The 53,622-nt window shown below is 65.0% G+C and carries 48 protein-coding genes; 18 read left to right on the top strand and 30 right to left on the bottom strand.

All coding sequences use genetic code 11. The annotated features are described in order from the left end of the window. Positions 1-216: 216 nt before the first annotated feature. The 3 genes from RDU24_RS10820 to RDU24_RS10810 form a co-directional block, all read right to left on the bottom strand. On the bottom strand, positions 217-1,953 hold the full coding sequence (locus tag RDU24_RS10820; protein ID WP_308735770.1) for a YcaO-like family protein: 1,737 nt from the start codon (positions 1,951-1,953) through the stop codon (positions 217-219). An 82-nt stretch (positions 1,954-2,035) separates the two neighbouring features. Next, positions 2,036-3,031: a Tim44 domain-containing protein gene (locus RDU24_RS10815; protein ID WP_308735769.1), complete on the bottom strand. Its 996-nt coding sequence runs from the start codon at positions 3,029-3,031 to the stop codon at positions 2,036-2,038. Between the two features lie 8 nt (positions 3,032-3,039). Continuing rightward, positions 3,040-3,441 carry a response regulator gene (locus RDU24_RS10810; protein ID WP_308735768.1) on the bottom strand — a complete coding sequence of 134 codons (402 nt, stop codon included), beginning with the start codon at positions 3,439-3,441 and terminating at the stop codon, positions 3,040-3,042. Positions 3,442-3,612: 171 nt separating this feature from the next. Between RDU24_RS10810 and RDU24_RS10805 the strand changes: the two genes are divergently transcribed. From RDU24_RS10805 to RDU24_RS16015, 5 genes are all read left to right on the top strand, one after another. Next, positions 3,613-3,924: an SHOCT domain-containing protein gene (locus RDU24_RS10805; RefSeq protein ID WP_308735767.1), complete on the top strand. Its 312-nt coding sequence runs from the start codon at positions 3,613-3,615 to the stop codon at positions 3,922-3,924. Further along, complete coding sequence (locus RDU24_RS10800; RefSeq protein WP_308735766.1) at positions 3,921-4,706, top strand: HD domain-containing protein; 786 nt, start codon at positions 3,921-3,923, stop codon at positions 4,704-4,706. Before RDU24_RS10805 ends, RDU24_RS10800 begins: the two co-directional genes overlap by 4 nt. Before the next feature lie 45 nt (positions 4,707-4,751). Beyond that, positions 4,752-5,681, top strand: a complete 930-nt coding sequence (locus RDU24_RS10795) for an NAD(P)/FAD-dependent oxidoreductase (protein ID WP_308735765.1) — start codon at positions 4,752-4,754, stop codon at positions 5,679-5,681. A 32-nt stretch (positions 5,682-5,713) separates the two neighbouring features. After that, a complete protein-coding gene (locus RDU24_RS10790; RefSeq protein WP_308735764.1) occupies positions 5,714-6,226 on the top strand; it encodes a GNAT family N-acetyltransferase in 513 nt (170 codons plus the stop codon). A 273-nt stretch (positions 6,227-6,499) separates the two neighbouring features. Continuing rightward, complete coding sequence (locus RDU24_RS16015; protein WP_374989765.1) at positions 6,500-6,826, top strand: two-CW domain-containing protein; 327 nt, start codon at positions 6,500-6,502, stop codon at positions 6,824-6,826. Between the two features lie 131 nt (positions 6,827-6,957). Here RDU24_RS16015 and RDU24_RS10785 read toward each other — a convergent pair whose 3' ends face one another. From RDU24_RS10785 to RDU24_RS10730, 12 genes are all read right to left on the bottom strand, one after another. Next, entirely contained in the window at positions 6,958-8,382 is a 1,425-nt protein-coding gene (locus RDU24_RS10785; protein WP_308735763.1) for a Ni/Fe hydrogenase subunit alpha, read from the bottom strand. Between the two features lie 50 nt (positions 8,383-8,432). Further along, positions 8,433-9,173, bottom strand: a complete 741-nt coding sequence (locus tag RDU24_RS10780; protein ID WP_308735762.1) for a hypothetical protein — start codon at positions 9,171-9,173, stop codon at positions 8,433-8,435. Between the two features lie 24 nt (positions 9,174-9,197). After that, positions 9,198-10,031 carry an FAD/NAD(P)-binding protein gene (locus RDU24_RS10775; protein ID WP_308735761.1) on the bottom strand — a complete coding sequence of 278 codons (834 nt, stop codon included), beginning with the start codon at positions 10,029-10,031 and terminating at the stop codon, positions 9,198-9,200. Continuing rightward, complete coding sequence (locus tag RDU24_RS10770) at positions 10,021-11,067, bottom strand: 4Fe-4S dicluster domain-containing protein (RefSeq protein ID WP_308735760.1); 1,047 nt, start codon at positions 11,065-11,067, stop codon at positions 10,021-10,023. The genes RDU24_RS10775 and RDU24_RS10770 overlap by 11 nt, the downstream gene beginning before the upstream one ends. A 163-nt stretch (positions 11,068-11,230) precedes the next feature. Next, entirely contained in the window at positions 11,231-12,616 is a 1,386-nt protein-coding gene (gene argH, locus RDU24_RS10765; RefSeq protein ID WP_308735759.1) for an argininosuccinate lyase, read from the bottom strand. Positions 12,617-12,639: 23 nt separating this feature from the next. Further along, complete coding sequence (locus tag RDU24_RS10760) at positions 12,640-13,836, bottom strand: argininosuccinate synthase (protein WP_308735758.1); 1,197 nt, start codon at positions 13,834-13,836, stop codon at positions 12,640-12,642. A gap of 28 nt (positions 13,837-13,864) precedes the next feature. After that, on the bottom strand, positions 13,865-14,770 hold the full coding sequence (gene argF / locus RDU24_RS10755) for an ornithine carbamoyltransferase (protein WP_308735757.1): 906 nt from the start codon (positions 14,768-14,770) through the stop codon (positions 13,865-13,867). 107 nt (positions 14,771-14,877) lie between these two features. Then, complete coding sequence (gene ybeY, locus RDU24_RS10750; RefSeq protein ID WP_308735756.1) at positions 14,878-15,312, bottom strand: rRNA maturation RNase YbeY; 435 nt, start codon at positions 15,310-15,312, stop codon at positions 14,878-14,880. After that, complete coding sequence (locus RDU24_RS10745) at positions 15,309-16,340, bottom strand: PhoH family protein (RefSeq protein WP_308735755.1); 1,032 nt, start codon at positions 16,338-16,340, stop codon at positions 15,309-15,311. Before RDU24_RS10745 ends, ybeY begins: the two co-directional genes overlap by 4 nt. A gap of 93 nt (positions 16,341-16,433) precedes the next feature. Beyond that, positions 16,434-17,534 carry an SO_0444 family Cu/Zn efflux transporter gene (locus RDU24_RS10740; protein ID WP_308735754.1) on the bottom strand — a complete coding sequence of 367 codons (1,101 nt, stop codon included), beginning with the start codon at positions 17,532-17,534 and terminating at the stop codon, positions 16,434-16,436. Between the two features lie 68 nt (positions 17,535-17,602). After that, the gene (locus RDU24_RS10735) at positions 17,603-17,968 is read right to left on the bottom strand and encodes an ArsR/SmtB family transcription factor (protein WP_308735753.1); all 366 of its coding nucleotides are present in this window, start codon (positions 17,966-17,968) and stop codon (positions 17,603-17,605) included. A gap of 80 nt (positions 17,969-18,048) precedes the next feature. Next, positions 18,049-19,131 (bottom strand): hypothetical protein, encoded by a 1,083-nt coding sequence (locus RDU24_RS10730; RefSeq protein ID WP_308735752.1) that lies wholly within the window; start codon positions 19,129-19,131, stop codon positions 18,049-18,051. Between the two features lie 181 nt (positions 19,132-19,312). On the opposite strand from RDU24_RS10730, the gene RDU24_RS10725 reads away from it, so the two are divergent. Further along, positions 19,313-20,533, top strand: a complete 1,221-nt coding sequence (locus RDU24_RS10725) for a diguanylate cyclase (protein WP_308735751.1) — start codon at positions 19,313-19,315, stop codon at positions 20,531-20,533. A 145-nt stretch (positions 20,534-20,678) separates the two neighbouring features. Here RDU24_RS10725 and RDU24_RS10720 read toward each other — a convergent pair whose 3' ends face one another. The 4 genes from RDU24_RS10720 to RDU24_RS10705 form a co-directional block, all read right to left on the bottom strand. Next, entirely contained in the window at positions 20,679-22,364 is a 1,686-nt protein-coding gene (locus RDU24_RS10720; RefSeq protein WP_308735750.1) for a glycosyltransferase family 2 protein, read from the bottom strand. A 31-nt stretch (positions 22,365-22,395) separates the two neighbouring features. Then, on the bottom strand, positions 22,396-23,151 hold the full coding sequence (locus tag RDU24_RS10715) for an MBL fold metallo-hydrolase (RefSeq protein WP_308735749.1): 756 nt from the start codon (positions 23,149-23,151) through the stop codon (positions 22,396-22,398). A gap of 201 nt (positions 23,152-23,352) precedes the next feature. Beyond that, positions 23,353-25,032 (bottom strand): energy-dependent translational throttle protein EttA, encoded by a 1,680-nt coding sequence (ettA, locus tag RDU24_RS10710; protein ID WP_308735748.1) that lies wholly within the window; start codon positions 25,030-25,032, stop codon positions 23,353-23,355. 73 nt (positions 25,033-25,105) lie between these two features. Next, positions 25,106-26,626, bottom strand: coding sequence for a 30S ribosomal protein S1 (locus RDU24_RS10705; RefSeq protein ID WP_308735747.1), 1,521 nt, complete (start codon positions 26,624-26,626; stop codon positions 25,106-25,108). A gap of 190 nt (positions 26,627-26,816) precedes the next feature. On the opposite strand from RDU24_RS10705, the gene RDU24_RS10700 reads away from it, so the two are divergent. The 5 genes from RDU24_RS10700 to RDU24_RS10680 all read left to right on the top strand — a co-directional run bounded on the left by RDU24_RS10700 (position 26,817) and on the right by RDU24_RS10680 (position 34,223). Continuing rightward, a complete protein-coding gene (locus RDU24_RS10700; protein WP_308735746.1) occupies positions 26,817-27,188 on the top strand; it encodes a hypothetical protein in 372 nt (123 codons plus the stop codon). A 68-nt stretch (positions 27,189-27,256) separates the two neighbouring features. Beyond that, positions 27,257-27,823: a hypothetical protein gene (locus RDU24_RS10695; protein WP_308735745.1), complete on the top strand. Its 567-nt coding sequence runs from the start codon at positions 27,257-27,259 to the stop codon at positions 27,821-27,823. A gap of 172 nt (positions 27,824-27,995) precedes the next feature. Beyond that, positions 27,996-29,414, top strand: a complete 1,419-nt coding sequence (locus RDU24_RS10690; protein ID WP_308735744.1) for a biotin carboxylase N-terminal domain-containing protein — start codon at positions 27,996-27,998, stop codon at positions 29,412-29,414. 19 nt (positions 29,415-29,433) lie between these two features. After that, positions 29,434-31,677 carry an acetyl-CoA carboxylase carboxyl transferase subunit alpha/beta gene (locus RDU24_RS10685; protein ID WP_308735743.1) on the top strand — a complete coding sequence of 748 codons (2,244 nt, stop codon included), beginning with the start codon at positions 29,434-29,436 and terminating at the stop codon, positions 31,675-31,677. Between the two features lie 197 nt (positions 31,678-31,874). Beyond that, positions 31,875-34,223: a GGDEF domain-containing protein gene (locus RDU24_RS10680; RefSeq protein WP_308735742.1), complete on the top strand. Its 2,349-nt coding sequence runs from the start codon at positions 31,875-31,877 to the stop codon at positions 34,221-34,223. 57 nt (positions 34,224-34,280) lie between these two features. Here the strand turns inward: RDU24_RS10680 and RDU24_RS10675 are convergent, their stop codons facing one another. From RDU24_RS10675 to RDU24_RS10640, 8 genes are all read right to left on the bottom strand, one after another. After that, positions 34,281-35,144, bottom strand: a complete 864-nt coding sequence (locus RDU24_RS10675; RefSeq protein WP_308735741.1) for a 2-oxoacid:ferredoxin oxidoreductase subunit beta — start codon at positions 35,142-35,144, stop codon at positions 34,281-34,283. Positions 35,145-35,161: 17 nt separating this feature from the next. Continuing rightward, positions 35,162-36,868, bottom strand: a complete 1,707-nt coding sequence (locus RDU24_RS10670; protein WP_308735740.1) for a 2-oxoacid:acceptor oxidoreductase subunit alpha — start codon at positions 36,866-36,868, stop codon at positions 35,162-35,164. Positions 36,869-36,957: 89 nt separating this feature from the next. Further along, entirely contained in the window at positions 36,958-37,464 is a 507-nt protein-coding gene (locus RDU24_RS10665) for a ferritin (protein WP_308735739.1), read from the bottom strand. Positions 37,465-37,551: 87 nt separating this feature from the next. Next, the gene (recD2, locus tag RDU24_RS10660) at positions 37,552-39,738 is read right to left on the bottom strand and encodes an SF1B family DNA helicase RecD2 (protein WP_308735738.1); all 2,187 of its coding nucleotides are present in this window, start codon (positions 39,736-39,738) and stop codon (positions 37,552-37,554) included. Between the two features lie 57 nt (positions 39,739-39,795). Beyond that, positions 39,796-40,422, bottom strand: a complete 627-nt coding sequence (gene recR, locus RDU24_RS10655; protein WP_308735737.1) for a recombination mediator RecR — start codon at positions 40,420-40,422, stop codon at positions 39,796-39,798. 2 nt (positions 40,423-40,424) lie between these two features. Continuing rightward, a complete protein-coding gene (locus tag RDU24_RS10650) occupies positions 40,425-40,736 on the bottom strand; it encodes a YbaB/EbfC family nucleoid-associated protein (protein WP_308735736.1) in 312 nt (103 codons plus the stop codon). Between the two features lie 64 nt (positions 40,737-40,800). Further along, positions 40,801-42,669: a DNA polymerase III subunit gamma/tau gene (dnaX, locus tag RDU24_RS10645; protein WP_308735735.1), complete on the bottom strand. Its 1,869-nt coding sequence runs from the start codon at positions 42,667-42,669 to the stop codon at positions 40,801-40,803. 78 nt (positions 42,670-42,747) lie between these two features. Continuing rightward, on the bottom strand, positions 42,748-43,671 hold the full coding sequence (locus tag RDU24_RS10640) for a branched-chain amino acid transaminase (RefSeq protein ID WP_308735734.1): 924 nt from the start codon (positions 43,669-43,671) through the stop codon (positions 42,748-42,750). A gap of 187 nt (positions 43,672-43,858) precedes the next feature. Here RDU24_RS10640 and RDU24_RS10635 point away from each other — a divergent pair, with 187 nt between their 5' ends. Beyond that, positions 43,859-44,494: a hydrolase gene (locus RDU24_RS10635; RefSeq protein WP_308735733.1), complete on the top strand. Its 636-nt coding sequence runs from the start codon at positions 43,859-43,861 to the stop codon at positions 44,492-44,494. Here the strand turns inward: RDU24_RS10635 and RDU24_RS10630 are convergent. Beyond that, positions 44,474-45,403 (bottom strand): LysR family transcriptional regulator, encoded by a 930-nt coding sequence (locus RDU24_RS10630; protein ID WP_308735732.1) that lies wholly within the window; start codon positions 45,401-45,403, stop codon positions 44,474-44,476. The two genes, RDU24_RS10635 and RDU24_RS10630, sit on opposite strands and share 21 nt — an antisense overlap. A 262-nt stretch (positions 45,404-45,665) precedes the next feature. Here RDU24_RS10630 and RDU24_RS10625 point away from each other — a divergent pair, with 262 nt between their 5' ends. Continuing rightward, positions 45,666-46,460: a sulfite exporter TauE/SafE family protein gene (locus tag RDU24_RS10625; RefSeq protein WP_308735731.1), complete on the top strand. Its 795-nt coding sequence runs from the start codon at positions 45,666-45,668 to the stop codon at positions 46,458-46,460. Positions 46,461-46,494: 34 nt separating this feature from the next. On the opposite strand, the gene RDU24_RS10620 is transcribed toward RDU24_RS10625, so the two are convergent. Both RDU24_RS10620 and RDU24_RS10615 read right to left on the bottom strand, forming a co-directional pair. Further along, positions 46,495-47,724, bottom strand: coding sequence for an adenylate/guanylate cyclase domain-containing protein (locus RDU24_RS10620; protein WP_308735730.1), 1,230 nt, complete (start codon positions 47,722-47,724; stop codon positions 46,495-46,497). A 24-nt stretch (positions 47,725-47,748) separates the two neighbouring features. Further along, positions 47,749-48,213, bottom strand: a complete 465-nt coding sequence (locus tag RDU24_RS10615; protein ID WP_308735729.1) for a nucleoside deaminase — start codon at positions 48,211-48,213, stop codon at positions 47,749-47,751. 192 nt (positions 48,214-48,405) lie between these two features. Here RDU24_RS10615 and RDU24_RS10610 point away from each other — a divergent pair, with 192 nt between their 5' ends. From RDU24_RS10610 to RDU24_RS10590, 5 genes are all read left to right on the top strand, one after another. Next, positions 48,406-49,578: an aminotransferase class I/II-fold pyridoxal phosphate-dependent enzyme gene (locus RDU24_RS10610; RefSeq protein WP_308735728.1), complete on the top strand. Its 1,173-nt coding sequence runs from the start codon at positions 48,406-48,408 to the stop codon at positions 49,576-49,578. A gap of 9 nt (positions 49,579-49,587) precedes the next feature. Beyond that, entirely contained in the window at positions 49,588-50,886 is a 1,299-nt protein-coding gene (locus RDU24_RS10605) for a homoserine dehydrogenase (protein WP_308735727.1), read from the top strand. A 19-nt stretch (positions 50,887-50,905) separates the two neighbouring features. Beyond that, positions 50,906-52,123: a cofactor-independent phosphoglycerate mutase gene (locus tag RDU24_RS10600; RefSeq protein WP_308735726.1), complete on the top strand. Its 1,218-nt coding sequence runs from the start codon at positions 50,906-50,908 to the stop codon at positions 52,121-52,123. Positions 52,124-52,125: 2 nt separating this feature from the next. After that, a complete protein-coding gene (locus RDU24_RS10595) occupies positions 52,126-52,566 on the top strand; it encodes an acyl-CoA thioesterase (protein ID WP_308735725.1) in 441 nt (146 codons plus the stop codon). An 85-nt stretch (positions 52,567-52,651) separates the two neighbouring features. After that, on the top strand, positions 52,652-53,452 hold the full coding sequence (locus tag RDU24_RS10590; RefSeq protein WP_308735724.1) for an amidohydrolase family protein: 801 nt from the start codon (positions 52,652-52,654) through the stop codon (positions 53,450-53,452). Positions 53,453-53,622: the final 170 nt, after the last annotated feature.

Below are 53,622 nucleotides of genomic sequence, written 5' to 3'. Positions count from 1 at the left end.
GGAAACCGTCCTCGTCCACCTCAAACTTGTTGCTCTTGTACTCAACAATAGCCATTCTTCGTCCTCCTCATAGGATCTCAGGGAAGTCGCCAAAGCCGATAAATTCCTTTGGAACCGCGCATGGACCAAGTCCACACTTGCGTGCAAACCGAACTAATGGATTTCTCAGCCGTGGTCAATACGGTCTGGGAGTATATCCTCCAAACTGGTGGAAATTTATTCCCGCTTGCCCCGGAGAAGTTCCTCCAGGTGCTTGCGCGCGTAGTCCAGGCCGGGATCCAGGCGCAGCGCCGCCTCCAGGCATTCCAGAGCCTCCTGCCGCTGCCCGAGGAACTTGTGGCACAGGCCAAGATTGGCCAGATCGGGTGCCGACCCGGAATCAAGCGCCAACACGGCGTGGAAATCATCCTTCGCCAGTTCGTATGAACCGGCCTTGAACCTGGCCACGCCGCGCAGGTTGAAGTACTCCTTCACATCCGGGTCCAGCAAAATGGCCCTGTCGAGATGCGGAACGCAGTCCTCCCAGCGGCTGTCCTGGGAGAGCGCATAGGCCTGGTAGAAGGCGCACAGGGCGCGTTCGTCCGAACCAGGCTGCAGGGGCTCGGCCAGGGCAAAGCGCTCGGCGGCCAGGTCGAGGTCGCCCTTGCGCAGCGCCAGCAGGGCCTGAAAGAACGGCAGGTAGTAGGCAGTGGGAGCAACCTCCGCCAGCACGGCAAGCCCTGCCTCGGCTTCCGGCACCTCGGCCTCCTCCGCCAGCTTGCGGCCCACAAACAGGCCCAGGCTGCGGTTCACGGTACGCTCGCGGAAGTCGAAGCCCGGCACGAGGTTGTAGTTGGCGGGCACCTGGATGTCGGCGCGTGTGGTGTCCACGGAGTACAGGCTGTAGCCTTTGGCGCCCAGTCCATCGGCCAGGCGGGCGAGCTCCACGCGGATATTGTTGTCCTCGACGTCGGGCAGGCTGTCCAGCTCGACCACAGGTCCGGCCAGGAGCCACTCGAACTGCCCGGGGTCCGTGAACTTGCGCAGGCCAGACGCCTCGTACACGCGCCCGGTCTCAAAGTCGCCCGCAAGCTGCGCGATCTCGGTGACGGCGCGCACTGCGGCCTTTACCGGCGAGGCAGCTGTTCCGGCAGTGTAGACGATCTCGCTCAAGCCCGGAAAGGTCCGGGGGTCAAAGGCCAACGCGCCGACGGTCGGCACGGGCATGCCGAGGGAGAAGTCCTTCAGCACAAGCATGATGCCATTCTTGCGGAAAGCCTCGCACAGCTCGCGCAGCACCGGGTCGGCCAGGTTGTCCTGGCTGATGGTGGGCAGAGTCGGATCGCTGCGGTCGATGACGGCGCAGACATGGCGCTCCACCAGCTCGCAGGCGCCCTGCAGCACGGACTCCTCGCTGGTGTTGCCCGCGGAGGAGCCGTTGAACTCGTTCAGCGTCTTGAACCAGTCGAGCGGCAACACGCAGGTTTTCCCCGTGGCCACGTTCAGCGCCGGGCAGAAACGCCAACGCACTAGGTCCATGACGCGTCTTGCGCCTTCTGGCGAGAGTTCGTCGCCAACGGAGGAGCAAATCTCGCGGATGTCCATGAGCTGGTCGCCGAAACGCTGCACAGCCTCGGACCAGGTGCAGCGCACGAAGTTCGACTCGTCAGCCCAGAAGCTGAAGTAGCTGAAGCGCTCCACCAGCTCCATAAGGGCCGAGGCTTCGGCCTGGGCGGGACTGGCGCCCTTGCCCATCTGCTTGCGCGTGGGCATCACGGCACGCGCCTCCGGCCCGCAGATACTCAAGAACACCGGGATGCCGAGGCGTCCGGTGTCCACGCGGTCGGTTTTTTCCAGCACGCCGGGACATTTTTGCTCGAGCACGGCCTTGACCTTGGCGACGGTTTCAGCGGGTGGAGAGGCCTTGTCCTGGTCCATGGTGTAGACCTTGAAGCAATCCTTGAGGGCAAACATCCTGATCTCCTTGCGCAAGAAAGCCCGGAGTGTGGCTCCAGGCTTGGGTGGTAGTGTTCGGGAAGCTATGGCGGGGCGCCGTCTAGGCCTCAAGTTGCTGGATGCCTTCCAGCCGCCAGTTGGCGTTCAGGTCGCCCGTTGGCCTGGAGAAGTGCCAGACCTCGCGAATCTGCCGGGGCTTGTCTTCGCTGGCGTCCTCGCGCAGGAGAACGTCGAAGTAGACGGAAACCACGGTGTCAGTCGCTTCCTCCTTGAATTCGAGGAGGCGGGCGTTGATGAGCAACAGTTCGGTCTTGGACGGCTTGGGGTCGAGCGCGGCCTGGCGCTTGATCTCCTCAAGCACTTCCTGGGTGGTGAACAGCGCGATGTCGTCGAGGTCGCGACGATCCCAGGAATGCTGCAGGCGGGCGTAGACGGTCTTGGCCCCTTCCAGGAACTCCGGCACGATGAAGCCGACCGGGACAGTGGGGCCCGCGACTGTCTCTGCCGCGGGTTCCGGCGTCGCCGTTGCCGCGCCGAAGCCGCCCGTGCCGCCAGCCTCAGGCTTGGAGCGCAGGGCGTCCCAGTTCTGGGCGGCCCTTGCGCGTGCATCCTCCGACGTATCTGGCGAGGAGGACGGCGGTGCCTGCCAACCGCCCTGGGCGGGGGCGTCTCCGGACGTCTGGCCACGGCGGCGCAACAGCTTCACGGCGAAATAGATGATCACACCGATGAGGAGGATGTCCAGGAAGCCCATGCCCCCGCCAAAGCCTCCCATGCCGCGGCCAAAGAGCATGGAGCCGATGAGCCCGCCGGCCATGAGCCCGCCAAGGCCCCATCCCATGCGCGAGAACATGCTCGGCTGCGGTGCGCCGAGGGGACCTGGCGCAGCAGGTGCGGGCTGTTTCGCCTGCGTGGGAGCTGCGCTCGGGGTCTGGGTCGGCGCATATGTGGGTGCCACAGGCTTGCTGTAGCTGCGCGAATAGGTGGAACGGCTGCCGAAGGAACGGTTGCCGCCGAGGCGCGCCGCCTCTGCCAGACTCAGGCAGAGCAATACTGCGAGGGCTGCCAGCCCGAACAAGACAGGGAATCTTCTCACGGTTATCCTCATGTTGAGTTGCTGATGCCCAGGTTGCGGAGGGTCTCGAAAAACGGCTCCGGCAAAATGGGTTTGGTGACGTAGGCGGTGGCGCCATGCTTGTACGCGCCCATGACCGAACGCACATCGCCAAGGGCCGTGGTCATGACGACCTTCGCTTCGTGATCGTTCTGCACGCCGGCCTGGAGTTCGAGAGCGCGAATCTGTTGCAGGGCCTCCTGGCCATTCATCTGTGGCATCATGATATCGAGGCACACCACCTGAAAGGGGCGGCCCTCCTCAAGGGCTGCCGCAAACGCGGATACAGCCTCTTCGCCGTCGTAAACGACATGGCAATCGCCAAAGCGAGCCATGAGTCCTTCCATATATTGCGCGCTAGCCACATCATCTTCGGCTATGAGTATGCGCATGGCGACCTCCGTTCTTCATACGTGATGATAGCTGATCTTTTCGCAGGAGACAATGGCGGGAACAGAAGGTCCAGCTTGCGTCTTGCCAGAGAGCCCGATGCGACGTATCTCTCCCAGGCGAGACGCGCAGGCAGCAGGCTTGCCGCAATGATCAACCGGAGGTTCCCAAGCATGTCTTTCCTGAACATCAGCACCCAGGCCGCCCTGCCCTCCAAGTGGGACGGCTGGCCGTTCAACTCCGGCTATGGCGGAGATTGGCAGACCACCCTCGCAACCTACGCCTTTTCAGCCCTCATCCTGGGCGCCATTTGCGTGTTCCTGCGACTGCTGTTCGGCCCCAAGGGCATATGGCGCGACAAGGAGCTTGAGCGCGAGGCCGAGGAGGCCAAGCGCAAGGAGCTCTCGCAACTGGAAGCGAGCCTTCGTTCCGGCAGGATCACGCAGATTGAATACAAAAGGCAGAAAAGGATCATCGAACAATGAGCGAGGCCCATGTCGAGCTTGTTGCCAAGCGCTTCCAAGCCTTCGCCGAGCCATTCCTGGCCGAGCCCGGCGACAACTTCGCCTACCGCCTCAAGGTTGAGCATACCATCCGTGTAAGCGCCATCGCCACCGACATCGCCGATCACTCACGCGTGTCAGAACGCGTGCGCTTCGCCGCGCGCCTCGCCGCCCTTCTCCACGATGTCGGGCGCTTTCCGCAGTACAAGCGATACCGCACCTTCCGAGACGCGGAGTCGGCCAACCACGCTGCGCTGAGCGTCCGCCACACCCTGCGCGGGGACATGCTGGCAGACGTGCCGGAGGACATCCGCCGCCTGACGCTCGGCGCAGTCATCCTGCACAACGTGCGCGCCCTGCCCTTGACCCTGCCGCCTGAAACCCTGGCGGTTGCGCGCCTGGTGCGCGACAGCGACAAGCTGGACATCTTTCGCGTCATGATCGCGCACTTCTCCCAGGAGACGCCTCAACACCCGGAGGTGGCGCTCCACGTGAAGCCCCACCCCACGGCCTACTCCCAGGCCGTTCTGGACGGCCTGTTGCGCGGCGAAACAGGAGACTACCGCCACATCGTCTGGGTCAACGACTTCAAGCTCATGGTCGCGGGCTGGATATACGACCTGAACTACCGCCATTCCCTCAAGCTGCTGCGCGAACGGGGCTACCTGGACACCATCTTCGATTCCCTGCCGGCCGAGCCGAAGCTCCTCGCCCTGCGCAGCCAGATCATGGGGCACCTTGCCCAAAGGCTCGCCGGAGATTAGGCTAACGCCAAAGCCCACCCCTTTCGCTGCAACCAAGGAGCTGCCATGACCCAGCACAGCATGTATGATGTCGTCATCCTCGGCTGCGGCCCCGCGGGCATCCAGGCCGCCATCCACGCCTCACGCAAGAAGGCCGGGGTGCTCCTGCTGGGGCGCATGAACAAAAGCAACCTGTTCTGGGCGCATGTGGAAAACTTCCTCGGAATGTTCAAAACAAGCGGCGAGGACATGCTCAAGACCGGGCTGGCCCAGGCCGAAAGCTTCGGCGCCGAGTTGATGGAAGAAGACGCGCTCAGCATCTCCCATGAAAAGCGCTGCTTCGAGATCGAGACTGAAAGCGGCCGGAAACTATGCGCCCGCTCGCTCATCCTCGCCACAGGCACCACCCGCAACAAGCTCGGCGTGCCAGGCGAAAAGGAACTGCTCGGTCGCGGCGTGTCGTATTGCGTGGATTGCGACGGCGGGTTCTTCCGGGGCGAAGTCGTTGCCGTGGTGGGAGGCCAGAGCGCTGCAGTAAGCGGCGCCCTGACCCTGTTGCATCTGGCCGAGAGCGTACACCTCATATGCGAAAGCCTTGATGTCTCGCCCGTCCTGCAGGACAAGCTGCGCGAGAGCGGAGTCAGCCTGCATGAAGGCGTCACGGTGAAGGCCATCACCGGCGACAGCAAGGTGGAAGGCCTGACGCTGTCCGACGGAACATCGCTTCCCGTGGCGGGCGTGTTCATCGAACAAGGGGCCAAGGGCGTGCTGGAACTTGCCTCGACCCTGGGGCTGACCCTCGACGAAAGCATGAAGTACATACAGACCGACAAGGCCCAGGCCACCAGCGTTCCCGGCGTATTCGCAGCGGGCGACATCTGCGGCCCGCCCCTGCAGATGGCCAAGGCCGTGGGCGAGGGCTGCGTGGCCGGAACCATGGCCGCCACCTATGCCAAGAACCTGAAACTGGCCCAGGAAGGCGGCGCAGAAGAGTAGCGCGCACACCTCCGCACCCACCAGGCGCACACATGATCATCCGTCCGGAAACACCTGCAGACCACACGGTCATCCGCAAGATCAACATTGCTGCGTTTGCCACGCATCCTTTCAGCAGGCAGACCGAGCACCTCAATGTCGATGCCCTGCGCGAAGACGGCGCCCTGACACTTTCCCTGGTTGCCGAGGAACCTTCGGCCACGGGATCACGTGTGGCCGGCCACATCGCCTTTTCCGAGGCTCACGTGGAGGGCCGCGACCTGGGCTGGTTCCTGCTTGGACCTGTGGCCGTTTGGCCCGACCTTCAGCGCAAAGGCGTCGGCTCGAAACTTGTGCTGGAGGGATTGGCTGAACTGCGTCGGCGCAACGCCTCTGGCTGCGTGCTTGTGGGCGATCCGGCCTACTACGCACGCTTCGGCTTCCGGCAGGCCACGACCCTAATCTACCCAGGGGTACCGCCCCAATATCTGTTGATCCTGTCGCTTTTCGGCAGCGAGCCCAGCGGGATGCTTTCGCACCATCCAGCCTTCGACATCGAGCCGTAGACCCGCAGAGGCCCAAAACCGGTGGCCTACTGCGGACATGCTCCTTCCTCGGATTGATGTTGTTCACCGAGATCAAACACAGGAATTCTTCTCTACGCGCAAAAGGTCATCCGAGAACGACCCACACGACAACCTCTGATCTCTTTGAATCGTCAAGCCCCCCATCCCTACACTTCCGCCAGTTGCATACAGCAACCGGATTGGAATTGTTACAGGATGACAATCAGACGTCAACGTGATACATAGACATATAGCGCTCTTGCGATAATCATTATGATCATGAGGCATACAATGAGCAAGATGAATTGCTGGGAATTCAAGCATTGCAAACGCATCGCAGCGGACGCGCACGCACAGGAGGATGGGATATGCCCAGCCACTACCGCAAAGCCTGTCGATGGGCTGAACGACGGCAAATGTGGCGGGAGATGCTGCTGGGCCATTGCAGGTACGTTTTGCGGAAATATAGTACAGGGAACATTCGCCATGAAGCAGAGAAACTGCTTGAAATGCGGATTTTTCAAAAACGTTATCCGCGAGCAGGGCGTGAGCTACACAAACACCAAGCAGATTCTCGAAATCCTGAAAACGTCGCGATAACAAGCGAACTGAGGATTAAAGGGAAGTGGCCTTTGCCACCAAACCGCGAAAGGGCTGCCTCAGGTTACTCCTGAAACAGCCCTTTCGAGGTCAATTGAGGTCAATGGGGTGGCGCCCCTGTTCTCTGTTTCCTATTTGTAATTGAAGCGCACCATGCTTCGTTTCTCTTCATTCAGGCCGCGCGCGTCGATGAAGTGCGTGGAGCAGCTGATGCAGGGGTCGTAGGCGCGCACGAGCATGGACAGCCGGAGCTCCATCTCCTTCTCCGAGAGGCCGGAGATGAGCGGCACCAGGGCGTCCATGTCCTTCTGGATGTTGGCGTGGTTCTGGTTCGTGGGGATGACGCAGTCGGCCTGGAAAATGCGGCCGTGCTCGTCATACTCGTAGGCATGGAACAGGATGCCGCGGGGCACCTCGACGGCTCCAACGCCGCGTCCCGGGGCGATGCTGGCCTTGGCCGGGGCCTCGTCGCGGATGCCGCGCTTGAGCAGGTCGTCCACCAGCATGAGGGACTCTTCCACAGTATGCACGCACTCCACCAACTGGGCGACGGTGATCAGGTAGGGGTTGGTGCAGCCCTTCTTGAGGCCGAGCTTCTTGGCAGCGGCGGCGGCCTTGGGCATGAGGTGCTCGGCGTTCAGGTTGAAGCGCGCGAGCGCCCCCACCATGTAGGACTCGTCGAGGTTCTTGGTCCACTTGGCCGTTGACGTGGGGATCAGATACTCACGCGTGGTGTTGCGATACTGGCGCACAGGCCTGCGCTCATCCTTGCTGGAGCCGATCTCGCCCCAGTACATGGCGTATTCCGAGGGCGACACCAGCCCGACATACTCGGTCTGGCGCTCGAACTTGGGAAACTTGTCGATGATGCTGGCGAAGAAGTCCACGGCGAAGTCGAGGTTCGGCATGGCCTCATGGAGCATGGTGCGCAGGTCTTTCAGCTGCTCGGTGGACGGGAACATGGTGAACCCGCCGGGCGTCATGCGCTGGGGGTGGGTCGTGCGCCCGCAGATGAGGCGGCTGAACTCGTTGGACACGCGCCGGGCCGCGATGAACTTGAGCACCGCGTCCTTGTGGGTGGCGGCCAGGGGCAGGATGGAGTCCACGCCCATCAGGTCGGGCAACACCAGGTAGGCGATGTGCAGCAGGTGGCTCTGCAGATTCTCGGCGTGCAGTGCCAGCCGACGCAGGATGTGCGTCTGCTCGCTGACGTTGATGTTCAGCGCGTCCTCGGTAGCCTGGAGGCTGGACAGCTGGTGGCCGATGGCGCAGATGCCGCAAATGCGCGAGACGATGTGGTGCACGTCCTTGTAGTCGCGACCGATGAGCATGGCCTCGAAGAAGCGCGGCGCCTCGGGCACCTCCCAGCGGCAGGTGGACACGCGGCCGTCGGCCTCGACATCGACAACTATGTTGCCGTGGCCCTCCACACGGGTCAGGTAGTGCACGTGGACCTTCTTGGGTCCGCTGACCTTGTCCGGCACGGAAACGGGCGTTGCGGGCGAGGCCTTGGCCTTTTTCGGGGCGGTTTTCTTGGCGGGTGCGGTCTTGGCCATGATCATATCCTCTCGGCGGCCCGTGAATGGGCCGGTCGGCTACTTTCTCGCTACAGGGCGGCCCCGGTGTCTCCCAGGAAGAAGCGCAGCAGGTCCTGAGTGGCCTTGCGGTCGCTTCCCGCGCGGTCCATCACGATGCGCGCGGCGTCGAGGTTCGCGCCGGGCACCAGGCCCCGGCAACCCCAGCAGTGCGCGCCCTCGCACACGCAGGCGGCCTTGCAGCCCGCGCGCGTGATGATGCCCAGGCACATCTTGCCCATCTCGTACCGGCAGACGTTGCCCGCCTGCTTGCACTCCACGCAGACCGGGAAGTCCGGAATCCAGGGCGCGCGGCCTTGGAGAAGCTCCTTGGTGATGCGCGCGAACTCGGTGGGGTCGATGGGGCAGCCCGGAACCTCGGCGTCCACATGAACGACGCTTTTCAGCGGGCGGGCGGCGTAGGTGGAGTACCAGCGAGCCTGTCCACCGTAAACTTCTTCGCGGTAGACGTTCTCGGCCATGAAGTTCTTGAGACAGTTGATGCCGCCGATGGCCGCGCAGGCGCCAAGGGCCACAAGGACCTTGGCATTCTTGCGGATTTCCTTCAGGCGGATCTCGTCCTCTGGCCGGGTGATGGAGCCTTCGACAAAGGCCACGTCGTAGTCGTCGGAATGCCCGGTGGCGACCTCGCGGAAGCTCACGACCTCGACGTGCCCAAGGATGTCGAGCAGGCGCTCCTCAAGGTTGGCGATCTGGAGCTGGTCGCCTTCGCAGCCAGCGAAGTCGAAGAAGGCGATTTTCGGTTTGGCCATGATGTCCCCTCCCCGCCAGGGCGCCTAGATGGCTTCCTGGTAGGCTTCGATGTCCGTGTAGCAGAACACGGGGCCGTCGATGCAGGTGTTCAGCTCGTTGATCTGGCAATGCCCGCACTTGCCCAGGCCGCACTTCATCTTGCGTTCCAGCGAGACGAAAATCTGCTCCGAGGCGATGCCCTTCTTGCGGCATTCGGCGATGACGAAGCGGTACATGATCGGGGGGCCGACCATGGCCACGTATGTGTTGCCGGGATCAAGGTCGATTTTTGGCAGGAGCGTGGTGATGACGCCGACGTTGCCCTTCCAGGTGCTGTCGGGCATGTCCACGGTCTCCATGACCTCGACCTCGCCACTTTTCGCCAGGTCGGCGATCTCGTCCACGAAGATGCGCTCCTTGGGGTCGCGGGTGCCGACCATGAGCACGATGCGGCCAAACTCGTCGCGGTGGCGCAGCTGGTAGAACAGAAGCGAGCGCAGCGGGATGTAGCCCAGGCCGCCGGCCACGATGAGCACGTCCTTGCCGACGAACTTCATGACCGGGAACGACGAGCCGTAAGGCCCGCGGATGCCGACCTTTGCGCCGGGCTCAAGGGCGTGCATGGCGCCGGTGACGGCCCCGATGCGCCGAACCGCGATCTCAAAGGTGATGTTGGTGCGCCGGGGCGGCGAGCTGATGGAGAACGGCGCCTCGCCGATGCCGTAGATGGAGAGGTTCACGAACTGGCCGGGCTTGTGGGCCAGCGGCTTGCCGTTGTCCTGCTCGAAGGTGAAGCGCGTGACGAAGTCCGACAGCGGGGTCTTCTCCACCAGCGTGACCGGACGCGGCACGTACGGCGAGAAGAGTTTAGTACTCATGGGCGGTCTCCTCCCACAATTCGTTGAACACCTTGAGCGGGTTGGCGATGCCGGCCGTGCAGGCGCGCACGCAGCGCCCGCAGCCGACGCAGCCAAGCTCGCCGATCTTGTCGTAGATGTATTTGCCCTTGCGGAAGTACCGGTGGCGGTAGCGGTCCTGGGCCTTGGGACGGAAGTTGTGGTTGCCCGCCACCTTGGCAAAGCTTTCAAGCATGCAGCCGTCCCATTCGCGGTAGCGCGTGCCCGTCTCCAGCTTGTCGTCTGACTCCTCGCGGATGTCGAAGCAGTAGCAGGTGGGGCAGACGGTGTTGCAGGAGCCGCAGGCCAGGCACATCTGCGAGTAGCGGCGCCACAGGGGCGAATCCCAGCACTTGGCGAGCAGGCGCGGGGTCTCTTCCCAGTTGTAGCGCAGGGCGTTCTTGCGGGCCTTGGTGAGGATGCGCGCCTTGGCGCGGCGAGCCCCCTCCTTGTCGCCCGCAGTGGAGGGCAAAAGAGCACCGCCCATCGCCAGCAATTCCTCGCCCTTGGCCGAGCCGATCTCCACCGTGAACGAGGCCGGGCCGACCTTGGTCCAGTAGAGGTCGAAGCCGTGGGCCACGCTGGACGCGCCCACGCTGGCCCAGAAGCCCGAGGGCGAAACGGTCAGCGGCTCGAAGGCCATGACCACGGTGGCCTCGCGGCGGCGAATATAGTTCTGGTCCGGGCTGCCGCCCTCCATGAGCTGATCCAGCTGATTGAGCGCCTTCACGTCATAGGGGTGCACGCCGAAGAGGATCTGCTTCGGCGCCCCGAAGACGGGCTTGGCCTCATAGGTGCGGCGATCGTAGGTGATGAGGGCCTCATGCGGCGGCATGACGAAGCGCTTGGGCGAGTTGTAGGCAACATCGTAGTCCCAGGCTATCTCCAGGTCCTTTCTCCAGGGCACAAGGTCGTAAAACCCCTCGCGCAGCCGGGCCGGGACGTGGAGGGCATACTGCTTGCTCCATTTCTCGAACAGCCCTGGCAGCTGTTCCTTGTAGACGGTGTACGTCGTCATGATTCCCCTCCGGGATCGGATGCGGTGACTCTGCTCCTTTGGAGGCTATGAACAATATCCCAAGGAAGTGCAACCCATGTTCAAAAATGCACATGGATTTCTTGGATAAAAAAGGGCGCCCCGTACGGAGCGCACCATATCTGCCCGTCATGCCGAACAATCTTCAGCGGATTCCCGCAAGCCAGGCCCGCAACGCCAGAATCTGGCCCGAAACGGACTCCGGCCCTGTGCCGCCAGCAAGGTTCCTGCGGCTCACCGCCGCCTCGTATCGCAGCACGTCGAACACGTCCTGCTCCACCAGCGGCGAGAACGAGCGCAGTTCCTCCAGGCTCAAGTCCTCCAGGCACACGCCCTTCTTCTCAGCCAGGGCCACGGCAGCGCCGGTGGCGTGGTGCGCCTCGCGAAACGGCAGCCCCTTGGCCGCCAGATAGTCGGCCAGTTCCGTGGCGTTGAGATAGCCCTTGGTGAGCGCCCGGCGCATGGCCTCCGGCACGAACTCCAGCACCGCCAGCATGTCGGCCATGATGGACACCGAGGCGTAAACGGTGCGGTCGGCGTCGAAAAACGGCTCCTTGTCTTCCTGCATGTCGCGGTTGTAGGTCAGCGGCAGGCCCTTCATGAGGGTCAGAAGCGAGGTCAGCGCGCCGTACACCCGGCCCGTCTTGCCGCGCATGAGCTCGCAGACGTCCGGGTTCTTCTTCTGCGGCATGATGGAGGAGCCCGTGGAATAGGCATCCGGCAGGCGCACGTAGCCGAAGTTCGGGTTGGACCAGATGATCAGTTCCTCGCACAGTCGGCTTAAGTGCATCATGATGACGCTGCCGCAGAACAGCGCCTCAAGCGCAAAATCACGGTCGCTGACGGCGTCCATGCTGTTGGCGAAGGTGCTCAGGAAGCCGACTTCCTCCGCCACCTGGGCGGGTTGGATGGGGTGCGTGGTGCCGGCAAGCGCCGCGGCGCCCAGCGGCGAAACGCGCACGCGCTTGAGGCAGTCATGCAGGCGCTCGAAGTCGCGCCGAAACATCTGGGCGTAGGCCAGCAGGTGGTGGGCCAGGCTCACGGGCTGGGCGGGCTGCAAATGCGTGCAGCCGGGCAGCAGCGTTTGCGCATGCTCCTCGGCCCGGGCGCACAGAACATCCACCAGGCGCCCCAGTTCAACAGACCAACCGCCCAGGCGCGCGTCCACGTGCAGGCGGAAGTCCAGGCAGACCTGGTCGTTGCGGCTGCGCGCCGTATGGAGCTTGCCGCCCACAGGCCCGACGATCTCCGTCAGCCTGCGCTCGATGTTCATGTGCACGTCTTCCAGCTCACGCTTCCAGACGAACGATCCGGCCTCGATCTCCGAGAGCACCTGGTCCAGCCCGGCGCACAGCGTCACGGCTTCCTCGGCCGAAATGATGCCGACCTTGCCGAGCATGGTGGCGTGGGCCTTGGAGCCCAGGATGTCCTCGCGGTACAGCGCCCGGTCAAAACTCTCGGACTGCGTGTACTGCTCCACCGAGGCCGCGGCGGCCTCGGCGAAACGTCCGCCCCACATCTTCTTGGTCATGTGTAACTCCCCTGCTGCCGGTCCTACTTCCCTGCCATGCGGCCCTTGAGCCTGAGGCCCACGAGCTTGATGAACCCGGCGGCGTCGGCCTGGTTGTAGACTTCGTCCTCCTCAAAGGTGGCAAGGTCCATGCGGTACATGGAGAACGGCGACTTGCGGCCCACGGGGATGGCGTTGCCCTTGTAGAGCTTCACGCGCACGGTGCCGGTGACCTTCTCCTGGGTCTTGTCGACCAGGGTCTGCAGGGCCTCGCGCTCCGGGGCGAACCAGTAGCCGTAGTAGACCATCTCGGCGTAGCGCGGGATGAGCGAGTCGCGCAGGTGCATGACCTCGCGGTCCAGGCACAGGCCCTCCAGGTCGCGCTTGGCGATGTGCAGCACGGTGCCGCCCGGGGTCTCGTAGACTCCGCGCGACTTCATGCCCACAAAACGATTCTCCACCATATCGACGCGACCAATGCCGTGGCGTCCGGCGATCTCGTTCAAGGTCAGCACCATCTGGGCGGGGCTGAGGGGCTTGCCGTTCAGGGCCACGGCGTTGCCGGCCTCGAAGTCCAGCGTGATCTCCTCGGCCTTGTCCGGCGCCTGCTCCACAGGGGTGCAGTAGCGGTGGCAGCCGGGATCCGGCTCGTTCCAGGGATCCTCAAGCTCGCCGCCCTCGAAGGACACGTGCAGCAGGTTGGCGTCCTGGCTCCAGGGGTTCTTCTTGGTGACGGGCACGGGGATTCCGTGCTTCTCGGCGTAGGCGATGAGGTCCGTACGGGACTTCATGTCCCAGTCGCGCCAGGGCGCGATGGTCTTCAGGCGCGGGTTGAGGGCCATTGTGGTGAGCTCGAAGCGCACCTGGTCGTTGCCCTTGCCGGTGGCGCCGTGGGCCACGGCCTGGGCGCCCTCGGCCTCGGCGATCTCGCACATGCGCTTGGCGATGAGCGGGCGGGCGATGGAGGTGCCGAGCAGGTAGCGGCCTTCGTACAGGGCGGCCGCGCGCAGCATGGGGTAAACAAAGTCGCGGGCATACTCCTCGCGAATGTCCTCGACGTAGGCCTTGGTGGCGCCGGTGGCCAGCGCCTTGGCCTCCACGCCGTCGAGTTCCTCGCCCTGGCCCAGGTCGGCGGTGAAGGTGACGACCTCGCAGTCGTAGGTGTTCTTGATCCACTTGAGGATGATGGAGGTGTCCAGGCCGCCGGAATAGGCCAGGACGACTTTCTTGATGGAACTCATGCGTTCTGCTCCGTTTACGAAAATGGTGTTAGAGGGCCTCGAAGACCCATTCGAGGATGGCCTTCTGCATGTGCAGCCGGTTCTCGGCCTCGTCAAAAATCATGTCGGCGTTGGCCTCGAAGACTTCGTCCGTGATCTCCTCGCCCCGGTGGGCGGGCAGGCAGTGCATGACCTTGCAGCCGGGCTTGGCCAGCTTCAAGAGCGCGTCGTTCAGCTGGTAGCCCTCGAAGGCCGCCTCGCGCCGCAGCTGCTCCGCCTCCTGGCCCATGGAGGCCCAGACGTCGGTGTTCAGGTAGTCGGCGTCCTTGGCGGCCAGCTCCGGGTCCTCGGTGAGCACGATGCGCGCGCCCTGTTCCCTGGCCTTGGCCAGGATGGCGAGGTCCGGGGTGTAGCCGGACGGACAGGCCAGGGTCAGCTCGAAATGGAAGCGGGCCGCAGCCTCAATCCACGAGTGGGCCATGTTGTTTCCGTCGCCGATCCAGCCCACCTTGAGGGAGCACAGGTCCGGGGTGCGCTCGAACATGGTCAGCACGTCGCTCATGACCTGGCAGGGATGATGCTCGTCAGTGAGGGCGTTGACCACGGGGATGCTGCCCCACTGCACCAGGGTGTCGAGCTTCTCCTGACCGAAGGTGCGCACCACCAGGGCGTCGGCGTAGCGCGAGAGCACGCGGGCGGTGTCCTTCAAGGGCTCGTTGCGGCCCAGCTGTGACTCGTGCGGGGTCAGGAACACGGTGCTGCCGCCCAGGTGGCGCACGGCGACCTCAAAGGACACGCGGGTGCGCGTGGAGGCCTTCTCGAAGATCAGGATGACTGTCTTGCCGTCGAGGAGCCTGGTGCGGACGTCGCCGTCCTTCAGGGCCTTGGCCCGTTCCAGCACCTTGAATATGTCGGACTGGGGAATGTCCAGGATGTTCAGAAAATGTCTGGCCATGGCTGTTCTCCTCGCAAAATCCAATCTCGCGTTGGTGAAAACGTGTATTTTGCCCAACCGGGCCGGGATTGTAAAGAGGCCGTCGCTCAGGCTGCAAATCGCCGCGCTCAGGCCATTTGCGGGCACACGGACTGTACCGCAAGCTCCGTCAGCGCTTCCATTTCCGGGCCGTGATCGTGCCCGCAGAGGTGCAGCAGGCCGTGGCCGAGCAGCCGGGCCAGGTGCTCGCGCGGATCCTGGCCGTACAGGTACGTCTCCCGCGACAGGGTATCAACAGACAGGAACAGCGCGCCCAGGGACTCGGGCCGCTTCGGGTCGGCCTCGGGAAAGCTCAGGATGTTGGTCGGCCCCTGGCAGCCCAGGAACTCGGCGTTGAGCACGGAGATGCCGGGGTCGTCCAGCAGGGTCAGGGAAACGTGGGCTCCGGCAAGGCCCAGCGCTTCGAGCATCGACTCCAGAAAGCCGACAAGCTCGCGCCGCGCGAGGGGAAAGCGCGGGTCAAGCGCGCTTGCGCCGGTGCGGATTCCCAGGCTGACGCTCACGCCTTGGCCTTGCCGCGCACCTGGTCGGCCCGGCTCTTGTCGTGGCGGCCCTTATCATGGCGGCCCTTATCATGGCGGTCGTAGGCCTGGACGATGCGGCCCACCAGCGGATGGCGGATGACGTCCTCCTCGTGGAACTCCACGAAGCCGATGCCCTTGACCCCGGCCAGGATGCCGCGGGCCTCCACCAGGCCGGAGCGCGTCTGGGTCGGCAGGTCGATCTGGGTCACGTCGCCCGTGACAACGCAGCGCGAGCCGAAGCCAAGGCGCGTCAGAAACATCTTCATCTGCTCGGGCGTGGTGTTCTGGGCCTCGTCAAGGATGACGAAGGCGTCGTTCAGCGTGCGGCCGCGCATGAAGGCCAGCGGCGCGACCTCAATGACGCCGGTGGCGAGCATGTCCTGCACACGGGCGAAGTCGAGCATGTCGTGCAGGGCGTCGTAGAGCGGGCGCAGGTATGGATTGACCTTCTCGGCCAGGTCGCCGGGCAGGAATCCCAGCTTCTCGCCCGCCTCCACGGCGGGCCGCGCCAGCACGATGCGCTTGACTTCGCGCTTCATGAGCGCGCTGACGGCCAGCGCCACGGCCAGATAGGTCTTGCCCGTGCCGGCGGGGCCAACGGCGAAGACCAGGTCGTTCTCGCGGATGGCCTGAAGGTAGTTGCGCTGGCTGATGGTCTTGGGGGCGATGGTCTTGCGCGGAGAGGCCACGTACACCGTGTCCTGGAAGATGCGCCGGATGTCCGCGCCGGGCTCGCGCAGCAGGATGCGCCAGGCGCAATCCACGTCCTGCGGATGAACCTGCTTGCCCTCCTGCAACAGGCCGTAGAGCTGCGTCAGCACCGAGGCGGCAAGGTCGACGGCCTCGGGCGCACCGGCGAGCATGGCGACGGAACCGCGCGTGTCGATGCAGGCGCCGGTCTTCTCGGCCAGCAGGGCCAGATTGCTGCCCTGCGGCCCAAAGAGCTTGTTGGCCAGCTCGGGGTCCTTGAACTCCAGCCTGCGGCCCGGTGCGACCTTTTCTGCCATGTTGTTGCGCGTCCTCCTGCGGAATGTGCGTCAGAGACTGCGCTACCGCAATCCGACCCCCGCCGCAAGCGGACACGCGGCCATGCCGCGCGATCAGCGCTGGGCGGTTTCGCACTCCAGCGCGGCGTGCTCGTGCCTGGCCTGCAGAAGGGCGCGGGCGATGAGCCCAAGCAACAGCAGCGCCGAAGCGAGCTCGACCCAGGACGGCAAGGCTTCGGAGGTAGTCCCGAGGACGGCGTGGATGTCGAAGCCTAGGGCAACGTAGAGGCGATTGGTCAGGTACCCGAAAAACAGCGCGCACAAGGCGATGGACGCGACGTAGACGCCGGTGAGGGCCTTGCCGAAGGTCCGGGCCATGACAGTCACTGTGGTGGCGTTGGTGGCAGGGCCGGTGAGCAGGAACACCAGCGCCGCGCCCGGCGACAGCCCCTTGAGCAGCAGCGAGGCCGCGATGGGCGTGGAGCTGGACGCGCACACGTACATGGGCACGCCGATGACGAGCATGACCAGCATGGAGCTGAACTCCCCGCCCGGCAGTTCCGTGAACAACGTGGGCGGCGCAAAGGCCGAGATTGCCCCGGCGGCCAGCACGCCGATGATGACCCACAGGCCCACGTCGGCGAGCATCTCTCCGAAGGCGTGCCCCAGGCCTTCGCGCAGGCGTATGGACAAGGGAGCCGTCCGGGCCCCGATCAAGCCGGACTGGCTCTGCGTCGAACACCCACCGCCGCAGCACCCCGATGCGCAGGGCACAGGGGACGCTTTGACAGCCGGAACATAACGCTCCGGCAAAAGGTTCGTTAATATTCCGGCGACAACGGCCGTCAGCACGGCGGACAAGGGCCGCAACGCCGTCATGAGCGGATCGATGAGGGCGTAGGTCACGGCCAGTGAGTCCACACCCGTCTCCGGGGTGGCTATCATGAACGCCGTTGTGGCCCCGGCCCCGGCCCCTTGGCGGCGCAAGCCCATGGCTGCGGGCAGCACCCCGCAGGAGCACAGGGGCAAGGGGGCTCCAAGCAGCGCGCCCTTGAGAACCGACAGGAAGCCCCTGCCACCGAAGTGACGCGCGAGCAGATCTGCCGGCACAAGCGCCTTCAGCATGCCGGCGATAAAAAAGCCGAAGATCAGAAACGGCGCTGCCTGCCGGAACACGTGCCAGCTTTCGGCCAGAAACGAAACGAAGTAATCCATGATGCTGCCTGCATTATTGCGCAAACGTGTGCGCACTTGTTCATTCGTTACAACAAAAAAAATGTCGCCTATCGTTCCTGAACATGCTCAAGGCCCTGGGCGAAAAGCTGTCGCACATGCTCGTCGTCGAGGGTGTAGTAGACATTCTTGCCCTCCTTGCGGGCCTTGACCAGCTTGGCCGTGCGCAGCAGCCTCAACTGATGCGACACCGCCGAGGAGGTCGTGCCCAGTACCGCGGAGATGTCACATACGCACAACTCGCCCAGACTCAGGGCGTGCAGTATGCGCACCCTGGTGCGGTCTCCCAGCAGGCCGAAAATCTCTGCCAGGCCTTCCGCCGCTTCGTCCGTAAGCATACCCGCCCGCACCTGGTCCACGCGGTCCAGGTGCAGGCAGGGTGCTTCGCAGGCGTCAAGGCTTGTGTCTTTACTCATATGAATAGTTGCTCACTTGTTTGCAAGGTATGCCCCCTGCCCCGCCTTGTCAAGCCTCGCCCTCCGGCATTCCGTTGCCGCTACTGATTCTCCGTGGCCTTCGTCAGCAGCGTCACGTTGCTCTTGGTGAAGAAGCCGTCAAAGCCCTCGTAGCGCTTGATGTACTCGTTGACCATGAGGGTATTGGGCAGCGGACGGCTGAAGGTCTGGCGAAGACCCTCTTCCGGCGATCCGACCAGTTCCACCAGGAACTCCATGCCCGCCGCCTTGAGCCCGGCGAAGGTGTCCTGAATGTGCTCCGTGCGGTAGGCCATGTGGTGAATGCGCCGCCCGTAGTTCTCGATGAACTTCTCGGTGGGGCCGATCTGCCAGTCCGCGGCATCGCCCAGGCCGGAGGTGATGACCATGGCGTAGACCTCGCCCGGCAGGCGCGCCACGTTGGTGATTGAGTTCAGGTTGTCCACGTACACGGACATGGAATATTCGTAGTTGGTGAGCTCCAGGAACTCCACGATGGCCTTGTCGCGCTCGCGCGCGCGCACGCGGACGGAAGCGTGGTCAAAGACGCCGATGTTGCGCAGGTGGGCCATGTCCGGCTTGGGCAGGCACCAGTCGGCCTCGCGGAAGAACTCGCCCCGGTACTGGCGGCCGCCTTTCAGCCATTGCACGAAACCGTACGACAGCGCGCTGTGCGGCGAGGGCTCGGTCTGGATGAACAGGCTGGCCTCGGAGCGCAACACGTCCGGCGTCATGAAGCGCACACCTCGAGCTTTCTGGATGCGCACGAAGCGTTCCAGGTCGTGGCACAGAAACACCATGGTCTCGACCCTGGTGTGTGGCAAATGCGCGGACTTGGGGCCCTTGGGCTCGTCGTCGAAGGGGCTGTGGCCGGAATTCCGGGCGGTCAACAGGAAATCGGCGGAGCCAGGCAATTGCAGCACGCAGGCCTGACCCTGCGGGCTGTCCAGGGCCGTTCCGAAGATATAGCCTGAGTTGCCCAGAAACTCCGCGGCCGCGTCTTTCAGGCGATCCGGCTCCACATTGAAGATCACGGTCTCAAGCCCACCCACCAAACCCTCCAGGCCCAGGGACTTGCGCTGCCGCATCGTCTGCTCCACGCTGGCCCGGAGCACGCTGTCGTCATTTCGAAAACCGGATGTCATGGCATTCCTCTCGGATCATCGGGTGATTTCACGTCAATTCTTCTGTGCATCCGGCAAGGCGATCAGTCAAGCGCACAAATTTCTTGCATTACCGTTGACACGCGCATCTTCAATAGATATATTTTAGCATCAAATAGAATCCGTCGATATTAATCGAACAAATACAGTAGGTTATATTTTCATGGCCAGTACGCGCGAGCTGCTTAAGGATTCTTCCGGGCGTTTGAATGAACTTCTCAAGCGCGCCAGGAACAATTGCACCCTGAGCCGACAGCTGTGGGAAAGTCTTGCGCGGGATGCTGGCGACGAAATCTACACCGAAGCCCTGTACCGCTTGACCCGCCTGGAGCTCTCTCCCGGTGAAGCCAAGGACACCATGCTGGATGTGCTCGACCACCAGGAAGGCCTGTGCCAAGCCCTGGGCCGCAACATCAGCCTGGTCACCGCCATGTGCGACTACTTCATGCAGGTGAACCCCATGCTGAGCGATCCCATCCTGGTGGAGGTGAACCTCCTTCGCCAGCGGGAGGAAAGCGCCTACAAGGACGAACTGACCGGGCTCTCCAACCGTCGCGCCTTCAACCAGGAAGTTCCGAAGGAGATGGAACGCTTTCGCCGCTTCGGCCAACCGTTCACCCTGCTCATGCTCGACCTTGACCACTTCAAGGACTTCAACGACACCTATGGCCACTCCGCCGGAGACCAGGCCCTGCGCGACATCGCCCATGAACTCGGCGACACCGCTCGCCTGCTCGACACCATTGTGCGCTACGGCGGCGAGGAATTCGCGCTCATCCTGCCGCAGACCACACGTGAGGAGGCTGTTGGCGTTGCCGAACGCATCCGCCAGGCGATGGAGCACCACGCCATCGTCTTCGCCGGGCAGGAACTGCCCCCAATAACCGTGAGCATCGGGCTTGCCTGCTTCCCCACCGATGCCCTGGACATGGCCTCCCTGGTTCAGCGGGCCGATCAGGCCCTCTACCAGGCCAAGGTCAAGCGCAACAGCGTCCGACCCTTCAGCGACCACCAGCGCAGCCAGACCCGCTACACCCTGTCCGACCCGCTGCCGTTGCGCCTGCGCGACGCCAAGAGCCAAATCCAGGCCATGGCCCGCGACATCAGCTTCGGCGGCCTGCTCTGCATTGCCGACAGGCCAGTGCCTCGGGCCACGAACATCGAGCTGATGCTCACGGACAACGTCCTTGGCATCCGGCTTCCGGTCAACGCGCAGGTGAGCCGCGTCAGCAGCACCGGCGACGGCAACTACCAGATGGGGCTCTCGTTCCAGCTCTCATCCATTGAAAACCAGAAGACCCTCATGGCCCTCATCGAAGGCCGCACCCAGCCTGTCGGCTACTGTTTCCGCGCCGAACATGCCGCCTCCCGCGCCGATTCCTAGCCCCCACCTTGCGCACCACACGCCAGGCGGCGGCGGAAACGTCCCGCACGCCGGCATGCCGCTCGCCTTTCAGCTGCGATGCTCTTCCAGATTGATTCATGGCGCTCCGCTGCCGAGGGCCGGGAGCGTCCAGGAGAGGCGCAGGTCAGTTTCCGTTCAAGGTATCCTGAAGCTCGCCGAGGCGGCGCTCCATGTCCCGCTCAAGCAATGCCTCGCCTTCCTCGCACAGGCGCGCGAGTTCGGACGCGGGGTGCTTTGTCAGAAGCTTGTGCGTGTTGGCCGTGGCATTGCCAAGCTCCGCCGGGCTGCGCTCGGCCACTTGGCCGCTGCTGCGCTTGTGCCCGATGACCAGATGCCCCTGGTACACGGCATGCCCACCGCCCAGAAAGACGCGCAGGTCACGCTCAAGATCGTCGTATTGCGATGGCGAGAAGCGGATGTCGAAACCGCCGGTGCGGTCGATGTCAGCCGTGCGCAGCAGGTGGCAACAGCCGGTGACGCTGACGCAGGGCCGCAGGTAGGCGAACTGGCCCAGGTCCGGCTGGCCCTGGTGCAACGTGGGCAGGGACATGGGCTGTCCGCCGTCGCTGTCCGCCCTGGCGGCCTGGGGCGTGTAGTCCACGCTCTGGACGACAAGCGCGTTGGCCTCGTCCACCACCCGGCACCCCCAGACGGAGGCCTCGGGAAAGCGCTCGGCCGCGGCTCCCAGCCGCCCCAGCCAGTCGGCGGGCAAAGTGACGTCGTCGTCGAGGAAGACCAGATACTCCCGGTTGCGCACGTCGGGCATGGACAGCAGCCAGTTGCGCGCCGCCGGTGCGCCAACGTTCACAGGCAGGCGCACAACGCTCAGCCCCTCGCCAAGCCGCCCCTTCCAGGCTTCAAGGACCTGGGGAGTGGCGTCGGCGCTGCCATTGTCCAACACCCATAGATGCGCGCCCTGCCCTGCGCCGAAAACATCCGAGGCCGCCAGCGAGGCCAGGGTCTCGTCCAGCTCTTTGGCCTTGTTCCAGGTGTACAGCAGCACGCCGACACTGCCGCGAACGACCGCGCGCGCCGTTGCCGCGCCGCTGACCAGATCGGACAGGCGCAAGAGCTGGCTGGTGCGCCAGGGGGCCTTCGCCACAGATGCGGCCAGCAGTTCTACAGCCTCGGACTCCCGGCCCAGACGCAGCAGGCACTCGGCACGCAGGCCGGGGCAGCCGTCCGGAAAGAACGCGCCAAGGCCGTAGAGCATCGCCAGCGCGTCTCCGGCCTCGCCACGGGCCAGCAGAGCCTGAGCCGTGGCTTGCAGCCGCAACGGTGTCAGCGTCCTGGGCCAGGCCTCTGGCCGCAGAAGCGCATCCGCCAGGTCCCAGTCGGCGCGCGGCCACGCAAAAGACCAGGCCTCGGCCTTCCAGTACAGGTTCTTGGGCTCGGCTTTCAGGCGGGCCAGCAGCATGCTCCGGCGCTCCACCACCCCCTGGGCGTCCCCCGGCAAGGTCCACCAGGGATCGGAGGCTCCGGGCGGCCGCCAGAAGTTGGACACGGCCTTGAGCGTATCGACGACGTTCTCCGGCAGGCTGGGGCAGCCCGTCCAAAGCTGGCCGGAGTTCAGCCTCGCGAGGTCGCCATCCAGGGGGTTGGCGGCCCAGGCAGAGGCAAGCAAATCCTGGATGAGCCGCCCCAGGAGGGCGCGGGCGGAGGGATCGGCAGGCGCGACGAGCGGCAGAAGCTGCGCCGACAGACCCACAAGGTGGTCGCGGCCAACGGAGCCGCGAGCCAAGGCCCGCCGGGCCATGGGTGGCAGCGCGCTCCAGACGCCAAGGGTGTTCAAGGCTGTGGGATCCGTCATCAACGCTCCGATGTTTTCACGCTGCCTGGGGCTACTTCATGGGCCGAATGCGCGTCTCCACGCCGGGCAGGGCTTTCAGCAGGGCCGCGAGCTTGTCCATGTCCGTGTCACCCGTGTGGTAGGGATACAGAATCTTGGGCTGGATCATCCTGGCCGCGTCGACGAGCATGAAGGGCGTCATTGTGTAGGGCAGGTTCACGGGCAGGAAGGCCACATCAACGCCCTTGAGGGCCGCCATCTCCGGGACGACCTCTGTGTCGCCCGCAACGTAGACGCGTGTTTTCCCGAAGTGCAACACGTAGCCGTTGCCCTGCCCTTTGGGGTGAAACGGGTTGCCGGGCGAACGCATGTGTTCGATGTTGTAGGCCGGCACGGCGTCCACAAGAATGCCCGCAAGCTCCTTGGTGTCGCCGTTCTTGAGCACCACCGCGTCGGCCAGCGTGGCAGAGGCCTTGTTGGACGAGCCGATGATCGTGCCGGGCTTGCTCACGGCCTTGATGGCGGCGGCGTCCAGATGGTCTCGGTGCTCGTGGGTCACGAGGATGAGGTCGGCCTTGGGCAAGGCCGAGTACTCTCCCTGGCTGGTCCAGGGGTCTACGTGGACCACCTTGCCGTCCCACTGGAACATGAGGGTGCCGTGGCCCAGAAACGTGATGACGAGGTCGCCTTTGTCGGTGGGCAGGGCATCCGCCTGCTTGGCGGGAGAGCTGCCGGATTGGGCCAGGCCCGCGACGGGCAGGCAAAGCGCAAACAACAGGATGCCGACAAGAATGGATGGTTTGAGCATGCTCCCCCCCCTGGCAGGACTTGTGATCCCGCGACGTTGATGAAACAGCAGGCGCCGTCAAGCAACCACACAAATGCACTAAAATTTCAGTTTGGGAAAGCTACCCCACTCTCGCCTTGTGCTCAAGAACAAAGGCCCACCCTGTGAACCAGGATGGGCCTCTCGTTGTGCGAATGGGCGGCGGTCGCCGCCGGTGCGCGCCTAGCGGGTCAGGTGGCGGTACTTGATGCGGTGCGGCTGGTCGGCGGCGGTGCCCAGGCGGGCCTTGCGGTCGGCCTCGTACTCGCTCCAGTTGCCGTCGAACAGGGTTACCTGGGAGTCGCCCTCAAAGGCCAGGATGTGCGTGGCGATGCGGTCCAGGAACCAGCGGTCGTGGCTGATGACCAGCACGCAGCCCGCGAAGTTCACCAGGGCGTCTTCAAGCGCGCGCATGGTGTTCACGTCTAGGTCGTTGGTGGGTTCGTCAAGCAGCAGCACGTTGGCGCCTTCCTTGAGCATGGCCGCCAGGTGCACGCGGTTGCGCTCGCCGCCGGAGAGCACGCCGACCTTCTTCTGCTGGTCGCTGCCGGTGATGTTGAACTTGCCGATGTAGCCGCGCGCGTGGACCTCGCGGTTGCCCAGCTTGATCATGTCGTTGCCGCCGGAGATGACGTCGAACACGGTCTTGTCCGGGTCGAGCGAGCGGTCCTGGTCCACATAGGCCAGCTTCACGGTCTCGCCGATCTTCAGCGTGCCCGCGTCGGGTTTCTCCTTGCCGGTAATCATGCGGAAGAGCGTGGTCTTGCCCGCGCCGTTGGGGCCGATGATCCCGACGATGGCGCCCGGGGGCAGGATGAAGTTGATGCCGTCCACGAGCATGTTGTCGCCGAAGGCCTTCTTGAGCCCCTGCGCCTCGATGACCACGTTGCCCAGGCGCGGGCCAGCGGGCACGAAGATCTCAAGCTCCGGGGCCAGCTTCTCGTTCTCCTGCGAAAGCAGGTTCTCGTACGCGCTGATGCGGGCCTTGCCCTTGGCGTGGCGGCCGCGCGGGCTCATGCGGATCCACTCCAGCTCGCGGGCCAGGGTCTTCTGGCGTTCGGTCTCGGACTTTTCCTCGTTGGCCAGGCGGTTCTGCTTCTGCTCAAGCCAGGAGGAGTAGTTGCCCTGCCAGGGAATGCCCCGGCCGCGGTCCAGTTCCAGAATCCAACCGGCAACGTTATCCAGGAAGTAGCGGTCGTGGGTCACGGCGATGACGGTGCCCGCGTACTGCTGCAGGTGGTGCTCCAGCCAGGCCACGGACTCCGCGTCCAGGTGGTTGGTGGGCTCGTCCAGCAGCAGGATGTCCGGTTTCTGCAGCAGCAGGCGGCACAGGGCCACGCGGCGCTTCTCACCACCGGAGATGACGCTCACAGGGGTGTCTCCCGGGGGGCAGCGCAGCGCGTCCATGGCCATCTCCAGGCGGCTGTCGAGGTCCCAGGCGTCCAGTGCGTCGAGCTTTTCCTGCACGGCGGCCTGGCGGTCGATGAGCTTCTGCATTGCGTCGTCGTCCATGGGCTCGGCGAACTTCTCGTTGATGCGCTCGAACTCGGCCAGCAGGTCCACGGTCTCCTGGGCGGCCTCGGCCACTATTTCGCGGCAGGTCTTGGTCTCGTCGAGCTTTGGCTCCTGCTCCAAAAAGCCGATGGTGTAACCGGGCGACAGGGCGATCTTGCCCTGAAAGTCCGTGTCCACCCCGGCCAGGATCTTCAGGAGCGAACTCTTGCCGGACCCGTTCAGGCCCAGCACGCCGATCTTGGCGCCGTAGAAGTAGGAGAGCGAGATGTCTTTCAGCACCTGGCGCTTGTCATAGTACTTGCTCACGCTCATCATGGAATAGATGATCTTGTTGGTCGGCTCAGCCATGGAAAACCTCTCAAATGAGTCGGGGCGGAATGGCCGCCCCGTTTCGTTTCAGACTTGAATCGTTGAAGCTTTTTTACTTCTTGCCCTTCATGGCCTGGGCCAGCATGTCGCCCAGGCTGCCCATGCCCCCGCCCCCGAAAGAGGAGGCGGACTTGTCCTCGCCCTTGGCGGCCTTGGCGGGCTTGGCGTAGGCCTTCCAGTCGCTGTTCTCGCGACCGCCGCCGCCTTCCTGGCCAGCGTTCTCGCGAACCTCAAGGGGAGACAGGGCGATGCGGCGTTCGCCAGCGCGCAAGTCCTCGACCACCAGGGTCACGGAGTCGCCCTTCTTGAGGGCGTCGAACTGCTTGGGGTCGACGGCCACGGCCATGCGCGACTTGGGCAGCAGCGCGGTGATGCCGGGTTCCAGCGTCACGAAGATGCCGAAGGTCTCGCGCTTTTCCACCGTGCCGGTGACCTGGGTGCCGGGCGCGTACTTGGCGGCGGCCTCCAGCCAGGGGTCGCCCTCGGCGTCCTTCATGGACAGGGAGATGCGGCGCTTGGAGGGGTCGATCTCCTTCAGGACCACGGAGACCTCGTCGCCCACCTGGACCATCTCGCTCGGCTTGTTGACGCGCTTGGTGTAGCTCATCTCGCTCACGTGGATGAGGCCGTCGACGCCGGGCAGAATCTCCACAAAAGCGCCGAAGTCGGCCAGGCGCACCACCTTTCCGGTGAGCTTCTCGCCTTCCTTGAGCTTGTCCTGCACGCCTTCCCAGGGGTCGCTCATGGTCTGCTTGCGCGACAGGGAGATCTTCAGCTGGCCGGGCTTCTTGCCGGGCTCCACGCCAAGAACCTTGACGCGGATCTTGTCGCCCATGCTCACGGCCTCGTCCGGCTTGGCGATGCGGGCGAAGCCGAGCTCGCTCACGTGGACCATGCCTTCCAGGCCCGGGGCGATCTCGACGAAGGCGCCGAAATCGGCCAGGCGCACGACGGTGCCGTCGATCTCCTCGCCGGGCTTCATGGCGGCCAGGAATTCCTCGGTGGCGGCCTGGCGCTCGCGCTCGATGAGCACGCGGCGGGACACCACGATGTTGCGGCCGCGCTCCTCAAGCTTGGTGATGAGGAAGGGGAAGGTCTTGCCGACGTACTCCTCGGGGTTCTCCACGTAGCGCGCGTCGATCTGGCTCACGGGGCAGAAGGCCCGGCGGTTCATGATCTCCACCGAGAAGCCGCCCTTGCAGGTCTCCTTCACGCGTCCGTCAACGGGCAGGTCGGCATCCTTGGCGTTCTGGAGCATCTCCAGGCCGCCGGCTCCGGCAAGCGCGCGGGAAAGCACGATCTCGCTGCGGGTCTTGGAGACCACGTACAGGTCGACACTCTCGCCTTCCTTGAAGGGGAAGTTGCCCTCGGCATCAAGGAGTTCCTTCTTCTCGGCCACACCGTCGATCTTGGTGCCGGTGTCGAAGTACACGCTGTCCGCGCCGATGCTGATGATGCGGGCGGAAATCTTATCTCCAAGGTTCAAGGGCTCGCCCTGTCCGGCGTAGCTGGCCTCGAAAAGTTCCGCGAAGCTCTGCTCCTGATCCCCGTTGGTCTGCGCCTGGTCGGTCATCTGATGCTCCTGTGCGATTGAACGCAAATATATTGGCGGTACGCATCCGCCTGGGGCGTGTATTATCGAAGGAACGACGCTTGTCAAACACAGCGTGCACATATTTTCGTGCCACCCTAAAGTTTCTTAATGATATGCCGATAAGAAACGAAGAAGGCATAATCCAATCTTCAGGCAAGGAGGTACGAAAATGGCCATCGATCCCGTCGGCGGATTTTCCGCCTTTGACCAGAGCCAGTACTCCGGGGCCGACTCATACTCGCTCGAACAGGCCGCGCAGGCGAAGCAAAACATCGCCACCGCGCCCATGGACACGCAGACCTTCGGGGCCGCCGTGGTGACCAAAACCCTGGACTACATGAACGGCCAAGGCTCCTCATCCATCGACAACGCGCCCATGGACAAGCAGACCTTCGGAGCCGCCGTGGTCTCCAAGACGCTGGACTACATGAATTCGGGCCAGGGCCACGACAACGGCATGGCCCAGAGCTACGACTTCCAGAAATCCGTCCTTGGCGGCCATGCGGACGCCATCGGGGCACTGGCAAACGTCAAGGTTTGAGCTCCCTGGCAGCAAAGGGAGTGCGCCCCTTCGCCCCCCAAGTGAACGGCTTACGGAGGAGATGACGCATGTCACTTAACATCAGTCACAACATGATGCCGATGAACGCCTCGCGGGATCTGAACACCGCGTTCACCCCCCCGAGCCTGCCAGCCAAGACCACGTCAGGCGATCAAACGTCCACCAACACCGATCCTGGCTTGCAGCAAATGGCACGAGACGAGATCAAGCTGCCTGACAATGCAAGCCCACAGGCGGCAGCGGAGACTCAGAAAGCGGGGACGATTTTCGGCGCGCAAGACGCCCCCCCCACCACAGCCGAAATCATGGCGGCGCCCAGGGCGCTGGAGCAGATGACCGGCTCGCTGGTGAACGTCTCCGACATGAACATCGGGAACCTTATCGGTGGGAATCAGCCCGGCCGTGCGACCATCAACACAGAGGCGATCAACTCCAACTTCAATGCGATGATGAACAGCGCTCAGCAGGGAAACGCCGCAGGCAATCAAGCTTTCACGACTGTCTCCAGCCAAGGCGCGACTTCATCCGCCATTACCGTTGAGGACATTCAGAGGGCTCTCGGCGCGGCCCAGAACCCGACGGGGATGCCCACCCTGCTCAAGGTCAACGGCTAGCCCTCACCTCTCATATCCGCAAGCCCCCGCATGCCGCCTGGCGTCCGGGGGCTTGTTTCTTTTACCGCCCCGCCCTACGTATCGAACCGCCCTGGTCCGACTTGCCTAATCATCCAAGAACGGCTAAAGGCGCAATGCAACTTCCGCCACCTAAGCGAGGACATGAAAGCACGTGACCAGGGACAAGCATAAGGTACTCATTGCCAACCGGGGCGAAATCGCCGTCCGCATCATGCTGGCCTGCGTCGATCTCGGCGTCGGCTTTGTCTGCGTCTACACCAAGGAAGACGCCGAATCCGGCCACGTCTCCCTGGCGCGCAGCCTGGGCGGAGACGAGGCGCTGGTGCGCATCCACAACTATCTCGACGCCGGAGACATCCTCTCCGCGGCGGACGCGACCGGAGCCACGGCCATCCACCCCGGCTACGGCTTCTTCTCCGAGAACTACCGCTTCGCCCGCCGCGTGGTGGAGCGCTCCCGGCCCATGATCTTCATCGGCCCCTCCTGGCGCGTCATCCGCGACCTGGGCGACAAGATCAACACCAAGCGCCTGGCCAGAAGCCTCGGCGTGCCCACGGTTCCCGGCTCCGACCGCGCCATCTACGACGAGATGGAGGCCGAGACCATCGCCCAGCAGCTCTTCAACTTCCAGGAGAAGCAGGGCGTCTCGCGGCCCATGGTCCTGGTCAAGGCCTCGGCAGGCGGCGGCGGCATGGGCATCGACGAAGTGCACAGCATGAACCGCTTCCGCCAGACCTACCGGCGCATCCGCAACTACTCCCAGCGCCAGTTCAACGACCCCGGCGTGCTCATCGAGCAGCGCATCTTCAACTACAACCACCTGGAAGTGCAGATCGTCTCCGCACGCGGCGGGCTCGATCCCATCCACTTCGGCACGCGCAACTGCTCGGTGCAGAGCCCGGGCAGGCAGAAGCGCATCGAGACCGCCCCCGGCTTCTGCCCCGAGTGCTTTTCCTACAACTTCGACGCCCGCAAGGTCATGGACGACATCGTTCGCCACTCCCTGTCCATCGCCCGGGAGATCAACTACGACAACGTGGGCACCTGGGAATGGATCGTGACGCCCAAGGGCGAGCCCTTCCTCATGGAAGTCAACACGCGCATCCAGGTGGAGAACGGCGTTTCCGCCGCCATTTCGCGCATCAAGGGCCAGGGAGAGGTCAACCTCATCCGCGAGCAGATCCGCCTCGGCCTTGGCGAGGAACAGGGCTACACCCAGGCCGACGTGACTTTCGAGGGCGTGGGCATCGAGTACCGCATCATCGCCGAGGACACGTTCAACCGCTTCGCCCCCTGGACCGGCCGCATCGAAACAATATCCTGGCCGGACGAGCCCTGGCTCAAGATGCACACCCACGTGCCGCAGGACCGCCCCTACCAGATCCCCACGGAATATGACCCCAACCTGGCCCTGGCCATCATCTGGGGCAAGGACCTCGAGGAAGCCAAGGCCCGCGGCCTGGCGTTCCTTGATTCCTTCAAGCTTGCCGGGGCCGACGCCCAGGGCACGGAGCTCAAGAGCAACATCGCCTTCCTGCGCGAGAAAACCAAGGACCTGCTGGAGTTCTAACTCCGGAGACGCCACATCCATGGATATCGAAAAAAATCTCGACACTCTCACGCAACGCGTGGCCTACGCCCGCGACATCATGGCGCCCAGAACCAGCGAACGTCTCGAGGCCATCAGCCAGGACATCGGCAACCTCGCGCCCAAGCTCGACAGCCTGGACATCGACGCCGCCCTGGACAAGATCGCCGACATCTCCAAGCGCCTCACGGTGCTGGAAGAGGACCTGGACCACCTGCTCACGCCCATGGACAAGGTGCGCGTGGTTCGCCACCCGCAGCGCGTGTGCCTGAAGGACATCCTCGAGAACGTCTACGACAACTACACCGAGATCGGCGGCCGCGACGAGGTCAGCATCGACCCCGGCATGCTCATCGCGCGCGCGTACATCACCCGCCGCGTGGGCAAGCGCGTCATCCACCACTCGGTCATGGTGGTGGGCCAGGAAAAGGGCCACGGCCAGGAGTTCCGCAACGGCGGCTCCATCAAGCCCTGGGGCAACGCCAAGGCGCTCAAGTACATGAAGGTCGCGGCCCGGGAGAACATCCCCATCCACGCCTACGTGTCCACGCCAGGCTCCTACCCCATCGAGGACTACCCCGGGGCAGCACAGCAGATCGCTGAAAACATTTATGAAATGGCCGGGCTCGACGTGCCCATCGTGGCCGTGTTCTCCGAGGGCGGCAGCGGCGGAGCCGAGGCAATCGCCCTGGCCGACCGGCGCCTCATGTTCTCTCATGGCTACTACTCGGTCATCTCGCCCGAGGGCGCGGCAGCCATCGAGGGCAAGGTCTTCGGCCAGATGCGCGCCACGCCGGAGCTCATCGAGAAGTGCGCCAAGCACCAGATGATCACCGCCCAGGACAACCTGAGAAACGGCTACATCGACGCCATCATCGACGAGCCGCCCCTGGGCGCCCGCAACGAGCACTTCGACTTCTTCAAGCGCCTGCGCTCGGATGTCATCCGCGCCACGGACGAGGTCGTGCTGTCCGTGCAGAGCGTGAGCCTGCTGCGCAAGCTGGCCCGGCGCGGCGCCCGCAAGCCCGAGAACGTCGAGGACGTGCTCATCCGCTGGGAACTGGACGCCCAGGCGCGCGAGGCCCTCGTCTGGAAGCGCTACCAGAAATACCGCAGGATGGCGCGCCACGCCTACATAGACAAGCGCGGCATCATGGAAAAGCTGGCTGCCAAGCACATGGAGTTCTTTTACTCCATCTACACGACGCTGCGTTACGAGATCCTGAAGCGCTATCAGAAGAAGCTCGCCCGCGTGGCAACGGACGTCACCGACGAGATCCACGTGGTCACCAGCCGCATGGACCGCCTGACCTGCCAGGCCCTGGAAAAGCTCGGCCTGCTGCAGGGCGGCGGAGACGACTCCGCCCTGACGAGCCTCTCCGCGCCCGCCAACAACGCGCGCTCAAACGAGACCAACTACATCAGCCCCAAGTCCATGGAGGACCGCGAGATGTCTTGCCCGCACGCCGCCACACGCGGCTGCCTGGACATCTGGGCGCGAGACCTCTTCGGCGAATTCGGCGGAGTGTGCCCCAACTGTGGCTACCACTTCCCCATGGAATACAAGTGGTACATGGCCAACGTGTTCGACCGCGGCAGCGTGCGCGAATTCAACCAGTCCATCGCCGCGGGCAACCCCACGGGCTTCCCAAAGTTCGACGAGCGCATCCAGAAGGCCAAGGAGACCACCCACCTGCAGTCCTCCTGCGTGACCTTCAACGCCAGCATCATGGGCATCCGCCTCACCTGCGGCATGCTCGTGGCCAACTTCCGTGGCGGCTCGGTGGGCAGCGCCGAGGGCGAAAAGTTCATCCGCGCCCTGGACCTGGCCCGCAAGCGCCACCAGCCCTTCCTGGCCTATGTGCACGGCACGGCGGGCATCCGCATCCAGGAAGGCGTCAACGGCCTCATCCAGATGCCCCGCGTGACCCTGGCCGTCCGCCGCTACATCGAGGAAGGCGGCCTGTACATCGTGCTGTACGACACCAATTCCTACGCCGGACCCGTGGCCAGCTTCCTGGGCTGCTCGCCCTACCAGTACGCCGTGCGCTCCGCTCGCATCGGCTTCGCCGGTCCCGGCGTCATCCGCGAGACCACGGGCATGGACATCCCGCCCGACTACCACAGCGCCTACAAGGCCCTGTCGCGCGGTCACATCCAGGACATCTGGGACCGCCGCGACATCCGCGCCAACCTGCACCAGGCCTTCCTGACCATGGGCGGACGCAACCTCTACTACCGCTAACCCACTACCCGCTCAAAGCGAACACCTCGACGCCCGGCAGGATCATCTCCGCCGGGCGTTTTTTCGTATCTCAGCGCGAATCTTCCCACTCCGTCACATGCTCGTCACCAAATCGTCGCGCCGCCACACTACGTTCGCCAGCAGACGCGGGTGCGCTTCGCCCTCGCACAACACGGACTCAACGCCAAAGGGAAACGATGCTCAGCACCATCATGCACAAGCTCCGCAACGGCAGGCAGGCCTTTGGCGGCAACGCGCCCAATCCTGAGCTGCGCGCCAACCGCCTGCGCGAACTTGTCCGCACCGGCCAGGACTTCGACATCCTGCTCATCAACGTGCGCGACTTCCCGCTTCTGCGCGAACTCTACGGCCAGGAGCTGTCGCAGGACGTGGAGGCCCAGGTGACCAGCGTGCTCAAGCGGGCCGTAACCGAACGTCTGCACGTTTCGCCCTTCTGTCTGACGCTGGAACCCGGCGAGTACCTGCTGGGCTGGCCCAGCCAGGACATCGGGCAAGGCGACAGCGCAACGGCGCAGCACGACGCTGCCTACGAGATAAAGCTCATCGCCCAGCGCGAAGCCAACACGCACCTGCTGCGCTGGGCCGGACGCGAGCTGGACCTTGGCTTCGGCTGCGCCAGGCACAGCGCCTCAAACGGCCAGGACCGGGAGTCCAAGTTGTTCCAGGCCGTCAACGAGGCCCGCCTGCGCGCCAAGATGCGCCTGGACCTGAGCCAGCTCTCCCTGTCAACGGAGTTCAACGCGATCCTGCACAACCGCTCCGTGCGGGCGGTGTTCCAGCCCATCGCCGACTTCGCTACCGGCACCATCCTGGCATGGGAGGCCCTCACGCGAGGACCGGAGGGCACCACCTTCCAGTCCCCGGCCATGCTGTTCGACTTCGCCGAGCAGTCCGGCAAGCTCTTCGCGCTGGAGCGCCTGTGCCGTGAGAAGGCCATCAGCACCTGCGGAAGCATCGGGCCGGGCCAGAAGCTCTTCCTGAACATCCACCCCAAGACCATGGCCGACCCGGAGTTCACCCACGGCATGACGCTTGAGCTGCTCCAGGCCGCCGGGCTGACCCCGCAGAACATCGTCTTCGAGATCACCGAACGCCACAGCATCACGGAGTTCGCGCTGTTCCACCGCACCCTGGACCACTACCGGAGCCAGGGCTACCTGGTGGCCGTGGACGACGCCGGGGCCGGCTATTCCGGCCTCACCTCCATCGCCCAGATCCGCCCGGAGTTCATCAAGATCGACATGAGCCTCATCCAGGGCATCGACAAGGACCCGGTGAAGCGCGCCCTCATCGAGACGTTCGTCACCTTCGCCGACAAGATCGGCTCGAAGATCATCGCGGAGGGCATCGAGTCCCAGGCCCAGGCGGCCTGCCTGGTTGACATAGGCGTGCACTACGGCCAGGGCTACTACCTCGCCCGGCCCGACGCGCCCAAGCCCCCGCTGCTGCTGGACACCTCTTACCTGCGCTCCACTCAGGACCAGACACGCCTGACCACCTCCTGCCTCATGCCCATCGGCAATCTGGTGGAGGCCGCGCAGGTGCGTCCCTCCGGCATGCTCGTGCCCGATGCCCAGCAATGCTTCGAGACACTGCGCCAGCAGGCCAGCATCGTCGTTGCCGATGGCGACCGCCCCCTGGGCCTCGTCATGGAGTACCAGCTGAACCGCCAGCTCTCCGGGCAGTTCGGCTCGGCGCTGTACTCGAAACGAACCATCGACGCCATCATGGACAAGAGCCCGCTCATCGTGGACGAGGCGACCCCGGTGGAGCAGACGGCCAAGGCGGCCATGCTGCGCGAGAAGATCAAGGCTTACGACGACATCATCGTGACCCGGCAGAACAGGGTGCTCGGCATCGTGACGGTGCAGCGCTTGCTGAACGCCCTGGCCCACGTGCAGGTGGAGATGGCCAAGGGCACCAACCCGCTCACCGGGCTGCCCGGCAACGTCACGCTGGAGCGCGAGGTGGAATCGCTTGTGGCGGCGGGCAAGGGCTTCGCCATCGCCTACGCCGACCTGGATAACTTCAAGGTCTACAACGACACGTACGGTTTCAAGAACGGCGACCGGGTCATCAAGCTCTCGGCCGAGATGCTGGACCACAGCGTGCGCCGCTACGGTGACGCCACGGCCAAGCTGTTCCACATCGGCGGGGACGACTTCGTGCTGGTGAGCAGGCCGGAGCACGTGGAGCGCATCTGCCAGTCGGCCACGCGCTGCTTCAAGCGGCTCATCCGCGGGTGCTACTGCCAGGAGGACCGCAAGCGCGGCGAGGTGCAGGCCACGGGCCGCGACGGCGTGGAGCGCACCTACCCGCTGGTGTCCTTGAGCATCGGCATCCTGGAGATCGCCGGGCCGTGCACGCTTATGGAGATAGGCGAACGCGCCGCCCAGGTGAAGAAGATCGCCAAGGCCAAGCCCGGCAACGGCTATGTCTGGGACCGCCGCGCCCCGCTGGGCAGCGTGCCGGTGGCGACTGTCACGCAGAGCTCCTGCGCCGGCCACGACTCCGCAGCCGCATAGGCCCAAAAGAAGGGGCGCCTCCGGGCCGCCCCTCGTTCTCGCCAGTGCGGCAAGGCGCTAGAGGTACGAGCGCAGGACGCCCTGCAGGGCCTCGGTGTCCACCGCGCGCCGGGCCAGGGGTCCGGCCTTGAGCGTCGGCAGGGTCGCGCCGAAGGGCTCCCTGTCGCTCTTGTACAGCACGCCGATGGGGATGCTCTCCCCGAACTCCAGGGCCAGTTTCATGGCCTGCTCGCGATTGGCCGGGTCGTGCTCCGGCCCGATCTTGCGGCAGCGCTGCTTGTACCAGGCGAAGGTGTTGACCTTGTTGAAGGAGACGCAGGGCTGGAACACGTCCACCAGGGAGAAGCCCTTGTGCCGCACCGCCTGCTGGATGAGGTCCACCAGGTGCTCCGGCTCGCCGGTGAAACCCCGCGCCACGAAGCCCGCGTTCATGGCCACTGCCACGGCCATGGGGTTGATGGGCTCCGAGGGCTGGCCGAAGGGCTGGGCCTTGGTCACTTGGCCCTTGGCCGTGGTGGGGCTCGCCTGGCCTTTTGTCAGACCGTAAATGCCGTTGTCGTGTACGACGAGCGTCATGTCCACGTTGCGGCGCAGGGCCGCCAGGAAGTGGTTGCCGCCCTCGCCGTAGTTGCAGCCGTCGCCGCTCTCGGTGATGACCGTGAGTTCCGGATTGGCCAGCTTGGCCCCGGTGGCGGCGGGCAGGCCCCGGCCGTGCAGCCCGGTTATCATGTTGCAGTTCATGTACAGCGGGGTCTTGGCCGCCTGGCCGATGCCCGTGCACATAAGCACCTGGTGCGGGGCCAGGCCCAGGCCCGAAAGCGCCTGCTTCATGCACTTCAGCAGGGCGTGGTTGCCGCAGCCGGGGCACCAGGCGGTGTCGAACTGTCCGTAGTCTTCGGGTGTGACTGTCGTGCTGACCATGCTCGTGCCTCCTGGCGCTAGAGGATGCTTTCCAGGCCGCGCAGGATGTAGGCGGCGGTGATGGGCAGGCCGTCGTAGCGCAGCACCAGGTCCTTGAAGCGGAAACCCGTCTCCTGGCGGATGAGCCGCGCCAGCTGCCCCGTGGCGTTGCCCTCCACGCACACGGCCCGCTTCGCGCCTTCAAGCTGCGGCAGGAACTGGTCCTCGTTCAGGGGCCAGACCTGGGGAAAGTGCAGCACAGCCGCGCGCGTGCCGGATTCCTCCAGCCGTTCCCTGGCTTCCAGCGCGGCGCCCAGGGTGGAGCCCCAGCACGCCAGCAGGACGTCGGCGTTCTCCTCGCCAATGTAGCCGGGGGCGATGGCCTCCTCGGCCAGTCCCAGGCCCTTGTCCAGGCGCTTGGTCACCATCCGCACGCGCACGTCCAGATCCTCGGTGAGCTTGCCGTCCTCGGTGTGCTCGTCGGAGTCCGAGACCACCAGCGCCGTGCTGAACCCCGGGATGGCCCGGGGCGAGACCCCGTCCTCGGTGTGGGCGAAGCGCTTGTATTGGCCCGGGTTCTCCGGCTCCAGCAGCGGGCCGGGAATCTCCGGCAGCTCGGAGAGGTCGAAGGGCTCCGCGTTCTGGAAGGAGTCGGCCAGGTACTGGTCCGTGAGCAGGAACACCGGGGACTGGTACTTCTCGGCCATCTCGAAGGCGCGGTGCGTTAGGTAGAAGCACTCTTCCACGCTGCCCGGAGCGAACACCGCCCGGGGGAACTCGCCATGCCCGGCGTAGAGCACCAGGTTCAGGTCTCCCTGTTCGGTGCGCGTGGGCAGGCCGGTGGCCGGTCCGGGGCGCATGGCCACCACAAAGACCACGGGAGTCTCAAGCATTCCGGCCAGGCTCACGGCCTCGACCATGAGCGCGAAGCCGCCGCCGGAGGTGGGCACGATGGCCCGCGCGCCCGCGCAGACGGCTCCCACGGCCATGTTGGCCGCCGCGATCTCGTCCTCGGCCTGCTCCACCACGGTGCCCATGGCCTTGGCCTTGGCGGCCAGGGTCAGGGCCACGGAGGAGCCGGGCGTCATGGGGTAGAACGAGCAGAAGTTGCAGCCAGCGGCCAGCGCGCCCAGGGCGATGGCCTCGTTGCCGTTGAGCATCATGCGCTCGCCCGGATTCTCGGGCGCGGGCGGCATGCACGCGAACCCGTGGCTCTGGGTGCCCATCCAGTCGTGGGCGGCGCGGAGCACGGCCAGGTTCTCGGCGATGACCGCCTCCCCCTTCTTGGCGAAGGTCTGCCGCAGCAGCTCCTCCAGCAGGCCGAGGTCCTTGCACAGGGCCTGCGCCAGCACGCCCAGCGCCACCACGTTCTCGTGCGCGGCCTTGGGGGAGATCTTCTTGAACGGAACGCGCAGGATGTTAAGCCCCTCGGTCTCGCCCGTGAGCGCGAAGATCTCACCCGTCAGGACGATGCCGCCGGGGGTGAGCTGATGCTTGTGCAGGGCCACGGTCTCGGCGTCCAGCGCCACGAGGATGTCCACCTTCTCGCAGGGGCCATGCAGAGCGTCCACCCCGGTGCGGATGGCGAAGGTGTTGTGCCCGCCGCGGATGCGCGACTGGTAGTCCTGGGAGACCACTACCTCGTAGCCCGCGCGCACGAGGGCCTTGGACATGAGCTGGCCGATGGTGACCAGGCCCTGCCCGGCCTCCCCGCCGATGAGTATGACGATGCTTGAGTCCGGCATGCGACCCCCCCAGGCTAGAGGGACATAAGGATGCGGAGGGCCCGAAGCCCCCCGCTTGTACCAGTGTCGTAACGCTTGCGCTGTGGAACTTACGCGGCCGCGGGCGGCGTGAACACGCGGGTCGCCAGCTCGCGGTCGAGCATGAACAGCCCGCCGCCGTCGCCCACCAGCTTCAGCTTGTTCACGGTGTCGCCGAAGTTGGCTTCCTCCTCCACCTGCTCGGTAACGTACCACTGCAGGAAGATGGCCGAGGCGTGGTCCTTCTCCTTCTGGGCCAGGTCCACCAGGTCGTTGATGCGCTTGGTGACGACGTATTCGTGCTTCAACGCGAACTCAAAGGCCGCCAGCGGCGACTTCCAGGTGTGCTGCGGGGCATCGAAGCCCTGGAGCTGGACCTTGCCGCCCTTCTCCAGCACGTAGTCGAACATCTTGCGGGCGTGAAACTGCTCCTCCTGGAACTGCACGTCCATCCAGTTGGCGAAGCCGGGCAGGCCCAGGCCCTGGAAGTAGGCCGACAGGGACAGGTAGAGGTAGGCGGAGAAATATTCCCATTTGATCTGGTCGTTGAAGGCCTTCTCCATCTTCTTGCTCAGCATGTGGCGACTCCTTGGCTGCGATTGTTTCAGGTGTGTGGCGAGGCTGAACCATTCATATACACATGAAAGTACGCTTGTGAAGGGCCGCTAGCCGAAGATGTTGCCTCCGAAGACGGAGCGGATGCGGTGCTGCAGATGCGTCAGGCGGCTGCCGGAGGTGACGTTGTTCAGGCCGATGGAGAGCGCCTTCTCGCTGCCGATGAACACCGCCAGCCTGCGCGCGCGCGTCAGCGCCGTGTACAGCAGGTTCCGTTGCAGCAGCATGTAGTGTTGCGTCACCAGGGGTACGACGATGGCCGGGTACTCGCAGCCCTGGGACTTGTGCACGCTTACGGCGTAGGCCAGGGTCAGCTCGTCCAGCTCCGTGGAGTCGAACGCCACGAGGTTGCCGTCGAAGTTGACCACCAGCGAGCCTTCCTCCGGGTCCACCTGCTCCACCCAGCCAAGGTCGCCGTTGAACACTTCCTTGTCGTAGTTGTTCTTGAGCTGCAGCACGCGGTCGCCAGGGCGGAAGGTGGCGTACCCGCGCTTCAGCTCCACCCCGCGCTTGGGGTTCAGGCGCCCCTGCAGCAGTTGATTGAGCGTGCTGGTGCCCACGTCGCCCTTGTGCATGGGGGTGAGCACCTGGATGTCGCGCATGGGGTTCAGGCCGTAGCGTTCGGGGATGCGCGTGGTGACCATCTCCAGAATGCGATCCTGCACCTTGCTTGGGTCCTCCTGGGGCATCCAGAAGAAGTCGGCCTCGGGCGGCTCCTTGGGACTGGGGATGGGCGTCAGTCCGGCGTTGATGCGGTGCGCGTTGACCACGATGGAGCTTTCCTGGGCCTGGCGGAAGATGTGCGTGAGCACTGCCTTGGGAACCTCGCCGCTGTTGATGAGGTCGGCCAGGACGTTGCCCGCGCCCACGCTCGGCAGCTGGTTCACATCGCCCACCAGGATGAGGCGGCAGGTGACGGGCAAGGCCCGCAGCACCGCAAGGAAAAGCTGGGCGTCCAGCATGGACACCTCGTCCACCAGCAGCGCCTCGGCCGCGAGCTTCTGGTCCTCGCAGTGGTGGAAGCCGTGTTCCGGGGAGTACATGAGCAGGCGGTGCAGGGTCTGCGCGCCCTCGCCCGTGGCCTCGGACAGGCGCTTGGCCGCGCGGCCCGTAGGCGCGGCCAGCCGCACCGTGAGCTTGAGCTCCGAGAGCGCGGCCACGATGGCCCGGGTGATGGTGGTCTTGCCGGTGCCGGGACCGCCGGTGATGATGAAGACCTTGTGCACGCAGGCCATGAGCACGGCCTTGCGCTGCTCTTCGGAGAGCTTGAAGCCCAGGTTGGCCTCGATGACGGGCAAGGTCTGGCGGACCTTGGCCTCGGACACCGGCGCGGGGTGGTTCACCAGCCCGAACAGGCGCTGGCTGATCTCGCGCTCGGCCCGGTAGGAGGTCATGAGGAACACGGCCTGCTCCACGCCCTGCTCCGGCAGGTCCTCGATGTGCACGCGCTTGCGGCCTTCCAGCGTGGCCAGGCCTTCCTCCAGGCGCTCATGGTCGTGCACGTCGAGCAGCTTGGCGGCCTCGGCCAGCAGCTTGTCCTTGGGGCAGAACATGTGCCCGCCCCGCTCCCCCTGGCTCACCAGGATGTAGGCGATTGCCGCCTCGATGCGCTGGGGCGAGTCCTCGGCGAAGCCGAGCTTGAGCGCCATGTTGTCCGCCGTGCGGAAGCCGATGCCCCGGATGAGGTAGGCCAGCTCGTAGGGGTTCTCGCGCAGCTTGGCCTCGCTCTCGGCGCCGAAGATCTTGAAGATGCGCGCGGCATAGGTGGGCGGCACCTCATGGCTGTGCAGAAAGACGATGAGGCTTTTGACCTCGCGCTGGCCCTGCCAGGACTCCAGCATGCCCGCCAGCTTCTTCCTGCTGATGCCCTTGCCGAGCAGCTGCTCGGGGTCATTGTCGAGCAGGTCCAGCACGGCCACGCCGAAGCGTTTTACGAGGTCCGTGGCGGTCTTCTCGCCCACGCCCTTGAGAGAACTCTTGAGAAAGCGCACCACGCCGTGTTCCGTGGCCGGGTAGGTCTGCTTGAAGGAGATGGCCTCCATCTGCCGGCCGAACTTGGGGTGGTTCTTCCACTCGCCGGTGATCTCCAGGTACTCGCCGGGCTGAAGCTGACCAAGACAGCCCACCACCGTGAGCATGCCGGGCTCGTCCTTGGCGCGCACGCGCACCACGGCATAGCCGTTGTCCGGGTTGTGGTAGACCACGGCGTGGACTTCGGCGGTGATGGTGGCGGGCATGTGGCTCCTTGGCCGATCTGATGGGACGTGAAGACGGGCGGCCCTACACGGACTGCCCTACACCGATTGACGATGCAGCAGCGACTGCCGCAGCGTCTCGCGGTCCATGTACTTGACCTCCGCGCCCATGGGGATGCCCTGGGCCAGGCGCGACACGGTGATGCCGGGGAAGCCCTGGGCCACCATGTTCTTCACGTGGGAGGCCGTGTTCTCGGCATCCAGTGTGGCGCCGAGCGCCAGAATGAGCTCGCGCACCTCTCCGGATTCCAGGCGGCGGCGCAGGAGATCGAACTCCAGGCCCGACGGACCGACGCCGTCCAGGGGCGAGAGCAGCCCGCCCAGCACCAGATAGGTGCCCCGGAACAGGTTCATCTCCTCCAGCGCCAAAAGCGAGTCCCACTCCGCCACGAGACAGAGCTGCTCGCGGTTGCGGCCGGGGTCGGCGCAGATGGGACAGGGGTTCTGCTCGGCCAGGCTGGCGCAGGTGCCGCACAGGCACAGGCGCTCGCGCAGGGTCAGCACGGACTGCCCCACGGCGCTGGCCTGCTCGCGCGGCATCTTGAGCAGGGCCAGGGCCGCTCGCAGGGCGCTCTTCGGCCCCAGGCCCGGCAGCCGTGCCAGATGCTCGGCCACCTCGCGCAGAGGTCCGGGCAGCCGGTCCCCTTGCGTGCGGGAAGGGGCCATGCCTAGAACATGCCGGGAATCTTGAGGCCCCCGGTGATCTTGCTCATCTCTTCCTCAGTCATGGTCTTGGCCTTCTTGAGCGCGTCGCGCACGGCGGCCAGCACCAGGTCCTGAAGCATTTCCACGTCCCCGGCCTCGACCACGCTCTTGTCGATGGTCACAGCCAGAATCTCCTGGCCGCCGGTGACCTTCACGGTGACCATGCCGCCTCCGCTGGTGGCTTCAACCTCGCGGGTCTTGAGCTCTTCCTGGATGGCGTGCATTTTTTTCTGCATCATCTGGGCCTGGCGCAACATGTCCTGCATTCCACGCATGGGGGTGTTCCTCCGGTCGAATCGTATTTGGGTGTGGCGCGCAATTGGCGCACCGGAAATTCGGCTAGTTGCGGCCTCGCATGGTCACAAGCCCGGGGCCCTTGACCTCGAAGGCCTCGCGCACGCGGGCCACCGCAGGGTGGGACTGGATCTCGCGGTCAATCTCGGAGGAGCTGCGCTGGGGCTCGCGCTCCTCAAAACTGAACTCAAGGGTGGCCTGCGGGCCAAAGTACTCGAAAATGTGGCGCTGCAGGCGCGCGTGGTTGTCGCCCTGGGAGAGCATCTCGCAGTGGGTGCCGTTGTGGCAGGCGAGCGTCAAAACGCTGCCGTTCCAATCCCCCTGGGCCTGGGCCAGGCCGGTGACGATGCCGCTGCCGTTCTTGGCAGCCACGAAGGCCTGGAAGCCCTCCCAGGACAGGGACTCTGCGTTGCTGGCGGCGCTCACGGCAGCCGGTTCAGCGACAGGTTTTGCTGGCGTGGCCGTCTGCGTGGCCGTCTGCGTGGCAAGGGGCGTGGCTGCTGGCGTGGGCGAAAGCGTGGACGGAGACATGGACGAAGGCGTGGACGCAACCTCCGGCGAAGCGTTCCCGGCCGGGGCCTGCGCGACGGGTGCTGGCGTTGTCTGCATCGTTTGGGAGGCCGTGGCGACCGGCGTCGGAGATGTCGGGCCAGTTGTCGTGGCGGATGTCGTGGCGGATGACACTGGAGCGGACGTGGCGGAAGCCATCTGCGCGCCGCCTCCGGAGGCGGACCCGGAAGCCTGTCCCCTGCCGACACCGCCGCCGGAAGCCCCACCACCAGTCGGCGGCGCCGGGCGTTTTCCGCCCAGGGCCTCCAGCGGGATCAGGTCCGGCAGGCAGGCCAGGTTCAACAGCAGAAGCTCCAGCGACTGCGCGGGCTCCAGGCTCTTGATGACGCGCTGCTGGCCGTCCAGCGTCATCTGCCAACAGGCGTGTATGTGCGCTGGCGTGAAGCGTTCGGCCCAGGCCTGCCACTGGGAGGCCTCCTCGGCGGGAAGGCCCAGCTCCGGCAGAATGGCCTCGCCGGCCTGGCGCAGCAAAAACATGTTGCGCCAGCAGGCCGAGAGTTCGCGCAGGAAGAAGCCCAGGTCCAGGCCCTGGTCGAGCACCTGGCGCAGGGTGCGCGACAACAGCGGCAGGTCGCGCGCCTGGATGGCCTCCATGAGGGCGAAAAACACCTCCTGGCCAGCAAGGCCTAGGCAGGCGCGGACCTCGCTCTCCAGCAGCTTGCCGGAGCTGTAGGCCAGGGCCTGGCCAAGCAGCGACATGCTGTCGCGCACGCTGCCCGCGCCGCGCCGGGCGATGATGCGCACCGCGGCGGGCTCGAACTCCAAGCCCTCGCGCACGAGCAGACCCTCCAGATGAGCGGCCAGGTCAGCCTGGGGCAGCATCTTGAACACGTAGTGCTGGCAACGGGAAAGGATGGTGGCGGGAAACTTGTGGGCCTCGGTGGAGGCCAGGATGAAGGTCACGCGCGCGGGCGGCTCCTCCAGCGTCTTGAGCAGCGCGTTGAAGGCCGCGGTGGAGAGCATGTGCGCTTCGTCGATGATGAAGACCTTGTAGCGGCCCTCAAGCGGCGCGTAGCCGACGTCTTCCTTGAGGGCGCGCACATCGCCAACGCCGCCGTGGGAGGCCGCGTCGATCTCGATGATGTCCACGGCTGTCCCGGCCAGGGCCTGCCTGCACATGGCGCATTCGTTACAGGGCTCGGCCGTGGGGGCCTTCTCGCAGTTCAGGGCCTTGGCGAAGATGCGGGCGATGGTGGTCTTGCCCACGCCGCGCGTGCCGCTGAACATGTAGGCCGGGGCGATCCTGCCCGTGGCCGAGGCGCGCGAGAGGATGGCCTTGACCGCGTCCTGGCCAGCGACTTCGGCGAAGCGGCGGGGCCGGTATTTTGCGGTGAGGCTGGCCATGGGCGGGCTCCGGGAAGGTTTTGCGCTGATGACGAAATGCCCGGAGGGAGCGGCTGCTCCCCCCGGACGCTTGATTCGCTAGATCGTGTACTCGTGCAGCCAGTGGGAGTAGTCAGCGTTCTCGCCCTTCACAATCTTGAAGTACTCCTTCTGGAGCAACAGCGAGATGGGGCCGGCCTTTCCGGCGCCGATCTGGCGACGGTCTACCTCGCGGATGGGCGTGATCTCCGCCGCGGTGCCGGTGAAGAAGGCTTCGTCGGCCACGTAGAGCTCGTCGCGGGTGAAGAGCTGCTCCACGACCTCGTATCCCATATCACGCGCCAGGACCATGATGCTGTCGCGGGTGATGCCGGGCAGGATGGAGGTCAGCGGCGTGGTTTTGATGACCTCGTTCTTGACGATGAAGATGTTCTCGCCGGTGGCCTCGGAGACGTAGCCCTGGGTGTCGAGCATGAGCGCCTCGTGGAAGCCGTCTGCCACGGCCTCGGTCTTGGCCAGCACGGAGTTCACGTAGTTGCCGCAGGCCTTGGCCTTGGTCATCATGACGTTGACGTGGTGGCGGTGGAAGGTGCTGGTCTTGATGGAGATGCCCTTCTCCAGAGCGCCTTCGCCCAGGTAGGCGCCCCAGGGCCAGGTGGCGATGGCCACGCGGATGGGGTTGGTGCCGGGGTGCACGCCCATGACGCCGTCGCCGATGAACACCAGCGGACGGATGTACCCGGCCTTCATCTTGTTCACCTTCAGGGTGTCGACCACGGCCTGGACCAGCTCCTCGCGGTTGAAGGGGAGCTTCATGCCAAGAATGTGGGCGGAGTCGATGAGGCGCTGCATGTGCTCAACGAGGCGGTACACGGCGCTGCGGCCGTCGGTGCACTCGTAGGAGCGGATGCCCTCGAAGACGCCGCAACCGTAGTGCAGCGTGTGGGTGAGGATGTGCACGTTGGCGTCATCCCAATTGACGAGCTTGCCGTCCATCCAAATTTTTTCGGCTTTCTGAACCATGTCCGTTTTCTCCTATGGGGGGTGAGCGACGGCTCGTCAAAGGGGGTGTCGCGCCGAGGTCTCACAAAGTCAGACACGCTAAAAAAAACGGGGCAGGAGGTCAAGGGCGGGGGTGGATACGAGAAGGCGGCACCAACGGTCCGGCAAATCCTCTTGCCTCGTCCGGCGGCGTGCCTTACCAAGCCCCATGACCGCAACCATCCTCATAGCCACCGACATCTTCGGCCACACGCCGGAGGTCCAGGCCCTGGCCCGCGACCTGACAAACGGACGCGACGTCCGCGCGCGCGTCGTCTCGCCCTACGGCTCCCACAATGGCGGGGAGCGCCCGCGCTTTTCAAGCGAGGTCGAGGCCTACGCGGCCTTTTCCGCGCGCATCGGCCTGGAGCGCTATACCCAGATGGTGGCCGAGGCCCTGGCGGAGCACCGCCCTGCCCTGGCCGTGGGCTTCAGCGTGGGCGCCACGGCCCTGTGGGTCGCCCTGGCTGCACCGCCAAAGCCCTTCACTGGCAGCGCGGTGCTCTACTACGGCTCGCGCATACGCGACCACCTGGACCTGCGCCCTGCTGGCGACGTGCGGCTCGTGTTCGCCGAACAGGAGGCCTCCTTCGCCCCGGCAGAGCTTGTGGCGACGCTGCAGGCCCGGGGGATGGCTGCGGAGCTGCGGCAGGGTAAGGCCCACGGGTTCATGAACCGGCTCTCCCAGGGCTGGGACGCCACGGCCTATGCGGCGGAACTGGAAAGGCTGCGCGGACTGCTCGCACCGGCAGGCCATGGCTGGCTCTCCCGGCCTGATTCCGGCTCAGACTCCACGCGACGGTGAAATCGCCTCGTTCTTTTCCGGCCTTCGGAAAAACGCGCGCAGGGTTTCGCTGAAGGCCTCCGCAACCGGCGAAAGCATCCGCTCCGCCTGGCGTGCTAGGTACACCGGAGCGAAGAGTCCCTCGCCGTGCCACTCCAACGTCGCCAGTTCGCCGCGCCGAACAGCCTCGCGCACACTGAACGCAGGCACGATGGACAGCCCCTGTCCAGCCATGACGCAGGCCTTGACCAACTCAACGCTGGCGCACTCAACAACACTGGCCGGGCGCACCCTCGCCTCCAAAAGCGCCGCCTCAATGGACCTGCGGAGGCTCCAGACGTGCCGCGTCAACACCAAAGCCTGAGCGTCCAGCATCTCCGGACGAAGCGTGCAGCTTCCGGCCAGTGGCGACTGCGGCGCAACGATGGCCACAAGCCTCTCCCGACCCAGCAACTCCACGTCGATCCCCGCAGCGAGAAACGGCTCGCCCAGCAGCAGGGCCAGATCCATGACGCCGTGTTGAATGTCCTGGTGCAGGCCGTGGCGCGAATGCGTGGCGAAGGAGAGCCGAATGTCTGGAAAGCGCTGGCGAAAGCGAGGCAGCACCCACGGCAGACAATAAACCCCCAGACTTTCCGAGATGCGCACGGCCAGTTCCAGGCCGCTGCCATCGCCCCCGGCTGCGAGACGCTGTGTCTCCTCGATGAGGTCCACTATGCGTCGGGCGTTCTGCACAAGCCCCTGCCCAGACCCGGTGAGCCGCACACTGCGGCTGGAGCGCTCGAACAAGACGACGCCAAGCTCCTGCTCCAGGCTTCGTATCTGGCTGGTCACTGTGGAGGGCGCGCAGTGCAGGGCTAGGGCAGCCTTTCGGAAGGAAAGCTCTGCGGCCACGGCCAAAAAGGAGCGGAGGAGGTGTGGATCGAGCATTGTTTTGTTTCACTGAATTATTGGTTCAAAACTTATCGTTTGCATCTGCTGCGATGCAAATTTATACAACCACAGACGCAATGATGGCAAGTCGAATGGTTCATAAAACATGAACACTGGAGATTTTACGTGAAGACACGTAACGCACAGATGGAGCAGTTTTCCCGCCAGCGGCAAGTCATTGAGGCCGTTGAGATCAGCACGGAGATGAGCTTCGGACCGGCCACATTAGCGGCGCGTTTCCCCCTGGAGGTCATGCTTGATGTGTTCGGCGCGGCTGGCCACGTCCAAATTGGGCCAAGGAGCTGAGGTGGAGGCGGCCTCACTAGGTCTTGTGGCCGCGGCTGCGCTCTTGGCTGGATTCACCCAGGCCTTTGCCGGATTCGGCTCCACGCTCGTGGCCATGCCCTTGTTGGCGCTCGTGCTTGGCGTTCGCGCCGCAGTACCACTGGGCTGCCTCATGGCCCTGTCCATCAACGTGCTGCTCGTGGCGCGCCTGGGCCGCCAGGCGCATGGCCTGAGCCTGGTGCTGCTGCTGGCCGCAGCCCTGCCCGGCATGGTCCTGGGCTTTCTCTTCCAGTCCACCGCACCGGAGGCGCTGCTCAAGTTCCTGCTTGGCTCGTGTGTTGTGGTGCTGGCGCTGCGGCTCTCGGGTCGGGGTGCCCACCGGTACCCCCTGGGCAGGCGCTGGGCTGTGGCTGCGGGCATCGCTTCCGGCTGCATGGGCGTCAGCCTGGGCATCAACGGCCCTCCCGTGGTGAGCTGGGCCGTGTGCCAGACCTGGAGCCGCGATACGCTGAAGGCCACGCTTACAGCCTATTTCCTCTGCGCAGGCTCCTTGATTGTGGCCATGCAGTTCTGGCAGGGTCTCATGAACAACCAGGTGTTGGCGCTATTCGCCAAGACACTGCCGCTCTTGCTGGCGGGGATGTGCGCCGGATGGATGTGTTGCGACAGGGTGAGCGAATCGGCATTCCGGCGCGTGGTGCTGGCTCTCTTGGCCACCACCGGCCTGGCGTTGCTCTGGCAGGCGCTCGGGCAGGCAATCCCGGCATGACAGCTGCGCAGGATCCTGGCCCCCGCAGACAGGCCTAAGCCTCGGCACCGGTCTTCAGCCGCACCGAGTGCACCATGAGCGGCTCGCTCTTGCCCTTGGCGCTGATGGCGCGCGACTCCAGCACCTCGCAAAGGCTTCCGGCCTTGGCCAGCACCGCGTCGGTGACGAGCAGCTCGCCGCTGCCCGCAGCCGAGCAAATGCGCTTGGCCGTGTTCACGGTGTCACCGATGATCTCGTAGCGCTTGACCTCGGTGCTGCCGAGCAGCCCCTCCACCACGAGCCCGTCATGCAGCCCCGTGCCCACGCCGAGGCCGTAGTCCGCCAGCCGCGCCATGCAGGCCCAGTGCATGCGGTGCGCGCTGCGCAGCCCGTCCTCGGCGTCGGCAAAAAAGGCCATGACCTCGTCGGCGGTGTATTTGACGAGAATCGCCCCGGAGGCGCTGAAGACCGACTCGGCCAGCGCATAGAGGTCATTCAGCATGCCCACCACCACTTCGGGCTCCTGGCGCTCGCTCCAACTGGTGAAGCCCCGGATGTCGAGAAACATGACGGTGCGCTCGCGCCGCACCAACGACAGCGCCTCGGGGTTGGTCAGGGCCATGGAGAGCATGTTGCGCCCCAGCAGCCAGTGGGAGAAGGTCTGCAGGCGGCTTGCTGTTTCGCGCAGGATGCCAAGGAACCGCTGGGACCGCGCGTCGTCCAGGCCGACCACCAGGCCGAGGAAGAAGATGGCCGAGAGGATGAAGATGTGCGACCGGTTGCCGAAGAACACCGCCGGGTCGGCGTACTTGGCCTCCGTGAGCTGTTCCATGAACCAGTACATGACAGCCAGGATGCTGGAGCGCAGCACGTTCTCCAGCAGGATGAAGGCGGACTGCCAGCGGTCGCCCACGCGCAGGCGCAGCTCCTGGATGATGCCGATGCCAAGGGCGAACCCCCAGTAGGCGTAGTGGAAGGGCATGGTGAAGAACTCGTCCGCCGAGACGGCAATATCCACGACGGAGTAAATGAACGGCCCGATGAGGTTGCCGAGGAGCGGCCTGGGCCTGCCTTTGTAGGTCCAGCTGCCCAGGAAATACGCCTGCACCGCCGGGGCCAGCAGGGAGGAATAGAAGTCCAGGGACGTGATGTAGTGCGAAGGCCCTTCCAGCACCAGCTCAAGGAGGATGTTGGCCAGCGGAAAGTGGAAGGAGTTCTTCAGGAATTCAATTATGATCGCGCCTTTGCGCGTTCCGCTGATGCGTTCCTCGACAACGGCTGTCATGCGGATCCTCCTGACGCGTAAGCTCTAGTCCACCCCGATGTCCTCGTTCCAGACCTCTGGCTTCTCGCGGATGAAGCCGCCGAGCAGCGCCTTGCATTCGTCGCTGTCCAGGTCGACGACCGTGACGCCGTTCTCCTTCAGCCAGTCGAGCCCGCCCTGGAAGGTCGCGCTCTCGCCCGCCACAACGGTGCCTATGCCGAACTGGCGCACCAGCCCGGAACAGTACCAGCAGGGGGCCAGCGTGGTGACCATGATGGTGTCGCGGTAGCTCTTGCGCCGACCTGCGTTGCGGAAGGCGTTGGTTTCGGCGTGCATTGAGGGATCGCCATCCTGCACGCGGCGGTTGTGCCCGCGCCCCAGCAGCGTGCCGGACTCGTCGAACAGGGCCGCGCCAATGGGCACCCCGCCCTCGGCGAGTCCCAGGCGGGCCTCCTCCAGCGCGACTTCCAGCATGGCGGCGTATTCCTTCCTGCTCAATTTCTTGCCCATTGTTTCCCTCCAAATGATGAATCCGTCCTATAACATGCAAAATCTCCACGGACAATGATTTTGCCCCGAGATTGCGGCATCATTCATTTTGACAGCAGCCCCCCGGCGCATGTAAGGTTCCGCCCTACCGAACATTCATCTCCGGATAGCCACGGGCATGTCCGGCCAGCTACGGGAGCCAAGGAGCGCGCAATGCAGCAATTTCCCAGAGTCCACCGCCTGCCGCCGTATGTTTTTGCTCAGGTCAACGAACTGAAGATGCAGATGCGCCACCAGGGCGCAGACATCATCGACCTGGGCATGGGCAACCCGGACCTGCCCACGCCTCCGCATATTGTCGAAAAGCTGATGGAGGCGGCGCAGAAGTCGACCAACCATCGCTACTCCGCCTCCAAGGGCATCAAGGGCCTGCGCCTGGCCATCGCCAACTGGTATCTGCGCCGCTTCGGCGTGGAGCTGGACCACGACCAGGAGGTCGTCGTCACCATGGGCGCCAAGGAAGGCCTGGCGCACCTGTCGCTGGTCATGCTCTCCCCCGGCGACGTCGTGTTCGCGCCCGACCCGGCCTATCCCATCCATCCCTACGCCGCCATCATCGCCGGCGCGGATGTACGCCGCATCCCCATGGGCAAAAACCGCGACTTCCTGGAGGACCTCCAGATCGCCGTGCGCCAGACCTGGCCCAAGCCCAAGCTGCTGGTCATCAACTATCCGCACAACCCCACCACCATCTGCGCGGACGTGGACTACTTCCAGAAGATCGTGGACTTCGCCAAGGAACACGGGATGTACATCATCCACGACCTGGCCTACGCCGACTTCACCTACGACGGCTACGTGGCCCCGAGCTTCCTGCAGGCCAAGGGCGCCAAGGACGTGGCTGTCGAGTTCTTCTCTCTGACCAAGAGCTACTCCATGGCTGGCTGGCGCGTGGGCTTCTGCTGCGGCAACCGCGACATGGTCCAGGCCCTCACCCGCATCAAGAGCTATCTGGACTACGGCATCTTCCAGCCCATCCAGATCGCGGCCTGCACCGCGCTGAACGGTCCCCAGGACTGCGTGCGCGAGATCATGGACGTACACCAGGACCGCCGCGACGCGCTCATCGAAGGCCTGCACCGCGCCGGCTGGATGGTGCCCGCGCCCAAGGCCACCATGTTCGTCTGGGCCGAGATTCCCGACGAGTTCAAGCACCTGGGCAGCGTCGAGTTCTCCAAGCTCCTGCTGCGCGAGGCCGAGGTGGCCGTTTCCCCGGGCCTCGGCTTCGGCAACTACGGCGACGACCACGTGCGCTTCGCCCTGGTGGAAAACCGCCACCGCATCAACCAGGCCACGCGCAACCTGAAGAAGTTCTTCGGCAAATAGGGAGACTTGATGGAAACGCTGCGCCTCGGGCTCGCCGGATTCGGCACGGTCGGCTCTGGACTCGCCAAGATCCTTCAGGAAAACGGTGAGATCATCCGCGCGCGCACCGGGCGTGACGTGGCCATCAAGTCCGTCCTCGTGCGCGACCTGGCCAAGAAACGCGCCGTTGATCTGGGACCGGACGTCCGCTTCACCACCAGCCCGGACGACCTGGTGAACGATCCCGGCATTGACGTCGTGGTGGAACTCATGGGCGGCATCGACACCGCCAAGAGCCTCATCACCCGAGCGCTGTCCGCTGGCAAGCACGTGGTCACGGCCAACAAGCACCTGCTGGCCCTGCACGGGCCGGAGCTCTCGGCCCTGGCCGCGAGCAAGGGTCTTGGCCTGTTCTACGAGGCCAGCGTGGCCGGGGGCATCCCCATCGTGCAGACCCTGCGCGAGAGCCTGGGCGCCAACCGCATCGAGCGGCTGGTCGGCATCATGAACGGCACGGCCAATTACATCCTCTCCGAGATGACCACCAGCCACCTGGACTTCGGCACGGCGCTCAAACAGGCCCAGGACCTGGGCTACGCCGAGGCCGATCCGACCTACGACATCGAGGGCCTGGACACGGCCCACAAGCTCGTGGTGCTCATCCGCCTGGCCTACGGGCGCGACTTCCCCCTTGCCAACGTGCCCGTGCGCGGCATCACCGAAGTCACGCCCATGGACATCGAGCTGGCGCGCGAGTTCGGCTATCGCATCAAGCTCCTGGCCCAGGCGCGCGAGATCGACGGACGCATCGAGGCCAGCGTGCAGCCGACCCTCGTCAAGTACACCTTCCTGCTGGCGCGTGTTGGCGGCAACTTCAACGCCGTGCGCGTGGAAGGCAACGCCGTCGGGCCCATCATGCTCCACGGCCAGGGCGCGGGCGACACCCCAACCGGCAGCGCGGTCATGGCCGACATCATGGCCCTGTGCCGCGGGCTGGCCGTGCCGGGCTGGACGTTCGACAACACCGGCTTCGGCAACAAGCCCTTGCCCACCGCCGACATCCTGCCGTCGGACGAAGCCGTGTCCATGCACTACTTCCGCTTCTCCGTGGCCGACCGCCCCGGCGTCATGGCGGCCATCGCCAAGGCCATGGCCGAGCACGGCATCTCCATCGCCCAGGCCGTGCAAAAGGGCGACATGTCCGGCTCGGACGTGCCCATCGTGTTCCTGACGCACAACGCGCGCGCGGCCGCCGTGGCCGAGACCATCCGCGAGATCGACGCCTCCCCCTTCACCGTGCGGCCCACCGTGCACTTCCCCATCCTCTAACGCGGGCTGGCCAACGCGCATGAAACTTCTTTTCCTCATTGCCGACGGCATGGGCGGCTGGGCCGACGAGATGCCCGGCGGTAGGACCTGCCTGGAGGCAGCGACCACCCCGCACATGGACAACCTCGCCACCAACGGCATCGTCGGCGTGTGCCAGACCGTGCCCGAGGGCATGCCGCCGGGCTCCGACGTGGCCAACATGTCGCTGCTTGGCTTCAACCCGGCCAAGCACCACACCGGTCGCGGCCCCATCGAGGCAGCCGCGCAGGGGCTCGTGCTCGACCCGGACGACCTGGTCTGGCGCATGAACCTGGTCAGCGTGAGCGAGCTTTCGCCCTCGGGCAACATGCTCGACTATTCCTCCGGGCACATCACCACCGAGGCGTCCGAGCCCCTAATGCGCGACCTGCAGGAACGCCTGGGCGACGAGACCTTCCAGTTCCACCCCGGTGTGCAGTACCGCCACCTGCTGGTGCACAAGGGCGGCGCCCGCGAGGACGAGGCCGGGCTCAAGATCAACCCGCCCCACGACATCACCGGAAAGCCCCTGCACGCGGACATGCGCGAATTCTCCCGCTGCGCCCGCATGTGGGATCTGCTCTTCCTGGCGCAGGAACGCCTGGCCGAGACCGCCACGCACACCAAGGCAAACTCCATCTGGCCGTGGGGCCAGGGCCGTCCGCTCATCCTGCCGAACTTCAAGCAAGCCACTGGCCGCACCGGCGCGGTGATCTCCGCGGTCGACCTTGTGCGTGGCCTGGGGCGCGCGGCCGGCATGGAGGTCATCGAGGTCCCCGGCGCCACAGGGCTCATCGACACCAACTACCAGGGCAAGGTGGACGCGGCGCTCAAGTTCCTTGAGCACGGCGACTTCGCCTTCGTGCACCTGGAAGGGCCTGACGAGTGCGGCCATGCAGGCAACGCCGCCGAGAAGACCGAGGCCATCAGCCGCTTCGACGCGCGCATCGTGGCGCCGCTGCTCGCGGCGCTGGAGGGCCAGGACGTGGCCTTCGTCATCACCTGCGACCACTTCACCCCGATCATCGAGAAGACCCACACGCCCGACGCCGTGCCCTTCCTGCTCTGGCACCCCGGCTGCAAGGCCACCAACTGCGAGCCCTCCGGCCTCACTGCCTTCACCGAGGCCCAGGCGCGTTCCACCGGGCTGGTCATCGAGGCCGGGCACGAGCTGCTGGCCTGGACGCTGCGCCAGCTTGGCCGACCGCAGGAGCCCTAGCCGTGGAGTTCCCCAAGGTCTTCCCCAGTTCCGACACCTGGTACGCCCACCGCGTCTCCTACGGGGAGACGGACGCCATGGGCGTGCTGTATTATGCGGAATACCTCCACATCTTTGAGCGCGCCCGCAGCCAGTTCCTGCGCGAGCGTGGCATGGGCTACAATCTTGTGGAGGAGCGCGGGGTCATCCTGCCCGTGCGCGAGGCCTGGTGCCGCTACCGCGCGCCCTCGCGCTACGATGACCTGCTCATGGTCCGTTGCGGCGTGTCCGGCTGGGGCCGGGCGTCCATGCGCATCGTTTACGAGTTCCGGAGCGAGGACCGCACCCAACTGCGCGCCCAGGGCTACACTGAGCACGCCATCGTCAATGCCCAAGGAAAGCCCACGGCCGTGCCCGACTGGTTCAAGGCGCTGTGCGAGAATCAGCCGCAAGCGCGACAGTAAGCACCCCCTCGCCTGTTTTTCCTTGCCCCCAGAATATTCCGGCGTAATATCGAGGCCTTCGCACTTACCGCAGGAGCCTTGAGACATGTTCACGGACACGCATTGCCACGTATTCCACCCCAAGATCGCTGAAAAGGCGCTGAATCAGCTGGAAGGCCACTACGGCTTGCGGCCCGAAGGGAGCGGCATTCTGGAGGACCTTCTCTCCAGGGCCGATCGCGCGGGCGTTGACAGGGTCGTGGTGCACACCGCCGCCACCGACCCGGCCCAGGTCATCCCTGCCAACAACTGGGCGCTCGACCTCATGCGCCAGTCACCGCGCGTCACGGCCTTCGGCACGCTGCACCCTGACTACGCCGACGTGGACAAGGAACTGGACCGACTGGAACGCGCCGGTGTTGTGGGCTTGAAGTTCCACCCGGATTTCCAGGGGTTCTTCCTCGACGACCCCAAATTCTATGCGCTCTTGGAAAAGGTCGGGAGCCGCTTCATGCTCATGTTCCACGTGGGCGACCGCCTGCCGCCCGAGCAGAACCCTTCCTGCCCCATCAAGCTGGCCCGGCTGCGCCGCGAGTTCCCCGGCCCGGTGATGATCGCCGCGCACCTGGGCGGCTACCTGCATTGGGACTTCGCCGTGGAGCACCTGGCCGGGCTGGACGTGTACATGGACACCTCAAGCTCCCTGCGTTTCGTGCCAGACGACACCCTGCGCGCCCTCCTCAAGGCGCACCCGTCGGACCGTCTGCTCTTCGGCAGCGACTATCCCCTGTTCGACCCTGGTGACGAGATCAGGCTCATCGAACGCCGCCTCGTTCCCCTGGGCGTGCGTCTGGACGACCTGCTTGCCGCAGGCACCGCACTGTTCCCCGAACACGCTTCGGCTTAACCTCCGCCCTGAAACGGAAAACCCCGGCCAGACGTACTGACCGGGGCTTTTGCATTTCCAAGGGGTGGTGTTCGGACTAGCCGAAGGAAGCCACCTTCTTGATGAGTCGCACCAGCTGGTGGGTGAACCCGGCCTCGTTGTCGTACCAGACGATGAGCTTGACCATGCTG

It is taken from the genome of Humidesulfovibrio sp., from assembly GCF_031082295.1.
Classification (GTDB): domain Bacteria; phylum Desulfobacterota; class Desulfovibrionia; order Desulfovibrionales; family Desulfovibrionaceae; genus Humidesulfovibrio.
This window is presented reverse-complemented; position numbering and strand designations above follow the sequence as displayed.

Coding starts and splice junctions, on each gene's coding strand:
- RDU24_RS10715 (WP_308735749.1), bottom strand. CDS start 23,151: ATGCTCAAACCATCCATTCTTGTCGGCATCCTGTTGTTTGCGCTTTGC.
- RDU24_RS10650 (WP_308735736.1), bottom strand. CDS start 40,736: ATGCGTGGAATGCAGGACATGTTGCGCCAGGCCCAGATGATGCAGAAA.
- RDU24_RS10795 (WP_308735765.1), top strand. CDS start 4,752: ATGACCCAGCACAGCATGTATGATGTCGTCATCCTCGGCTGCGGCCCC.
- argF (WP_308735757.1), bottom strand. CDS start 14,770: ATGGCCAGACATTTTCTGAACATCCTGGACATTCCCCAGTCCGACATA.
- RDU24_RS10635 (WP_308735733.1), top strand. CDS start 43,859: ATGACCGCAACCATCCTCATAGCCACCGACATCTTCGGCCACACGCCG.
- RDU24_RS10820 (WP_308735770.1), bottom strand. CDS start 1,953: ATGTTTGCCCTCAAGGATTGCTTCAAGGTCTACACCATGGACCAGGAC.
- RDU24_RS10800 (WP_308735766.1), top strand. CDS start 3,921: ATGAGCGAGGCCCATGTCGAGCTTGTTGCCAAGCGCTTCCAAGCCTTC.
- RDU24_RS10785 (WP_308735763.1), bottom strand. CDS start 8,382: ATGGCCAAGACCGCACCCGCCAAGAAAACCGCCCCGAAAAAGGCCAAG.
- RDU24_RS10705 (WP_308735747.1), bottom strand. CDS start 26,626: ATGACCGACCAGGCGCAGACCAACGGGGATCAGGAGCAGAGCTTCGCG.
- RDU24_RS16015 (WP_374989765.1), top strand. CDS start 6,500: ATGATCATGAGGCATACAATGAGCAAGATGAATTGCTGGGAATTCAAG.
- RDU24_RS10625 (WP_308735731.1), top strand. CDS start 45,666: ATGTGTTCGGCGCGGCTGGCCACGTCCAAATTGGGCCAAGGAGCTGAG.
- RDU24_RS10590 (WP_308735724.1), top strand. CDS start 52,652: ATGTTCACGGACACGCATTGCCACGTATTCCACCCCAAGATCGCTGAA.
- RDU24_RS10630 (WP_308735732.1), bottom strand. CDS start 45,403: ATGCTCGATCCACACCTCCTCCGCTCCTTTTTGGCCGTGGCCGCAGAG.
- ettA (WP_308735748.1), bottom strand. CDS start 25,032: ATGGCTGAGCCGACCAACAAGATCATCTATTCCATGATGAGCGTGAGC.
- RDU24_RS10675 (WP_308735741.1), bottom strand. CDS start 35,144: ATGGTCAGCACGACAGTCACACCCGAAGACTACGGACAGTTCGACACC.
- RDU24_RS10665 (WP_308735739.1), bottom strand. CDS start 37,464: ATGCTGAGCAAGAAGATGGAGAAGGCCTTCAACGACCAGATCAAATGG.
- RDU24_RS10685 (WP_308735743.1), top strand. CDS start 29,434: ATGGATATCGAAAAAAATCTCGACACTCTCACGCAACGCGTGGCCTAC.
- RDU24_RS10775 (WP_308735761.1), bottom strand. CDS start 10,031: ATGAGTACTAAACTCTTCTCGCCGTACGTGCCGCGTCCGGTCACGCTG.
- RDU24_RS10745 (WP_308735755.1), bottom strand. CDS start 16,340: ATGGCAGAAAAGGTCGCACCGGGCCGCAGGCTGGAGTTCAAGGACCCC.
- RDU24_RS10700 (WP_308735746.1), top strand. CDS start 26,817: ATGGCCATCGATCCCGTCGGCGGATTTTCCGCCTTTGACCAGAGCCAG.
- RDU24_RS10610 (WP_308735728.1), top strand. CDS start 48,406: ATGCAGCAATTTCCCAGAGTCCACCGCCTGCCGCCGTATGTTTTTGCT.
- RDU24_RS10720 (WP_308735750.1), bottom strand. CDS start 22,364: ATGACGGATCCCACAGCCTTGAACACCCTTGGCGTCTGGAGCGCGCTG.
- RDU24_RS10670 (WP_308735740.1), bottom strand. CDS start 36,868: ATGCCGGACTCAAGCATCGTCATACTCATCGGCGGGGAGGCCGGGCAG.
- RDU24_RS10680 (WP_308735742.1), top strand. CDS start 31,875: ATGCTCAGCACCATCATGCACAAGCTCCGCAACGGCAGGCAGGCCTTT.
- RDU24_RS10740 (WP_308735754.1), bottom strand. CDS start 17,534: ATGGATTACTTCGTTTCGTTTCTGGCCGAAAGCTGGCACGTGTTCCGG.
- RDU24_RS10725 (WP_308735751.1), top strand. CDS start 19,313: ATGGCCAGTACGCGCGAGCTGCTTAAGGATTCTTCCGGGCGTTTGAAT.
- RDU24_RS10620 (WP_308735730.1), bottom strand. CDS start 47,724: ATGACAGCCGTTGTCGAGGAACGCATCAGCGGAACGCGCAAAGGCGCG.
- recD2 (WP_308735738.1), bottom strand. CDS start 39,738: ATGCCCGCCACCATCACCGCCGAAGTCCACGCCGTGGTCTACCACAAC.
- dnaX (WP_308735735.1), bottom strand. CDS start 42,669: ATGGCCAGCCTCACCGCAAAATACCGGCCCCGCCGCTTCGCCGAAGTC.
- RDU24_RS10600 (WP_308735726.1), top strand. CDS start 50,906: ATGAAACTTCTTTTCCTCATTGCCGACGGCATGGGCGGCTGGGCCGAC.
- RDU24_RS10810 (WP_308735768.1), bottom strand. CDS start 3,441: ATGCGCATACTCATAGCCGAAGATGATGTGGCTAGCGCGCAATATATG.
- argH (WP_308735759.1), bottom strand. CDS start 12,616: ATGACCAAGAAGATGTGGGGCGGACGTTTCGCCGAGGCCGCCGCGGCC.
- RDU24_RS10735 (WP_308735753.1), bottom strand. CDS start 17,968: ATGAGTAAAGACACAAGCCTTGACGCCTGCGAAGCACCCTGCCTGCAC.
- RDU24_RS10605 (WP_308735727.1), top strand. CDS start 49,588: ATGGAAACGCTGCGCCTCGGGCTCGCCGGATTCGGCACGGTCGGCTCT.
- recR (WP_308735737.1), bottom strand. CDS start 40,422: ATGGCCCCTTCCCGCACGCAAGGGGACCGGCTGCCCGGACCTCTGCGC.
- RDU24_RS10790 (WP_308735764.1), top strand. CDS start 5,714: ATGATCATCCGTCCGGAAACACCTGCAGACCACACGGTCATCCGCAAG.
- RDU24_RS10780 (WP_308735762.1), bottom strand. CDS start 9,173: ATGGCCAAACCGAAAATCGCCTTCTTCGACTTCGCTGGCTGCGAAGGC.
- RDU24_RS10730 (WP_308735752.1), bottom strand. CDS start 19,131: ATGACATCCGGTTTTCGAAATGACGACAGCGTGCTCCGGGCCAGCGTG.
- RDU24_RS10760 (WP_308735758.1), bottom strand. CDS start 13,836: ATGAGTTCCATCAAGAAAGTCGTCCTGGCCTATTCCGGCGGCCTGGAC.
- RDU24_RS10770 (WP_308735760.1), bottom strand. CDS start 11,067: ATGACGACGTACACCGTCTACAAGGAACAGCTGCCAGGGCTGTTCGAG.
- RDU24_RS10615 (WP_308735729.1), bottom strand. CDS start 48,213: ATGGGCAAGAAATTGAGCAGGAAGGAATACGCCGCCATGCTGGAAGTC.
- RDU24_RS10640 (WP_308735734.1), bottom strand. CDS start 43,671: ATGGTTCAGAAAGCCGAAAAAATTTGGATGGACGGCAAGCTCGTCAAT.
- RDU24_RS10695 (WP_308735745.1), top strand. CDS start 27,257: ATGTCACTTAACATCAGTCACAACATGATGCCGATGAACGCCTCGCGG.
- RDU24_RS10805 (WP_308735767.1), top strand. CDS start 3,613: ATGTCTTTCCTGAACATCAGCACCCAGGCCGCCCTGCCCTCCAAGTGG.